The sequence below is a fragment of the Gluconacetobacter tumulisoli genome (genome assembly GCF_014174155.1).
Classification (GTDB): Bacteria; Pseudomonadota; Alphaproteobacteria; order Acetobacterales; family Acetobacteraceae; genus Gluconacetobacter; species Gluconacetobacter tumulisoli.
The window spans coordinates 1-55,730 of record NZ_JABEQM010000007.1 but is presented as its reverse complement, the minus strand read 5'-3'; the positions used below and the strand labels follow the sequence as shown (position 1 = coordinate 55,730).

55 protein-coding genes, 1 tRNA gene and 1 pseudogene (1 of these 57 running past the window's edge) are annotated in these 55,730 nt (G+C 67.7%); 28 read left to right on the top strand and 29 right to left on the bottom strand.

All coding sequences use genetic code 11. The features are described from left to right. The 4 genes from pyk to HLH28_RS09915 form a co-directional block, all read right to left on the bottom strand. A protein-coding gene (gene pyk / locus HLH28_RS09930; RefSeq protein ID WP_182958389.1) for a pyruvate kinase crosses the window boundary here: on the bottom strand, positions 1-282 show its 5' portion. It extends 1,158 nt beyond the left edge of the window; the window shows 282 of its 1,440 coding nt (coding positions 1-282); its start codon is at positions 280-282; its stop codon lies beyond the left edge, outside the window. Between the two features lie 46 nt (positions 283-328). Next, positions 329-1,411, bottom strand: a complete 1,083-nt coding sequence (locus HLH28_RS09925) for an SH3 domain-containing protein (RefSeq protein ID WP_408869838.1) — start codon at positions 1,409-1,411, stop codon at positions 329-331. A gap of 149 nt (positions 1,412-1,560) precedes the next feature. After that, on the bottom strand, positions 1,561-1,974 hold the full coding sequence (locus tag HLH28_RS09920) for a DsrE family protein (RefSeq protein WP_182958387.1): 414 nt from the start codon (positions 1,972-1,974) through the stop codon (positions 1,561-1,563). Then, entirely contained in the window at positions 1,964-2,821 is an 858-nt protein-coding gene (locus tag HLH28_RS09915) for a HesA/MoeB/ThiF family protein (protein ID WP_182958384.1), read from the bottom strand. The genes HLH28_RS09920 and HLH28_RS09915 overlap by 11 nt, the downstream gene beginning before the upstream one ends. A 202-nt stretch (positions 2,822-3,023) precedes the next feature. Here HLH28_RS09915 and HLH28_RS09910 point away from each other — a divergent pair, with 202 nt between their 5' ends. After that, positions 3,024-3,614: a DUF2939 domain-containing protein gene (locus HLH28_RS09910; RefSeq protein ID WP_246395925.1), complete on the top strand. Its 591-nt coding sequence runs from the start codon at positions 3,024-3,026 to the stop codon at positions 3,612-3,614. Between the two features lie 129 nt (positions 3,615-3,743). Here HLH28_RS09910 and HLH28_RS09905 read toward each other — a convergent pair whose 3' ends face one another. Continuing rightward, positions 3,744-3,992 (bottom strand): DUF3126 family protein, encoded by a 249-nt coding sequence (locus HLH28_RS09905; RefSeq protein ID WP_182958377.1) that lies wholly within the window; start codon positions 3,990-3,992, stop codon positions 3,744-3,746. Between the two features lie 249 nt (positions 3,993-4,241). On the opposite strand from HLH28_RS09905, the gene HLH28_RS09900 reads away from it, so the two are divergent. Then, complete coding sequence (locus HLH28_RS09900; RefSeq protein ID WP_246395922.1) at positions 4,242-4,784, top strand: hypothetical protein; 543 nt, start codon at positions 4,242-4,244, stop codon at positions 4,782-4,784. A gap of 44 nt (positions 4,785-4,828) precedes the next feature. Here the strand turns inward: HLH28_RS09900 and HLH28_RS09895 are convergent, their stop codons facing one another. After that, the gene (locus tag HLH28_RS09895) at positions 4,829-5,974 is read right to left on the bottom strand and encodes a winged helix-turn-helix domain-containing protein (protein WP_182958370.1); all 1,146 of its coding nucleotides are present in this window, start codon (positions 5,972-5,974) and stop codon (positions 4,829-4,831) included. 185 nt (positions 5,975-6,159) lie between these two features. On the opposite strand from HLH28_RS09895, the gene HLH28_RS09890 reads away from it, so the two are divergent. After that, on the top strand, positions 6,160-6,714 hold the full coding sequence (locus HLH28_RS09890; protein ID WP_182958367.1) for a hypothetical protein: 555 nt from the start codon (positions 6,160-6,162) through the stop codon (positions 6,712-6,714). Positions 6,715-6,772: 58 nt separating this feature from the next. Here HLH28_RS09890 and HLH28_RS09885 read toward each other — a convergent pair whose 3' ends face one another. The 7 genes from HLH28_RS09885 to HLH28_RS09855 form a co-directional block, all read right to left on the bottom strand. Beyond that, entirely contained in the window at positions 6,773-7,438 is a 666-nt protein-coding gene (locus HLH28_RS09885) for an RluA family pseudouridine synthase (protein WP_182958365.1), read from the bottom strand. Positions 7,439-7,475: 37 nt separating this feature from the next. Beyond that, positions 7,476-10,199 carry a DNA translocase FtsK gene (locus HLH28_RS09880; RefSeq protein ID WP_182958362.1) on the bottom strand — a complete coding sequence of 908 codons (2,724 nt, stop codon included), beginning with the start codon at positions 10,197-10,199 and terminating at the stop codon, positions 7,476-7,478. A 168-nt stretch (positions 10,200-10,367) separates the two neighbouring features. Beyond that, positions 10,368-10,958: a 16S rRNA (guanine(966)-N(2))-methyltransferase RsmD gene (gene rsmD / locus HLH28_RS09875; RefSeq protein WP_182958359.1), complete on the bottom strand. Its 591-nt coding sequence runs from the start codon at positions 10,956-10,958 to the stop codon at positions 10,368-10,370. A 20-nt stretch (positions 10,959-10,978) separates the two neighbouring features. Continuing rightward, positions 10,979-11,752 (bottom strand): pseudouridine synthase, encoded by a 774-nt coding sequence (locus tag HLH28_RS09870; RefSeq protein WP_182958357.1) that lies wholly within the window; start codon positions 11,750-11,752, stop codon positions 10,979-10,981. After that, positions 11,749-12,483 (bottom strand): gamma-glutamyl-gamma-aminobutyrate hydrolase family protein, encoded by a 735-nt coding sequence (locus HLH28_RS09865; RefSeq protein WP_182958356.1) that lies wholly within the window; start codon positions 12,481-12,483, stop codon positions 11,749-11,751. Before HLH28_RS09865 ends, HLH28_RS09870 begins: the two co-directional genes overlap by 4 nt. A gap of 194 nt (positions 12,484-12,677) precedes the next feature. Then, positions 12,678-13,832, bottom strand: a complete 1,155-nt coding sequence (locus HLH28_RS09860) for an aminotransferase class V-fold PLP-dependent enzyme (protein WP_182958354.1) — start codon at positions 13,830-13,832, stop codon at positions 12,678-12,680. A gap of 113 nt (positions 13,833-13,945) precedes the next feature. Beyond that, positions 13,946-14,854 carry a DMT family transporter gene (locus HLH28_RS09855; RefSeq protein WP_220790028.1) on the bottom strand — a complete coding sequence of 303 codons (909 nt, stop codon included), beginning with the start codon at positions 14,852-14,854 and terminating at the stop codon, positions 13,946-13,948. Positions 14,855-15,129: 275 nt separating this feature from the next. Here HLH28_RS09855 and HLH28_RS09850 point away from each other — a divergent pair, with 275 nt between their 5' ends. After that, complete coding sequence (locus tag HLH28_RS09850) at positions 15,130-16,548, top strand: aminotransferase-like domain-containing protein (RefSeq protein WP_182958352.1); 1,419 nt, start codon at positions 15,130-15,132, stop codon at positions 16,546-16,548. Positions 16,549-16,669: 121 nt separating this feature from the next. Here the strand turns inward: HLH28_RS09850 and HLH28_RS09845 are convergent, their stop codons facing one another. Further along, positions 16,670-17,278: a TetR/AcrR family transcriptional regulator gene (locus HLH28_RS09845; RefSeq protein ID WP_182958350.1), complete on the bottom strand. Its 609-nt coding sequence runs from the start codon at positions 17,276-17,278 to the stop codon at positions 16,670-16,672. Between the two features lie 88 nt (positions 17,279-17,366). On the opposite strand from HLH28_RS09845, the gene HLH28_RS09840 reads away from it, so the two are divergent. Both HLH28_RS09840 and HLH28_RS09835 read left to right on the top strand, forming a co-directional pair. Further along, on the top strand, positions 17,367-18,800 hold the full coding sequence (locus HLH28_RS09840; protein WP_408869834.1) for a coniferyl aldehyde dehydrogenase: 1,434 nt from the start codon (positions 17,367-17,369) through the stop codon (positions 18,798-18,800). A 359-nt stretch (positions 18,801-19,159) separates the two neighbouring features. After that, the gene (locus HLH28_RS09835; protein ID WP_182958347.1) at positions 19,160-19,486 is read left to right on the top strand and encodes a zinc ribbon domain-containing protein YjdM; all 327 of its coding nucleotides are present in this window, start codon (positions 19,160-19,162) and stop codon (positions 19,484-19,486) included. A 78-nt stretch (positions 19,487-19,564) separates the two neighbouring features. Here HLH28_RS09835 and HLH28_RS09830 read toward each other — a convergent pair whose 3' ends face one another. Beyond that, positions 19,565-20,143 (bottom strand): TetR/AcrR family transcriptional regulator, encoded by a 579-nt coding sequence (locus tag HLH28_RS09830; RefSeq protein ID WP_246395920.1) that lies wholly within the window; start codon positions 20,141-20,143, stop codon positions 19,565-19,567. A gap of 132 nt (positions 20,144-20,275) precedes the next feature. Here HLH28_RS09830 and HLH28_RS09825 point away from each other — a divergent pair, with 132 nt between their 5' ends. Further along, positions 20,276-21,253, top strand: coding sequence for an SDR family NAD(P)-dependent oxidoreductase (locus tag HLH28_RS09825; protein ID WP_182958345.1), 978 nt, complete (start codon positions 20,276-20,278; stop codon positions 21,251-21,253). 91 nt (positions 21,254-21,344) lie between these two features. On the opposite strand, the gene HLH28_RS18255 is transcribed toward HLH28_RS09825, so the two are convergent. Beyond that, the gene (locus tag HLH28_RS18255; protein WP_275943723.1) at positions 21,345-21,470 is read right to left on the bottom strand and encodes a hypothetical protein; all 126 of its coding nucleotides are present in this window, start codon (positions 21,468-21,470) and stop codon (positions 21,345-21,347) included. 300 nt (positions 21,471-21,770) lie between these two features. On the opposite strand from HLH28_RS18255, the gene HLH28_RS09820 reads away from it, so the two are divergent. Both HLH28_RS09820 and HLH28_RS09815 read left to right on the top strand, forming a co-directional pair. Continuing rightward, positions 21,771-22,247, top strand: a complete 477-nt coding sequence (locus tag HLH28_RS09820) for a nucleoside deaminase (protein ID WP_182958343.1) — start codon at positions 21,771-21,773, stop codon at positions 22,245-22,247. A 140-nt stretch (positions 22,248-22,387) separates the two neighbouring features. Further along, on the top strand, positions 22,388-23,953 hold the full coding sequence (locus tag HLH28_RS09815) for a Do family serine endopeptidase (RefSeq protein WP_182958339.1): 1,566 nt from the start codon (positions 22,388-22,390) through the stop codon (positions 23,951-23,953). A gap of 96 nt (positions 23,954-24,049) precedes the next feature. Here HLH28_RS09815 and HLH28_RS09810 read toward each other — a convergent pair whose 3' ends face one another. Then, positions 24,050-25,105 (bottom strand): beta-eliminating lyase-related protein, encoded by a 1,056-nt coding sequence (locus HLH28_RS09810; RefSeq protein ID WP_182958337.1) that lies wholly within the window; start codon positions 25,103-25,105, stop codon positions 24,050-24,052. A 37-nt stretch (positions 25,106-25,142) separates the two neighbouring features. On the opposite strand from HLH28_RS09810, the gene folD reads away from it, so the two are divergent. From folD to HLH28_RS09795, 3 genes are all read left to right on the top strand, one after another. Further along, positions 25,143-26,072 (top strand): bifunctional methylenetetrahydrofolate dehydrogenase/methenyltetrahydrofolate cyclohydrolase FolD, encoded by a 930-nt coding sequence (gene folD, locus HLH28_RS09805; protein ID WP_182958334.1) that lies wholly within the window; start codon positions 25,143-25,145, stop codon positions 26,070-26,072. Further along, positions 26,069-26,812, top strand: coding sequence for a methylenetetrahydrofolate reductase (locus tag HLH28_RS09800; RefSeq protein ID WP_182958330.1), 744 nt, complete (start codon positions 26,069-26,071; stop codon positions 26,810-26,812). Before folD ends, HLH28_RS09800 begins: the two co-directional genes overlap by 4 nt. A 269-nt stretch (positions 26,813-27,081) precedes the next feature. Next, a complete protein-coding gene (locus tag HLH28_RS09795; RefSeq protein WP_182958773.1) occupies positions 27,082-29,034 on the top strand; it encodes a M1 family metallopeptidase in 1,953 nt (650 codons plus the stop codon). Between the two features lie 46 nt (positions 29,035-29,080). Here HLH28_RS09795 and HLH28_RS09790 read toward each other — a convergent pair whose 3' ends face one another. Then, on the bottom strand, positions 29,081-29,371 hold the full coding sequence (locus tag HLH28_RS09790; RefSeq protein ID WP_182958327.1) for a hypothetical protein: 291 nt from the start codon (positions 29,369-29,371) through the stop codon (positions 29,081-29,083). 150 nt (positions 29,372-29,521) lie between these two features. Between HLH28_RS09790 and HLH28_RS09785 the strand changes: the two genes are divergently transcribed. Genes HLH28_RS09785 through HLH28_RS09775 form a run of 3 tightly spaced genes read left to right on the top strand, consistent with a single transcriptional unit; the run spans position 29,522 to position 31,237 of the window. Continuing rightward, positions 29,522-29,866 (top strand): lipopolysaccharide assembly protein LapA domain-containing protein, encoded by a 345-nt coding sequence (locus HLH28_RS09785; RefSeq protein ID WP_182958325.1) that lies wholly within the window; start codon positions 29,522-29,524, stop codon positions 29,864-29,866. Next, positions 29,863-30,585 (top strand): orotidine-5'-phosphate decarboxylase, encoded by a 723-nt coding sequence (gene pyrF, locus HLH28_RS09780; protein WP_182958322.1) that lies wholly within the window; start codon positions 29,863-29,865, stop codon positions 30,583-30,585. The genes HLH28_RS09785 and pyrF overlap by 4 nt, the downstream gene beginning before the upstream one ends. A gap of 7 nt (positions 30,586-30,592) precedes the next feature. Beyond that, positions 30,593-31,237 carry a phosphoribosylanthranilate isomerase gene (locus HLH28_RS09775; protein ID WP_182958319.1) on the top strand — a complete coding sequence of 215 codons (645 nt, stop codon included), beginning with the start codon at positions 30,593-30,595 and terminating at the stop codon, positions 31,235-31,237. A 125-nt stretch (positions 31,238-31,362) separates the two neighbouring features. Here HLH28_RS09775 and HLH28_RS09770 read toward each other — a convergent pair whose 3' ends face one another. Together HLH28_RS09770 and HLH28_RS18080 are read right to left on the bottom strand one after the other, a co-directional pair. Continuing rightward, positions 31,363-31,743: a hypothetical protein gene (locus tag HLH28_RS09770; RefSeq protein WP_182958316.1), complete on the bottom strand. Its 381-nt coding sequence runs from the start codon at positions 31,741-31,743 to the stop codon at positions 31,363-31,365. 192 nt (positions 31,744-31,935) lie between these two features. Beyond that, positions 31,936-32,433, bottom strand: coding sequence for a DciA family protein (locus tag HLH28_RS18080; protein ID WP_408869833.1), 498 nt, complete (start codon positions 32,431-32,433; stop codon positions 31,936-31,938). Positions 32,434-32,442: 9 nt separating this feature from the next. On the opposite strand from HLH28_RS18080, the gene mutY reads away from it, so the two are divergent. The 3 genes from mutY (at position 32,443) to hemH (ending at position 34,960) form a co-directional block, all read left to right on the top strand. Next, positions 32,443-33,516: an A/G-specific adenine glycosylase gene (mutY, locus tag HLH28_RS09760; protein ID WP_338029704.1), complete on the top strand. Its 1,074-nt coding sequence runs from the start codon at positions 32,443-32,445 to the stop codon at positions 33,514-33,516. Positions 33,517-33,669: 153 nt separating this feature from the next. Further along, a complete protein-coding gene (locus tag HLH28_RS09755) occupies positions 33,670-33,813 on the top strand; it encodes a hypothetical protein (RefSeq protein ID WP_182958840.1) in 144 nt (47 codons plus the stop codon). A gap of 109 nt (positions 33,814-33,922) precedes the next feature. Next, complete coding sequence (gene hemH / locus HLH28_RS09750) at positions 33,923-34,960, top strand: ferrochelatase (protein ID WP_182958306.1); 1,038 nt, start codon at positions 33,923-33,925, stop codon at positions 34,958-34,960. A 140-nt stretch (positions 34,961-35,100) separates the two neighbouring features. On the opposite strand, the gene HLH28_RS09745 is transcribed toward hemH, so the two are convergent. From HLH28_RS09745 to ppdK, 4 genes are all read right to left on the bottom strand, one after another. Further along, positions 35,101-35,457 (bottom strand): hypothetical protein, encoded by a 357-nt coding sequence (locus tag HLH28_RS09745; RefSeq protein WP_338029711.1) that lies wholly within the window; start codon positions 35,455-35,457, stop codon positions 35,101-35,103. Positions 35,458-35,597: 140 nt separating this feature from the next. Continuing rightward, positions 35,598-36,218 carry a hypothetical protein gene (locus HLH28_RS09740; protein ID WP_182958303.1) on the bottom strand — a complete coding sequence of 207 codons (621 nt, stop codon included), beginning with the start codon at positions 36,216-36,218 and terminating at the stop codon, positions 35,598-35,600. 154 nt (positions 36,219-36,372) lie between these two features. Further along, positions 36,373-37,260, bottom strand: a complete 888-nt coding sequence (locus HLH28_RS09735) for a pyruvate, water dikinase regulatory protein (protein ID WP_182958300.1) — start codon at positions 37,258-37,260, stop codon at positions 36,373-36,375. 218 nt (positions 37,261-37,478) lie between these two features. Further along, positions 37,479-40,169 (bottom strand): pyruvate, phosphate dikinase, encoded by a 2,691-nt coding sequence (gene ppdK / locus HLH28_RS09730; protein ID WP_182958297.1) that lies wholly within the window; start codon positions 40,167-40,169, stop codon positions 37,479-37,481. A 508-nt stretch (positions 40,170-40,677) separates the two neighbouring features. On the opposite strand from ppdK, the gene HLH28_RS09725 reads away from it, so the two are divergent. After that, positions 40,678-40,857: a DUF3311 domain-containing protein gene (locus HLH28_RS09725; RefSeq protein WP_182940555.1), complete on the top strand. Its 180-nt coding sequence runs from the start codon at positions 40,678-40,680 to the stop codon at positions 40,855-40,857. After that, positions 40,854-42,326 (top strand): sodium:solute symporter family protein, encoded by a 1,473-nt coding sequence (locus tag HLH28_RS09720; protein ID WP_338029703.1) that lies wholly within the window; start codon positions 40,854-40,856, stop codon positions 42,324-42,326. Before HLH28_RS09725 ends, HLH28_RS09720 begins: the two co-directional genes overlap by 4 nt. A gap of 60 nt (positions 42,327-42,386) precedes the next feature. On the opposite strand, the gene HLH28_RS09715 is transcribed toward HLH28_RS09720, so the two are convergent. The 4 genes from HLH28_RS09715 to HLH28_RS09700 all read right to left on the bottom strand — a co-directional run bounded on the left by HLH28_RS09715 (position 42,387) and on the right by HLH28_RS09700 (position 45,845). Continuing rightward, the gene (locus HLH28_RS09715) at positions 42,387-43,574 is read right to left on the bottom strand and encodes a glycosyltransferase family 61 protein (protein ID WP_182958293.1); all 1,188 of its coding nucleotides are present in this window, start codon (positions 43,572-43,574) and stop codon (positions 42,387-42,389) included. A 219-nt stretch (positions 43,575-43,793) separates the two neighbouring features. Then, positions 43,794-43,870, bottom strand: a tRNA-Pro gene (locus tag HLH28_RS09710). A gap of 75 nt (positions 43,871-43,945) precedes the next feature. Further along, positions 43,946-44,527, bottom strand: coding sequence for an LOG family protein (locus tag HLH28_RS09705; RefSeq protein WP_182958291.1), 582 nt, complete (start codon positions 44,525-44,527; stop codon positions 43,946-43,948). Between the two features lie 115 nt (positions 44,528-44,642). Next, positions 44,643-45,845 (bottom strand): MFS transporter, encoded by a 1,203-nt coding sequence (locus HLH28_RS09700; RefSeq protein ID WP_182958287.1) that lies wholly within the window; start codon positions 45,843-45,845, stop codon positions 44,643-44,645. Positions 45,846-46,077: 232 nt separating this feature from the next. On the opposite strand from HLH28_RS09700, the gene HLH28_RS09695 reads away from it, so the two are divergent. The 5 genes from HLH28_RS09695 (at position 46,078) to HLH28_RS09675 (ending at position 50,745) form a co-directional block, all read left to right on the top strand. Beyond that, complete coding sequence (locus HLH28_RS09695) at positions 46,078-46,659, top strand: NUDIX domain-containing protein (protein ID WP_182958284.1); 582 nt, start codon at positions 46,078-46,080, stop codon at positions 46,657-46,659. A 151-nt stretch (positions 46,660-46,810) separates the two neighbouring features. Further along, the gene (locus tag HLH28_RS09690; protein WP_182958279.1) at positions 46,811-47,317 is read left to right on the top strand and encodes a protein-export chaperone SecB; all 507 of its coding nucleotides are present in this window, start codon (positions 46,811-46,813) and stop codon (positions 47,315-47,317) included. 139 nt (positions 47,318-47,456) lie between these two features. Beyond that, positions 47,457-48,857: a dipeptidase gene (locus HLH28_RS09685; protein ID WP_182958277.1), complete on the top strand. Its 1,401-nt coding sequence runs from the start codon at positions 47,457-47,459 to the stop codon at positions 48,855-48,857. 164 nt (positions 48,858-49,021) lie between these two features. After that, positions 49,022-49,993, top strand: coding sequence for a 4-hydroxythreonine-4-phosphate dehydrogenase PdxA (gene pdxA / locus HLH28_RS09680; RefSeq protein ID WP_182958768.1), 972 nt, complete (start codon positions 49,022-49,024; stop codon positions 49,991-49,993). Further along, the gene (locus tag HLH28_RS09675; RefSeq protein ID WP_182958274.1) at positions 49,990-50,745 is read left to right on the top strand and encodes a pyridoxine 5'-phosphate synthase; all 756 of its coding nucleotides are present in this window, start codon (positions 49,990-49,992) and stop codon (positions 50,743-50,745) included. Before pdxA ends, HLH28_RS09675 begins: the two co-directional genes overlap by 4 nt. A 202-nt stretch (positions 50,746-50,947) precedes the next feature. On the opposite strand, the pseudogene HLH28_RS09670 reads toward HLH28_RS09675, so the two are convergent. Then, a pseudogene (locus tag HLH28_RS09670) lies at positions 50,948-51,285 on the bottom strand (IS3 family transposase); the annotation flags it as partial. A 482-nt stretch (positions 51,286-51,767) separates the two neighbouring features. Here HLH28_RS09670 and HLH28_RS09665 point away from each other — a divergent pair. The 3 genes from HLH28_RS09665 to HLH28_RS18470 all read left to right on the top strand — a co-directional run. Next, positions 51,768-52,775 (top strand): glycosyltransferase, encoded by a 1,008-nt coding sequence (locus HLH28_RS09665; protein WP_220790026.1) that lies wholly within the window; start codon positions 51,768-51,770, stop codon positions 52,773-52,775. 704 nt (positions 52,776-53,479) lie between these two features. Next, positions 53,480-54,832, top strand: coding sequence for a family 1 glycosylhydrolase (locus HLH28_RS09660; RefSeq protein WP_182958269.1), 1,353 nt, complete (start codon positions 53,480-53,482; stop codon positions 54,830-54,832). Between the two features lie 820 nt (positions 54,833-55,652). Then, a partial coding sequence (locus HLH28_RS18470; RefSeq protein WP_220790037.1) for a manganese catalase family protein occupies positions 55,653-55,730 on the top strand: 78 nt, incomplete at its 3' end.

The following is a 55,730-nucleotide window of genomic DNA, read 5'->3' as shown; positions in this document are numbered from 1 at the left end:
GGTTTCCAGCGTGACGCGGCCGTTCTCGAATGTGCCGACGCGCAGCTTGGGGCCTTGGACGTCGGCCAGGATCCCGATCGGCCGGCCCAGTTCGGCCTCGACGGCCCGGATGATCTCGTGACGCGCGGCATGGTCCGCGTGCGTCCCGTGGGAAAAGTTCAGGCGGAACACGTCGGCGCCGGCTTCCGCCAGGGCGCGGATCGTGGCCCGGTCGGACGAGGCCGGGCCAAGGGTCGAGACGATTTTCGTCCGCCGGGGGCGGGACGCGGAGACGATGGTCATTGGGCGCTTTCTCCTTCTGGGTTTTGTTTCGACCGGACGCCGGTCGTCAGGACGGCTGGATCGTCTCCTGCGGCAGGAGGCCCCAGACCGATCTGCGGTCCAGCCAGCCGGAATAATGTTGCACGCTGACCCGGCACCAGGTGGTACCGGCGGCGCAGGTGCGGAATGTGCCCACCGCCCCGGGCCGCAGGACCGCGACGACGGACGACGCGGCATCGGCCGACGACCGCAGCATGACGGCGCCGGGGATCGTGGCGGCCTCGGCCGGGTCCGCCAGGCGGCCGACGATGCGCGTGTCGGAATGGCCGGTCGGGTCGGCCGGCGCAGTGCCGCCGGTCCTGTCGCCGGACGGCGTGCCGGCGGCGGGCGGGGTGGTCGGCTGGGTCGGATCGACCGGCGGCAGGCCCGGCACCACGAAGGTGCGCGTGCCCACCAGGGTGGCCTGGTGAACCCATCCCTTCTGCCCGTCGGAATCCTCGACCAGCCGCCAGACGTCGAATTCGCGTTCGATCTCCACCGGCAGGTCGCGGCGATGGTACACCCACTGGATCGGATAACGCTGCCCCGGGCCCGACCGCATGTTGACCTCGTCGGCGCGCAGCGCCGCGAAGCGCGGCAGGGGCAGGCCGGTCACCGTGCCCTTGTCGGAGGCGCCCGCAGCCGGCGGCACGTCGGTGGGCAGGGTCGTTCCGCCCGCGGGGGCGGCTCCTCCCACCGCGGCGGTTCCCGTGGCGACCCCTGCCGCAACCCCCACGGCGGCGCCGGTGGCGATCCCCGCTGCATGCCCTGCATGTCGCGTCGCGGTCGCGGCAAACCCGTGCGCCGCACCGTGGGGGGGCGGACCGTGGGGATGATGCGGCGGGGCCTCGGCATGCCGGGCATGGGCGGAAGACGGGGCCGGGTGCCCGGTCGTCGCGTGGTGATGGGGGTGGCGATGGTCCCCTGGGCCATGCGTGGCGGGGGCCGCCCTGGATTTCGTGCCCTTCGCCCCCGTCGCGGTGACGGTGCCTGCGTGATGGTGATGGTGGTGGCGGGCCGTGGTGGTGGCCTGGGTCGCGGACCCCGGGTTCACGGTACCCTGGGCTGCCGCCGCCGTCGCGTGGAACGCCGCGGGGATCATCAGGGCCATCGACAATGCCCCGCGGCCGAGGCGGCCACGCGCGCGGGCAGACGGGAGGGGAAATGCGGAACGGATCATGGCTGCATCCCTGCCAAGGCCTACGCCGCTCGGCAAGGGGGATCCGGCGTGGCGGCCGGGAACGGGCAGGTCATCCTGCCTCACAGGCTAATGATCTGCCGGCCGCGGGCCGCATCGAGGAATGTTGGAATGCCAGCCACCCGGACCCCGGACAGCAACGCGTCCGCGGGCAGACCGGCGATGCGCAGCCCGGATTCGCATGCCAGCAGGACGCCGTCCAGCTCGCGCACCGCAGCGCGCAACGTGTCGAAACCGGCGACGCCGCTGGCCTGCACCCCCGCGTCGCGCCCCGCCTCGCGCAGGCCGTTCCAGTCCCGGGCCAGGGCATGCACCCCTTGTCCGGCTGCGAACAGGACGACCGGTCGATCGACGGCCAGCGCCCCCGCCGCCAGCACGAACGCATAATGCGCGCGCTCGTACCCTCCATCCAGCAGCAGGATCGCCAGTCCCCCGGCCGGGGAGGCGTCGACGGGCCGAAAATCCTCAACCGGCATGGATGTCGCAGGCCTCCCTCGCGGTCGTCCCCCGTGCAGGCGCCTCCGGAGCGCTCGCGCCATGTGCCGTCAGGTCGCGGATCGTCGCGTCCGGGCCGCAGAGCGGGCATTCCGGATCAGGCGACAACCGGATGGTATGGAACCGCGCGGCCAGCGCGTCCCAGACCAGAAGGCGTCCCGACAGGCTTTCGCCGATGTCCAGAAGCTCCTTCAACGCCTCGGTCGCCTGCAATGTTCCCATCACCCCGGTCACCGCGCCGAAAACCCCGGCCTCGGCGCAGGACAGAACGCTGGCGGCGGGCGGTGCGGATGGATACAGGCAGCGATAGCACGGCCCGCCACGATGCGGCCGAAAGGTGGAAATCTGGCCCTCGAACCGCAGCACGGCGGCCGAAATCAGGGTCCGCCGTTCCAGCGCGCAGGCGTCGGCCACCAGGTAACGGGTGCCGAAATTGTCGCACCCGTCGCAGACCAGGTCATAGCGCGCGACCAGCGCGCGGGCATTGTCCGCGTCCAGCCGCACCGGGTGGCGATCGACCTGGACCAGCGGATTGATCGCATGGATCGCCTCGGCGGCGGACTCCACCTTGCGCCGGCCGATCCGGTCGGTGGTGTGCGCGATCTGGCGTTGCAGGTTCGACAGCTCGACCACGTCGTCGTCGACCAGCCCGATGCGTCCGACCCCCGCCGCCGCCAGATACAGCGCCACCGGCGATCCCAGGCCGCCCGCGCCGACCACCAGCACGCTGGCGGCGCGCAAGGCCGCCTGCCCGTTGCCCCCGACTTCGGGCAGCAGGATATGGCGGGCGTAGCGCTGGATCTCGGCTTCGGAAAAATCAGGGATCATGCATCTGCCTCGGATGGGCGTTTCCGCATGGTATGGGCCGGAGGCGGCCGGACGAATACGGCCTTCAGATCATCTTTTTGTGACAATTTATTTCGCGCGGCATGAAAACCATGCATGTCCGATATGCTTATCATATGATCGAGGTGCAAGAGCAGGGGACGATTTGATGTACCGTTTGGGGCGTCTGATGCCAGTCGGTCACATGGCTGCCGTCCGTCGGCAGCAGGCCCGGCGGATCTGTGCCGTAACGCTGGTGATGTCCCTCTCGCTGTTCGTCGCCTCGCCCTTCGTGACGCTGTGGTCCGTTTCCTCGGCGCTGCAGGCCAACGACATGCGGGCGCTGGGATCGTTCCTGAACTGGCGCGCGGTCCGAACCAGCCTGAAATCCCAGATCGTCGACAGCGTCGTTGGCACCCAGGCGTCCGCCGACGACCTGCCGGAATTCGGATCGTCCTTCGCCACGGCGGCGGTGTCCAACGCGGTGGACCTGAACGTGAACGCCACCAATCTCGGGTCGCTGGTCGGGCAGGTAATGCCCGTGACGCCTGCCGTTCCGCTGGAATCGCGGGTCGCGATCCTGCATCACGTTCATGTCCGTTTCCTGCGCCCGGACATGTTCGAGGCCAGCATCGCGGTGCCGGGACACGACCAGGAAACCCCGCTGCACCTGCAGATGCGCATCCAAGGCTGGCGCTGGAAGATCACGCGGGTGGACCTGCCGTCCGCGCGCCCCGGCCACCGGATCATGGAGGCCTCGGCCGCGTCCGCCCAGGCGGCCCTGCTGGTCCGCTAACCCGCCGGATCATCGCCATCCCACGCCCCTTTGGGAAAGGGCTTTCGAAAACGACGCCTTTGATGGGATTCAAGGGGCAGGGCCCCTCGAATCACCGGACCGGCAATCGCGAAAGTCCAGGCGGGCGGTTCAGCGGCGCGGACGCGCGGTTGCGGTCTCGGCTGGCAGATCTTCTTCCAGGATGGTCATATGAAGGGCGTAGGATACTTCGCCCTCGTCCTCGTCGCGATGGATCGTGCCGACGACCTCGCCCTTCACGGCAACCTCGACCGACAGCCCGGCGCGCGGCGGGGCATTGACCGTCAGTTCGGGCGAACCCAGAAGCCGGCGCAGGCAGACCTGCAGGCGGGCGATCTCGGAGGCTGACATGCTGCTCATAATTTTATGCTCCCTGGGGATATGGCATTCCGGTTCCGGTCTGGTATGCGGGCGGCCGGGCCGAACGAAATCCGGCGTGCCGGACGGGTCGCCGCCCGCTATAGGCACATGGGCCCCCGCCCGCAACCATTCCCGCGACCGTTCGCGCCTGCCCCCGAAACGTCTTCTTGCCGCCCGGACCATGCCATGATCCGCCGCTTTTCTCCATTCCCTCGTCTTGTGTCCTCGACATGGAGAATGGTCTTGCGGATGCGCGCCGCCCTTTTCGCCCGTCTTGCCCGCCCGTGGGGCCTGGCCTGCGTCGCCTGTCTGGTCATGGCCATCGTGGCCCGGGCCGGTGCGGTGACGCCGCCCTTCGGCCCCACCGAGGCCGCGCGTACCCTGACGGCCCGCACGCTGGCACGGCAGATCCAGCAGGACGGGCCGCAGAAGGTCGTGCAGACCCTGACCCAGGACAAGGAATGGCCCCGCGTGCACCGCGCGGTGGCGACCGGCTGGCAGAACTGGATCGTGCTGGTACCCGATTTGATGCCGGCGACCGATCCGGCGACCGCCCGTTCCCTGCAGAATGCCCTGCGCCAGGCGCTGCCGCGCAATCCCCGGGCCGTCCTGGCAGCGCTGGATCCCAAGAACGGAACGCTGCGGGGCGGCCGGACGATCTGTACCCCCGCCGGCATGCCGGCCAGCTGGCGCCGCCGTTCGATCCGCGCGGTCGAAGCCCTGCACGATATCCACCTGACGGACCAGAGCGCGGACTGCCTTGATGCCCTGAACGGCAAGACAGGCTCATAGGTCCCGGAACCTCGAATTCCTCGGGCCGTTCCCTCTCGCCCTGGTCAGGCCTGGAACTGGAACTGTTCGAAGCGGTGCAGCGTCTCTTCGATCAGCGCCTTATGTGATGCCGCCGCGCCGCGCCCGACCCAGTTCCAGTGCTGGATGTTCAACGCGCGGGCGCCGCGATCGGCCTTGAGGTCGATGGCCGCCACGATGTCGTCGCCGACCAGGACAGGCAGGGCAAAATAGCCGAACAGCCGCTTCTCCTTCGGCGCATAGGCCTCGAACCGGTGATCGTACTCGAACATCAGCCGCAGCCGCTTGCGCTGGATGATCAGGGGATCGAACGGCGACAGGATATGGACCGGTTCCCCGGCCGGGCGCGCAGGGACCAGATCCTCCGGCCGGATCCAGTGCGCCGTTCGTCCCGCCCCTTCGACCATGACCGGCAGCAGACGCCCGCGGCGCACCCGCGCTTCGATGGCCGCGCGAACGCCCGCCTTGCGGGGAGCGTCGAGATGGCAGATCGAATCCAGGCTCACCAGCCCTTGCGACCGCAGGGCGCGGTCCAGCAGGTACTCCGCCTTCCGCTGCGCCGAGACCGGGCGGGGCGGCGTGTCCCAGCCAAAATGCCGCCCCATCATGTCATAGGTCTTCACCATGCCGGTCCGCGCGCTGACCGTCAGCAGGCCGCTATGGAAGGCCAGTTGCAGGGCGCGTTTCGACGGCTTGCGGCTGGCCCAGGCATGGTCCTTCTCGACCAGCACGTCATCGTCGATATCGCGGATCGACAGCGCGCCGTCCCGGCGGACCAGCGTCATCACCTTGCGCAGGTCCTCGGACGTCACCCTGTCGAACCAGCTTCCCGGCGACCGGCGGCGATCGCGCATGTCGTCAAGGAAGAAGCGCAGGTCCCGGGTGGGCACGTAGGACAGGGCGTGCGTCCAGTATTCGAAGATCGTCTTGTCCACGCTCTGCGCCTGCTGCAGGTGCGCCCGCCGGTATCCCGGAATCCGGCTCCACAGGATGTGGTGATGGCAGCGTTCGATCACGTTGATCGTGTCGATCTGCACATATCCCAGATGCTCCACCGCCGCGCGCGTGGCCTCCGGCCCATCGCCGAACGGCGACGCCGTGTCCAGGCGCTGCGCCCGCAGCCAGATGTGCCGGGCCTCGGCCTTCGTCAGCGGGACCGGGGAACTGGGCATCGGGAATGTATCCGGCATGGTGGCGCGCTGGGTGATGTTCCATTTTTGTTCATGGTCGCGGGGACGTCAAGATCCCCTCCGGGGCGCGGACCGTTCCTTGACAAGGCGAGTCCGAACGGGCCGTACCAATATGCCCTCGCATGTCGGGGATCCGTCTGAAACTGCTTCTCTGGAAAGGAGGCATCTTGCCTCGGAAATCGTATCGTCACCTCTTGTACGGCATTTTCGTCCCCCTGGCCCTGGCCGGCTGCGGATATGATGATTCCCGAGCCGCCCACTGGGCGCAAATCGGCATGATCGGCATGACGTCGAACGATTTGCAGGCCTGCGCGGGCCCGCCCGACAAGGCGGTGACGCTGAACGACACGACCAGGGTGTTCCAGTACGGCTACAAACCCGGGGTCAGCGGCTCGTTCAGCATCAGCCCGCTGAATCTGGCGACGATCAATTACGGCGGCAACGGCAGCTATTGCGTGACGAACGTCCGCCTTGTCGGTGACCGGGTGACCGAAGTCCATTATTCCGGCGACAACGACAAATTCATCGGCACCGATGGCGTATGCGCCGCAATCGTCCGCGGCTGCGTCCGGCAGCCCGAGGCGACGATGCGCCCGATGCAGGGCGGACTGTTCGGCCCGGTATCGGCCTTCTCCGCGCCGCCGGTGCCGCCGCAGCCCGCGTCGGCGGTCTATAATCCCCAGCCGCTGGCGACTGCGCCGCGCCTGGTCGACAAGCCGTAAGCGATCCGGGGGATTTGCCCCCTGGCCCCCCCATCAAAGGCTTGCCTTTGAAATCCAGTTATACGGGCGGCTTCCACCCGTGGCGGGCCAGGGTGGCGCGGATGTGGGCGGGGGGCAATGCCTCGGCGACGACGGGTGGCGACAGCGGCAGGACCAGACGGCGGCTCATCAGATGCAGGCGATGGCCGTCCGGCGGGCCATAGACCGGGTCCCCCAGGATCGGGCAGCCCAGGCTGGCGCAATGGACCCGCGCCTGATGCGTCCGCCCGCTCAGCAATCGTAGTTCCAACCAGCTTTTCCGCCCGTCGGAGGCCAGCACCCGCCAGTCGGTCCGCGCGACCTGGCCATCCGCCGCCGCCACCATCCGCCAGCCGGCCGGATCGGACCGCCGGGCCAGCGCCAGATCGACGGTACCCTGCTCGGCGGCGGGGCGTCCGTGTACCACCGCCCAATAGGTCTTGGCGGCGGCACCCGTCGCAAAACACTGCTGCGCCGCCAGCAGCGCCTGCTTGCGCAACGCGATCACCAGGCAGCCTGACGTGTCGCGATCCAGCCGATGGGCCAGCCACGGCCCGTCCCGCCTGCGCGACAGCAGGGGAAACGCATCCTCGACCGACGGACCGCCGCCCGGCCCCGGGTGGACCGACAGCCCGGCCGGCTTGTCGATCACGACGAAGCGGCTGTCACGGAACAGAACCGGAAACGGGTCCGGGGCGGAGGTCATGCGGCGGACCCCTCGCGACCGCCCACCCATCCGCGTATCATTCGTCCTCGGTACGGCGCAGCAGCACCTCGCGGCGACCGACATGGTTGGCCTCGCTGACGATGCCTTCCTTTTCCATCTGCTCGATGATCTTCGCCGCGCGATTATATCCGATGGACAGATGGCGCTGGATGAACGAAGTCGAGGCCTTGCCCTCGCGCGCCACGATGGCGACCGCCTGGTCGAACAGGCTCGTCTCTTCGTCGAAACCGCCGCCGCCCAGCCCGTTGCCGGACGACCGGCCGCCGCCGCCGTTGCTGCCGCCATCCTCGTCCTGGGCGGATATGACGTCGTCGTCATAGATCGGCTCGCCCTGGCTGCGCAGGAAGCGCACCACGTCTTCCACCTCGGTGTCGCCGACGAAGGGACCATGGACGCGCGTGATGCGCCCGCCCCCTTGCATGTACAGCATGTCGCCCTGGCCCAGCAGCTGCTCGGCCCCCTGTTCGCCCAGGATGGTGCGGCTGTCGAACTTGCTGATGACCTGGAAGGAAATGCGGGTCGGGAAATTCGCCTTGATGGTGCCGGTGATGACATCCACCGACGGGCGCTGGGTCGCCATGATGACATGGATGCCGGCGGCGCGGGCCTTCTGGGCCAGGCGCTGCACCGCGGCCTCGATTTCCTTGCCCGCGACCATCATCAGGTCCGCCATCTCGTCGATCACCACGACGATATAGGGGATGGAATCCAGGGCCAGCTGCTGTTCCTCGAAGGTCGGACGGCCGGTCTCGGGATCGTAGCCGGTCTGCACCCGACGGGTCACGACCTCGCCCCGCGCCCGGGCCTCGGCCACGCGCTCGTTATAGCTGCCGATATTGCGGACCTGCAGGTGCGACATGGCGCGATAGCGGCGGTCCATCTCGCGTACCGTCCATTTCAGGGCGGCGACCGCCTTGGCCGGCTCGGTCACCACCGGGGTCATCAGGTGGGGGATGCCCTCATAGATCGACAGTTCCAGGATCTTCGGGTCGATCAGGATCAGCCGGCACTCCTCCGGCGACAGCCGGTACAGCAGCGACAGGATCATCGCATTCACGCCGACCGACTTGCCCGACCCGGTCGTGCCCGCGATCAGCAGATGCGGCATCCGCGCCAGGTCGCCGTAGACCGGCACGCCCGAGATATCCTTGCCCAGCGCCAGGCACAGGCGCGACGGTGAATGATGCCAGGCATCGTCGGTGAACAGTTCGGACAGGTACACCGTCTCGCGCATCGCGTTCGGCACCTCGATGCCGATGACGTTGCGCCCCGGCACGGTGGCGATGCGCACGCTCAGCACCGACAGCGATCGCGCCACGTCGTCCGCCAGCCCGATCACCCGGGCCGAACGGATGCCCGGCGCGGGTTCCAGTTCGTACAGCGTGACGACGGGGCCGGCATGGATCTGCCCGATCTGCCCCTGCACGCCGTAATCCGACAGCACGGTCTCCAGCAGGCGGGCATTGGCCTGCAACATCTCCTGCGACGGTCCGGTCTCGGTGCGTGACGGGGCCGCCCGCAACAGGGCGGCCGACGGCAGGTGCCACGGATCGCGCCCGTCGGCGGGCGGCGGGGTATAGTCCCCCCGCGTGGCCGGCCGATCCTCGATGCCGGGGGCATGGTCCTCCGGCGCGGATGGCCGGTCCCCGGCGGCAGGCCGGCCGCCGAACAGGCGGTCCAGGAAGGTGCCTCGCGGCGCCTCGGCGGTCGCCGAGGGGGAGATGGGGGCCATCTCCTCCTCCTCGGGGAAGGCGGGTTCCTCGGTGCTCCAGGCCACGCCGTCCTGCGTGCGCGGGCCACCCAGCAGCAGCGGCGGCGGATCGGTGGCGTCGTCATCGCCCATGCCCGGCGGCTGCACCCAGCCGGTGCCCAGCGACGGACGGACCGCCGTCCGGGCGGCTGCGGCCGGGCGCGCGGCGGGGCGAGGTTCGCTCCGCTCGACCCGCAGCGTGCGGGGCGGCGGCGCGGGCGCGCGGGCGGTGGCATTCATTTCGGGACGGGGCGGCGGGGGCGGGGCGCCGTCCAGCGCGCCGTCCCAGCGTCCAGCGCCGGCGGTCGCCGTATCGGGGACCGGGCGGCCCGGCATGCGGCGGACCAGGCGCGCCGGCTGCCGGGCCGCCACGCGGATGCCCCGGCCGATCGCGATCCATTCGGCCAGCGACAGCCCCATCGCCAGCGGAACCAGCAGCACCGTCAGCAGCAGCCCCAGCCCCCAGACCGCCAGCCGTCCCGCCGGCCCCAGGATCGACGCCCCGGCCTGCAGCGCGGCATGGGCGATCGACAGGCCGAACGCTCCGCCGGGCCCGGATTCGGTGGGCCAGCGGGGCGCGGGCAACGACGGGACCAGCATCGGCATGGCCGCCAGCAGCGCGCCGATCACCGGCATGGCGCATAGCAGGGCGACGATCCGCAGCGCCACCGACCCCACACCGGCATGCCGGATGACGCGCCAGCCCCACGCCGCCAGCGCCAGCACCGGCAGGGCCGACAGGATGCCCACATTCTGCAGCAGCGCGTCGGCCAGGTAGGACCCCACGATCCCCAGCAGGTTCGTGGGCACCTGGCTGCTGGCGGTGTTCATCGACGGGTCGAGCGGGCTGTAGCTCCAAAGCGCGGCGGCCAGGGCCAGCGCCAGCAGCCACAGCGTCATGCCCCCCAGTTCGCCCAGTCTCTGCCGCGCGGCCGACCGGATACGCGGGGAGATCAGGGAGGCGGGGATGAATCGGCCAAGGGTCGGCAAAGACTCGGATCCTGTGTGCGGGGCCTGTCGTCCCTGCGGAAACGGGACGTTTCCGCAGGGACGGCAGGCGCGATGAAGCCGGTGGGGCCGCCCGGCGCCGGGCCGAGGGCTGCGGAACCGGATGAACTATAGCCTCCTGGCCCCTGAATACAGAAGGGAGTTACGCGCCTATTCCGGCATTCCCGTGGCGGCGCGCCAGATCGACAGCCGTGCCGCCCCATGCCGGCGTTCCGCCAGCAGCGGGCCCGTCCCGGCCGGCAGCGCGTCGGACGGCACGTCCTCGTCGGCGGCGGTCTCCACGACGATCAGCGCGCCGGGCGCGATCCATCCGGCCCGCGCCAGCGCGCGCAGCGCCCGCTCCGGCAGGCCCTGCCCGTAAGGGGGGTCCAGGAAGACCAGGCCGCAGGCCCCCTGTGCGCCGGCGGGTGGCGGACGGGTGACGTCGATGGGGCGGATGGTGGCGGCGGCCTCGGCATGGCATGCGGCGACATTGGCGCGCAGCGCCGCCAGCGCCGCGCGGTCGGTTTCGAAGAACGTGCAGTGGGCCGCGCCGCGCGACAGGGCTTCCAGCCCCAGGGCGCCGGTGCCCGCGAACCCGTCCAGTACCCGCGCGCCCACGACCGCGCCGACCCCGGCCCAGGGGGCATGCAGCAGCATGTCGAACAGCGCCTGCCGCACGCGATCGGCGGTGGGACGGGTCATGCGGCCGGGCGGGGCGGCCAGCGCCCGCCCGCGATGGGTTCCGGCGACGATGCGCATCCGGGACCGGGTCCGGGGGCCTAGCCGCGGCGCCCGGCGCGGGTGGGCGCGGTCAGTCCGGGCACCTGTTCGCGCAGGACCTTGCCCGGCACCTCCTCCAGCTCCGACCGCAGCAGGGTTCCCAGCTGGAACGGCCCGTAGGACGTGCGGATCAGACGGCTGACATGCAGGTTCAGCCCGCGCATCACCTTGCGGACCTCGCGGTTCTTGCCCTCGCGCAGCGATACGGTCAGCCAGGCATTGTCGCCCTTGCGGGAATCCAGCCCGGCCTCGATCGGGCCGTAACGCACCCCCTCGAACACGCTGCCGCCGGACAGCGCCTTCAGGCGGCCCTCGTCAACCACGCCGAAGACGCGCACGCGATAGCGTCGGATCCAGCCATTCGACGGCAGTTCCAGTCGCCGGGCCAGCTCCCCGTCATTGGTCAGCAGCAGCAGCCCCTCGCTGTTCAGGTCCAGCCGCCCGACGCTGATGACGCGGGGCATGCCCGCCGGCAGCGACGCAAACACCGTCGGTCGTCCTTCCGGGTCGCGATGGGTCGTCACCAGCCCGTCGGGCTTGTGATAGCGCCACAACCGCGTGCGCTCCGGCGTCTCGATCACCGCGCCGTCCACCTGCACGATGTCGCCCGGCCCCACGAATGTCGCCGGATGGGTAACCGCCTCGCCGTTCAGGCGCACGCGCCCTTCCTCGACCATGCGCTCGGCATCGCGACGGCTGGCCACGCCCGAGCGCGCCAGCCATTTGGCGATCCGTTCGCCACGGTCGGGGTGTTGGGTGTCGTCTTGGTTCATCGTCTGGATTCCGAGGCGTCGGTCAAAGCAGAAAAGAGGCGTGCGTCGGCCGGGGATATGGCGAATTCCGGGTGCCATTGCACGCCCAGGCAGAAGGGATGGGCGGGATACTCCACCGCCTCGATGATGCCGTCCGTCGCCGTCGCGCACACCACCGCGCGTCCGGGCGTGCGGACGGCCTGGTGATGGGCCGAATTGACCGCCAGGCGGGCCGCGCCGGTCACCCGCGCCAGCAGCGTGCCGGGAACGATATCGACCTCGTGGCCGGGTTCGTGGCGGGGATTGGGCTGCTCGTGCGCCAGCGCGTCGGGGCGGGCGTCGGGGATATGCTGGATCAGCGTGCCCCCCAGCGCTACGGCCAGCAATTGCTGGCCGCCGCAGATGCCCAGTACCGGCACGCGCCGTGCGATCGCCGCCCGTGCCAGCGCCAGTTCCGTGCCGGTCCGGTCCGCTTTCAGGGTGACGGCGGCGTGGCGCGTGCTGTCCCCGTACAGCGCCGGATCGACATCGAACGCCCCGCCGGTGATCACCAGCCCGTCGACCCGCGTCATTATATCGTCGGTCAGCGCCGCATGATGCGCCAGCGCCACCGGCACCCCGCCGGCATCGGCGATGGCATCCATGTAGTTCCGGCGCAGCGCGTACCACGGATAGCGCGAATAGGCCCTGCCGTCGGGGGCACCGGCCTCGCTGTCCAGGGTCACGCCGATCAGGGGGCGGGATCGGGTCATCCCGCCTGACCTAGAGTAATATGGCCGTGAAGGAAATCGCTCCGGTGGCCGGCGGCCGAAATTCCGGACGCAAGGTGCGTTGCCCCCTGGATCCGGCCGTCGGAGCCTGTTTGAAAATGGGGGGCCGGTAAGCGGAAGCGCCCCTTCAGGCCGCCCGCCACGGAGCGCATTTTCAAACAGGTCGTCGGCTTCAATCAGGTCGTCGGCAGGCGGCGGATGCGGCGTCGGCGATCCCTATCGCGCGGTCGATCCCCGCATCGGTCGTGAACACATGCGGGGCCAGCCGGACGATCGCGGGCAGGCCGCGCGCCGCCATGTCCAGCGGCGCATAGGGCGCGGGCAGGACGCTCGCGGTGACGCCGCCGTGCCCCAGCCGTTCCGCGATTTCGGTCGCATCCAGTCCGTCGATCGTGAACCCCACGATCCCCGACAGCATCGCGCCCTGGTCGTGCACGCGCACGCCGGGCAGCGCGCGCAGCCCGTCGCGCAGGCGCGTGGCCCCGGTCGGCGATGCGCGCCCGGATGAACGGCACGCCCAGCGCCAGCGCGCCCTCGATCGCCGTGGCCAGCCCCAGACGCCCGGCGACGAAGGCCTCTCCGCCCTCGTACCGCCGTGCGTCCTCGCGCCCTGCGCCGAACTGATCCGCCATGACGGCCCGGCTGCGCGCCAGGAACCGCCGGGACGCATACAGCAAGGCGGTGCCCCGGGGGCCACGCAGCCATTTCCGCCCGCTGGCCACCAGCCCGTCGCAGCGCAATGTGCCGACATCCACCGGGATCTGGCCCAAGGCTTGGCAGGCATCCACCAGATGCACCGCCCCGATCTCCGCCGCCAGCGACCCGATGGCCTCGACCGGATTGACCGCGCCGCTCACCGCCGGGCACCAGGTCGTCAGGACCAGGCGCGTGCCGGCCCGCACCATCGTCCGCGTCGCCGTGATGTCGGGCGCGCCCTCCGCGTTCGTCGCCATCACGTCGACCGACACCCCGTCCAGCCCCCGCAGCATCGCCAGCGTCCCGCCCCAGCAGGCGCGATCGACCAGCATCCGCTCCCCGTCCCGCAACCCGACCGACAGCAGCAGGGCACGCAGCGCGCCATTGCCGCTCTCGACGAAGGCGATTTCGTCCGGCCGGGCACCGATCAGGCGCGCGGCATCGGCATACCCCGCGTCCAGCCGATCGCGCCCTGCCGCCGCCGCCCAGGGTGCGCCCCGTTCGGCCTCGTGCCGCAGGTGGCCCATCACCGCGTCCAGGACGGGGGCCGAGGCCAGGCCGCAGGCCGCATTGGCCAGGTAGACGCCGGTTTCAGCGCGCGCGGGGGCGATCCAGCGGTTCAGCGGGTCGGACATCGTCCTTCCTCCGTGAGGGATAGGGGATAAGGGCGGCACGCTTCAGGGCGCTGCCCTGAAACCCGCCAAAGGCAGTCGCCTTTGAAAACCAATCATGATGGGGGTCCGGGGCTTCAGGCCCTGGTGGGTTCGGGCATTCCCCGACCGGGCATGGGGGCGGCAAAACGCCGCGCCCCGGCGACGCACAAGGCGACACCCGCGGTCGTCAGGACCAGCGGCCAGCCGATCGCCTCATGCAGCAGGACCGCCGCCAGCGCGAAGGCCAGGAACGGTTGCAGAAGCTGCACCTGCCCCACGGCGGCGATCCCACCCAACGCCAGGCCGCGATACCAGAAGACGAAGCCCACCAGCATGGAAAACACCGTCACATATCCCAGCCCCAGCCACGCCGGGTACGGAACGGCGCGCAGCGACGGCGGGCACAGCACCAGTGCCACCAGGGTCATGGGCGGCGCCGCGACCAGCAACGCCCAGCAGATGACCTGCCATCCGCCCAGGCGGCGGGCCAGCGCGCCGCCTTCCGCATAGCCCAGCCCGCACAGCAACACCGACGCGCCCATCGCCAGGTCGGCCGTGCCGAACCCGCCGCCGCCCTGCCGCGCCGCCATCAGCACCACCAGCCCAGCCCCGCCGGCCGAACACAGCCAGAACGGCGCACGCGGACGCTCGCCCCCGCGCAACACGCCGAAAACCGCAGTTGCCAACGGCAGCAGGCCCAGGAACAGGATCGACCGGGACGCCGTCATGTGCCGCAGCGCCATCGCGCTCAGCAGCGGAAACCCGATGACGACGCACAGCGCGACCGTCGCCAGCGGCCATCCGTCCGTGCGGGCCGGCGGCGGCGCGCGCAGGCCGATCAGGCACAGCGCCCCCAGCGCCGCTGCCAGGGCGGCCCGCGCGGCAGTCAGGAACACCGGATCGAACCCCGTCACCGCCAGCTTCGTCGCGGGCATCGACCCGCTGAAGATCGCTACACCGACCAGGCCGCAGATCCACCCCTGGCTCGTCTTGTTCAGCGCCATCGCCTGTCTCCTTTCCCGCAGTCCTTGTGCGGCAGGAAGGAACATGCTTTCCAGAGACAGTCCGGTACGATTATCGTGTACTGTACCGATCAAGGATCCAGTACGGAATGATACGGGTGACAGGACAGATCGGGCTTTGCCCGACCCCAACCGGGGCCTGAGGCCCTGGACCCTGATCATGGATCAACCGACTGGTTTCCAAAGGCCGGTGGCCTTTGGCGGGTTTCAGGGCAGCGCCCTGAGCCAGGCCATTCATACCGTGGATTGGCATAAATATGGACGTACTCCAGCCCCAGGAAGGCACGCGCGTGGCCCGGATCGTCGGCGCGATCCGCCATCGGATCGATCGCCGCCAGTTGACGCCGGGCGCACGCCTGCCTTCGATCCGCCTGATGGCGGAAACGATGAAGGTCTCGAAATCCACGGTGGTCGAGGCCTATGACCGCCTCGCCGCCGAAGGCGTGATCCGCGCGCGTGCCGGGGCCGGCTTCTTCGTGACCGCGCCGCTGGCGCCCCTGGCGCTGGACATGGAACCCGCGACGCGCGACCGGGACATCGACCCCCTGCTGGTGCTGCGCCAGTCGCTGGAGGACGCATCCCGGCGGATCGCCCCCGGCTGCGGCTGGCTGCCCGAAAGCTGGATGCCGGACGACGTCGTGCGTCGCGCGCTGCGGACGATCGCCCGAACCGGCGACGGCGCCGCCCTGTTCGACTATGACGCGCCCCTCGGCCTGCCGGCTTTGCGCCGCCTGCTGGCGCGACGCATGGCGGACCATGACATCATGGCTGCCCCGGCGCAGATCCTGCTGACGGATTCCGGCACCCATGCACTGGACCTCGTCTGCCGCTATTTCCTGCGGCCGGGCGACGCGGTGATGGTGGACGACCCGTGCTATTTCAATTTCCACGCCATGCTGCGCGCACATCAGGTGCGGGTCGTCGGCGTGCCCTATACGCCGGATGGCCCCGACCTGGACCGTTTCACGGCCCTGGCGGCGGAGGCCCGGCCCCGGCTCTATGTCACCAATTCCGCGCTGCATAATCCGACGGGCGCGACATTGTCGCCGGTCACGGCGCATCGCGTGCTGAAACTGGCCGAGGCCCACGACCTGATCATTGTCGAGGACGACATCTTCGCGGATCTGGAGGATGCTCCGGCGCCCCGCCTTGCGACCTTCGACGGGCTGGACCGGGTGATTCGCATCGGCAGCTTCTCCAAGACGATCTCGGCCTCGCTGCGCTGCGGCTATATCGCCGCGCGGCCGGACTGGATCGACGGGCTCGTCAACCTGCGGGTCGCGACGGGCATCTCCGGTGGTCGCCTGGCCGCGGAAGTGACGCACATGGCCCTGACCGACAGCGGATATCGCCGGCATCTGACGGCCCTGCGCCCCCGCCTGGCCCGCGCGATGACCACCACCCTCCGGCGGCTGAAGGCGATCGGCGTCACCCCCTGGCTGGAACCCACGGCCGGCATGTTCCTCTGGGCCCGCCTGCCGGATGGCTGCGACGCCACGGACCTCGCCCGCCGCGCGCTGTCGCACAACATCGTCCTCGCTCCCGGTAATGCCTTCAGCGCCAACGGCGCGGCAGGCGGCTTCATGCGGTTCAACGTGTCGCGGATGGAGGGAACGGAAATCTATGAGACCCTGTCCGGCCTGATAGGCCGGACCGTTCCGGAACGGGCTTCCTGAAATCGTCGCGTGTCATGAAATCGGTGAGGCACCGGCGTGCAGTCTGGCAGCCACCGGCTCTATGTCGGACATCAGGATCATGTTGCCTTGTCCGGAAAGCGGACATCGGACCGTGGTTCGATCAATCCCCGCGACATAATCCATCCAGCAGCACGTCCAGCGCGGCACGAACCGGCTCCGGCCCGACCTTCTCCTCAAGAAGCTGGCCATTGATGGCCAGCATGGCCAGACCATGCACCTGTGCCCAGCTTGCCGCCGCCAGAGCGCTGATGGCAACCGGACGGAAACTGCCGTTACGTTGTCCCTCTTCCAGAAATCGCAGAAGAATCGCGAATGTGTTCATGGCGGCGTCATGCAGTTGCGGGTCCGCTGTCTTGTCAGCGTCGGAACTGAACATCAGGTGGTAAAGACCGGGATTTTGAAGTGCGAAATCAATACAGGCCTGCGCTCCGGCAACGAATTTCCCGCGCACGGAAGACCCGTCTGAAGACATTGCCATCGTCATGGTTTGCCCAAGCCGGACGAACCCGATCCGGGCCAGTTCACGCAGGAGGACGTCCTTGTCGCGAAAATGCTTGTAGGGCGCCGCGTGGCTGACACCGGTGCGTCGCGCAACCTCCCGCAGCGTAAAGGCCCAGTTCTGATCTGTGGCCAGCATGGCAAGGGCCGTATCGGTCAGGGCACGGCGCAGATCGCCGTGATGATAGGGACGGTCCTTCGTTTCACTCATTCACGAGACCCATGTTTACAGGAGAAACTTTCATTGACACCGGATCATTCTGCTCCATACCCTGCCCGGACAAGTTTCTCCTGTAAACATGGAGGGCGCAATGTCCGACGCTGTTTCAGCACATGTCACATCACCTGATTTATCCCGGCTTCTCGACCGCCAGCGTACCGCGTTCCTGCGTGACGGACCGCCCGGTCCGAAGCAGCGTCGGGCCGATCTGCACCGCCTGAAAGCTGAAATTCTGAAGCGGCGAACCGATATCGTTCGTGCCCTGAGGACAGATTTTGGCCAGCGGTCGGAACGGGAAAGTGCCATTGTGGAACTGATCCCACTGGTGCAATCGATCAATTATCTCATCCGGCATCTGGGACGCTGGATGAAGCCGGAACGTCGCCACGTTTCTCCGTACTTCCGGTTTGGTCGCGCATGGGTGATCCGTCAGCCGGTCGGGGTCGTGGGGATTATCGCACCGTGGAATTATCCGGTCTCCCTTGCCCTTGTGCCGCTGGCCACGGCAATTGCCGCCGGCAACCGCGCCATGCTCAAGCCGTCTGAACTCACGCCAGCTACATCGGCGGTGATCGGAAAGATCGTTCAGGCTATCTTTGCGCCGGAACAGGTTTCCGTCGTCATGGGGGACTCCGAAGTGGGCGCGGCGTTTTCGGCTCTGCCCTTCGATCATATCCTGTTCACTGGCAGCACGGCGGTCGGAAAGAAAGTCGCCGTTGCAGCCGCCCGTAACCTTACTCCGGTCACGCTCGAACTGGGGGGCAAATCCCCCGTAGTGATCGAACCCGGCTTTCCCATGAAGCAGGTGGCGGAACGGGTGGCGTTCGGCAAGCTGACCAATGCCGGACAGACCTGCATTGCGCCGGATTATGTGCTGCTTCACGACAGTCATCAGGAGGTTTTTGCCACGGCATATCAGAAGGCCGTGAAAAAACTTCATCCGAACGGTTACCCGGGGTCACCCGATTATACGGCCATCCTCAACCCGCATCATTACGAGCGGCTGAGCGGCCTGGTCCGCGATGCCGAGGCGCAGGGCGCACGTGTCATCCGACTGGGAAGCGACTCACCTGCCAGCCACGTCCTTGCTCCTGTTCTTCTGCTGAACGTCACGCCCGGAATGGCGGTCATGCAAGAGGAAATTTTCGGGCCCGTCCTGCCAGTGCTGACATACAGGCATCTCGATGAAGCGATTGCCTTCATCAACGAGCGGCCCCGGCCTCTGGCTTTGTATTATTTTGGAGAAAAACGCGCTGAACGGTACAGATTTCTGAAGCGCACGGTTTCAGGGAATGTCACGATCAACGGTACATTGCTGCATTACGCTCAGGACGACCTGCCGTTTGGTGGCGTGGGGGACAGCGGCATTGGGGCGTATCACGGGAAGGAAGGCTTCATGGCCCTCACCCATCCCCGCGGCATTTACAGGCAGGGTCGTTTCAATGCGGCGACGCTTCTTGAGCCTCCTTTTGGAAAGCTTACCGACCTCATCACAAATTTTGTTCTGCGATGAGGGAAAGGCAGGTCTTCGGAGACCGGTCTGACGGGATATTCGCTCCGTGGAAAGTCCGCTCTTCTTTGTCATGAGCCCGGCAGCCGACATTCCGCCTACCCGCCAGACCACCCGCCCGAATGCAATCGGGTTACGTCCACTTATGTGATTCATATTCGAACACACACAGACGGCCGGCACAGGCGCAAAGCTGAATGAGAAATTCCGGATCGCCCGAGACAAGGCGGGGGCTATTGCCTGTCAGCAAGCGCACGCGGTCCTGATTCTTGCCAACGCGATTCCAAGGCCGGTCGATGCGGGCTGACACGCAACGGATGCGAGGGATTGTGTGCCAGGCCCCGTGGGGCTAAGCCCCGTTCATGAGCACCATCGCACCCGCCTGCCCGCAATGCACCCTGGAAGAGACACACGTCGAAGGGGCGAACCATGTCTGCGAGATCTGCGGTTATGAATGGCCTGCCGATATCGCCGAAGCCGCACCCGCCGAAGATGTGGTGCGCGATGCCAATGGTGTAATACTTGCTGATGGCGACACGGTCGTCGTGATCAAGGACCTCAAGGTGAAGGGGTCCTCGACAACGCTGAAGGTGGGCACCAGGATCAAGAATATCCGTCTGCGTGGCGGCGACCACGCGGTCGAGGCCGGCAGCTACATGCTCAAGGCCGAGTTTCTGCGGAAGGCGTAAACGCGCATGCCCCGGCCCCGCTCCGCCCCGTGATGGGGAGCGACTTGGATAGGGCACTTTCCTGCCCGCATCGACCGGTTACGCCTCCGGTCGCGACCCCGCGATAAGAATATCCACCAGACGCTTCGCGCTGGCTTCCCATCCGGGGTCGGAGGCGATGTTGGCGACGCCGACCAGGGCGCGCAGCAGGTCGATCGGATCGAGGTCGGGGCGCATGTCGCCGCTGGCCTCCGCGCGGGCGACCAGGTCGCGGATCGCGGTCTTCACGCTGTCGCCCGACGCGGCATAAAGCGCGGACGGGCCGCCGACGAGCGAGTTGAGCGCGGGCGCGATCACCTGCTTGGCCGCGATATAATCGACGAACAGCCGCATCCAGTCGCGTAGCGCCTCCAGCGGCGGGCGTGTCGCGGCGAGCTGCGTAGCCGCCTCGCCCAGCCGCTCGACCTCGGTGCGATAGACCGCCTCGATCAGCGCATCGCGGGTCGGAAAATGGCGGTACAGCGTGCCGATCCCCACACCCACGCGGCGGGCGATCTCGTCGAACCGCACTTCCGTCTCGCCCGCGGTGAACGCGGCCTTGGCGGCGGCGATCAGCCGTTCGCGGTTGCGCTGCCCGTCGCTGCGCGGCCGACGTCGCGCATTCTTATCCTCCGCCAAGCGGTCCCCCTTGTTAAACGGAGCAATCCTCCGTATATATCTAACCGGAGAATATCTCCACATAACGTGCATGGCGCCGCCCTTCAATGCGCACGCCGTGCTTCTTTATCCGGATATATCACGGAGGCCGTCATGGCAGACGAATTCGGCGCGACATCCACGACTGACGAGGTACTGACGGGCGTGACCCTGGCCGGCAGGCGCGTCCTGGTGACCGGCGTTTCGGCCGGGCTGGGCGTCGAGACCGCGCGGGCGCTCGCCGCCCACGGCGCGCATGTCGTCGGCGCGGCGCGCGACCTGGAAAAGGCGCAGGCCGCAACGGCGCAGGTCCGCGCGGATGCGGCACGGGGCGGCGGCGGTTTCGAACTGGTCGAACTCGATCTCGCCAGTCTCGCCAGCGTGCGCGCCTGCGCGGACGCGCTGAACGCGCGGGCTGAACCGTTCGACTTGGTCATCGCCAACGCCGGTGTCATGGCGACGCCGCTCGGCCACACGGCGGACGGGTTCGAAACGCAGTTCGGCACCAATCATCTGGGCCATTTCGTGCTGGTCAACCGCATCGCGCCCCTGATGTGGGCCGGCGCGCGGCTGGTGAACCTGGCCTCGTCAGGCCATCGCTTTTCCGATGTCGACCTCGACGACCCGAATTTCGAACGCACGCCCTACGACCCGTTCGTCGCCTATGGCCGTTCGAAGACCGCCAATATCCTGTTTGCGGTCGCCTTCGACCGCCGTCACCGTGCCCGCGGCGTGCGCGCGACGGCGGTCCATCCCGGCGGTATCCAGACCGAACTCGCCCGCCATATGGACCCGGGACAGATCGAGGCGATGGTCGTCCAGATAAACCAGCAGCGCGCCGCCAACGGCGAGCCGCCCTTCGCGTGGAAGACCATTCCCCAGGGCGCCGCGACATCCGTATGGGCGGGCGTGGTCGCTCAGGCCGACGCCGTCGGCGGCCGCTATTGCGAGAACTGCCATGTCGGCACGGTCGTGCCCGACGACGTGGCGATCAGCGCGATCAGCGAGGGCGTGCGCAGCTACGCCCTCGACCCGGCGCGTGCCGAGGCTCTGTGGAGCCGAAGCGAGGAAATGGTCGGCGAGCGTTTCTGACCGTGCGGGCGCAAGGGGCTTTCTGCCCCTTGAATCCCATCCAAGGCGTCACCCTTGAAATCCAGCCGTCAAGGCAATCGGGGCGGCGGAATCAGCCGTCGTAGACCACCGAATGTGCGCTCGCGGTCAGGGTATGCCGGCCCATCAGGTCGGGTTCGCAGGCGGAAAAACCGATCACGATTGCCGCGGCGGCCAGGATCAGCGTGAGCGTATTCATCGTCTTCCTCCTGTTCATATCGGCTTCGATTGTTACAGGAAACGTTATCCGAATGATGACAAGCGTGTCACCCGTTTCCCTGTCTGTCCATTAAAATCAACATCTTTCAGGGGATCGTGACCCGCGGGCCGTGTCCGGGCGGGGCAGGGGCCTGTAACATGTTGTGATCGCACCGCATCATCGCCACGGGCGCATGGACCGGGGTGCCTGCGGTATGGATCGAACGCCCCCGGGCCGGCCGGGGTTGCACGATGCGGGAGGGATAAATCCTGGTTTTCTGCTGTTTTCGCGCGGTGCGCGATGGGTCCTGACACCCTATCCCGTGACCCGCGCGACCCGATGTCGATCGCGATGGAAGAGGCCCGGGCCGCCGCCGCGCGGGGCGAGGTTCCGGTGGGCGCGGTGCTGGTCGGGCCCGACGGCGCGGTGCTGGCCCGCGCCGGCAACGCGGTGGAGGCCGGCGACGATGCCTCGGCCCATGCGGAAATGCTGGTCATGCGCGACGCCGCCCGGCGGCTGGGCAGCCCGCGCCTGGCCGAATGCACCCTAGTGGTGACCCTGGAACCCTGCCCGATGTGCGCGGCGGCGGCGGTGCATTTCCGCGTCGGGCGGATCGTGTTCGGGGCCTACGATCCCAAGGGCGGCGGCGTGGAACATGGGCCGCGCCTGTTCGCCCGTCCCGATTGCCTGCACCGCCCGGAATGGATCGGCGGCGTGCGTGAGACCGAATCCGCATCCCTGCTGCGCGGTTTTTTCGCGGGCCTGCGCGGCCGGTGATTTGCGGCTGGCGTCCAGTTAACGCATCTTTCATCGGCAGGTAGGGGTGGCGTGCGGTCCGGTGTCGCATTCTGCCGGTGACGACAGAGGATTCGGGGCGGATCGCCGGTCTGGCCGCCCCGGCAACAATCAGGAACGATATGTCTGACGAGTTTCAGCCGATTTCTTCCCCCCGCGTCCGTCGGCTGCGGGCAGGGCTCCTGGCCGCGCTGGTGGCGGGCACCGCAATGGGTGGTGTGGCCGACGGGGCGCTGGTCGCGCGCGCGCGCGCCGATGATACCGGTGTGATCCGGCCCGATACGCAGATCCAGACGCTGCCCAATTTCGTCAACCTGGTGAAGCAGGTGAAGCCCGCGGTGGTGTCGATCACCGCCAGCCTGCGCGCCGACGCCATGGACGACGAAGGCGGGATGGACGGGCAGCCCCAATCGCCGTTCCCCTTTCCCTTCCCGTTCCAGATGATGCCGCAGCAGCAGCAGCGCCGCACGGTCGAGGCCCGGGGATCGGGCTTCATCATCTCGGCCGACGGCTATGTCGTGACCAACAACCATGTGGTGAAGGGCGCGACCAAGGTCACGGTGACGCTGGATGACGGCACGACCCTGCCGGCCAAGATCGTCGGCCGCGATCCCAAGACCGACCTGGCGCTGCTGAAGGTCACGTCGCAGGGCAAGCTCCGCTTCATCGAACTGGGCGATTCCGACAAGATCGAGCCTGGCGAATGGGTGGTCGCGGTGGGCAACCCGTACGGGCTGGGCGGCACCGTGACGGCAGGCATCGTCTCGGCGCGCGGGCGCGATATCGGCGACGGCCCATATGATTCGTTCATCCAGGTCGACGCGCCGATCAATCGCGGCAATTCCGGCGGCCCGCTCTTCACCCAGGACGGCAAGGTCGTGGGCGTCAACACCGCCATCCTCTCGCCGTCCGGCGGATCGATCGGCATCGGCTTCGCCATCCCCTCCGACGTGGTGAAGAACGTGGTCTACCAGCTGGAGAAGACCGGCCACGTTACGCGCGGCTACCTGGGCGTCGTGGCGCAGCAGGTCACGCCGGCGATGGCCAAGGCGCTGGGCCTGAAGGCCGGGGCGCAGGGCGCGCCGCCCAGCGGTGCGCTGGTCGCCAGCGTCAGCAACGGCAGTCCGGCGGAAAAGGGCGGCATCAAGGCCGGCGACGTGATCACCGCCCTGAACGGGCAGAAGATCGACACCCCGCACGACCTGGCGGTGAAGGTCGCGTCGGTGGCGCCCGGTACCAAGGCGACGCTGAGTTTCGTGCGGAATTCCGCCGAACAGACGGCCTCGGTCACCATCGCCAACCTGTCGGGCGCCGCATCGCCGGATGGCTCGATCGGCGACAAGAACGAGGGCGGCCCGCGCCTTGGCGTCTCGCTGTCGCCCCTGACGCCGGACCTGCGGCAGCAGCTCGGCCTGGACGGCACGGTGCGCGGCGTGGTCGTCAGCGACGTGCAGGCGGGTTCGGCCGCCGAACAGGCCGGGATTCATGCCGGCGACGTCATTCAGGCCGTGGGCAACAAGCCGGTGGAAAACCCCGGCGCCACCGTCACCGCCGTTCGCGCGGCGCTGAAGGCGAATCAGTCGGTCCTGCTGCGCATCCTGCGCAACGGACAGAACATCTTCGTCGCCGTGACGCCGGGATCGAATGACGAGGGCGATAACGGCGGCAATTCCGACGACGACCAGTAAATCCCGGACCCGGTAACGACCGGTCCCGGCATGCGTTTGCGGGCCGCACCTTCGGGTGCGGCCCGTTTGCGTTCGGCTGCGGTCAGATGGTCGCGGTCAGACGGCCGACAGCACGGCCAGGAACGCGTCCACGTCCTCGATGCGCGTATGATAGCTGGTGACCAGTCGCACCACCGTGCCGTTCAGGCCCAGCGGCGCGCGCCAGTCGCGGAACACGAACCCCGCCGTTCGCAGATGCGTGACCACCGGGCCGGGCAATAGGACGAAGATCTCGTTGGACTGCGTTTCGTACAGCAGCCGCGCGCCGGGATGGCGGAACAGCCCGCCCGCCAGGCGCTGCGCCATCGCGTTGGCCTGCCGCGCGTTATGCAGCCACAGATCGTCACGCAGATAGGCCAGCAGCTGCGCGCTCAGGAATCGCTGCTTCGACCAGTCATGGCCGCCGCGCTTGCGGCGCCGGGCGAAATGCTCGGCCCGCGCGGGGTCGAAGAATACCACGGCCTCGGCCGCCATCGCGCCGTTCTTGGTGGCGCCCAGCGCCAGTACGTCCACCCCCGCCTTCCAGGTTGCCTCGGCCGGGGTGCAGTCCAGATGCGCGATGGCGTTGGCCAGCCGGGCGCCATCCATATGCACCGCCATCCCCCGGGCGCGCGCCCGTGCCGCCAGGTCGGCGACGGTGGCGGGATCGTAGACGGTACCCCATTCGCTCGCCTGCGTCAGGCTCAGGGTCGCCGGCAGGTTCTGCTGCGTGTCGTCCACCGGCAGGCGGTCCAGCGTATAGGCCAGGGCCTCGGCCGTCATCCGCCCGTCCTCGGACGGGATCGGAACCAGGCGCGCGCCGCCGGTATAGAAATCCGGCGCGCCGCATTCCGACTGCACAATATGGGCGCTCTCGTCGCACAGGACGGCGCCGAAGGGCGGGGTCGTGGCCGCCAGCGCCAGCGCGTTGGCGGCGGTGCCGGTGGCGACGGGAAAGATCCGCACCCGGCGCTCGAACAGCTCCGACGCCGCGTCCTGTAGGCGCCCGGTCCAGGCGTCGGCGCCATAAGCGGGGGCCGCGTCCGCGTTCGCTTCCATCAGCGCGGCCATGATGGCGGGACAGGCCGGAACGACATTGTCGCTGCTGAAATTCTTGCGTATCTGCTCTTTCACGATGTCGTCCCCTGTCAAGCCAGTGTCCGGAGCGTTCATGACCGATCCAGCTTCCGCCCAAACCGCGCCCGTCCGCAACCCGTCCGCGCGCCTGATCGACGGCAAGGCATTCGCGGCGAACCTGACCGAGACGATCGCATGGGACGTCCGTTCGTTCCACGCGCGTCATCGCGTGACGCCGGGCCTGGCAGTGGTGCTGGTGGGCAACGACCCGGCCAGCGAGGTCTATGTCCGCAACAAGGCGGTGCAGACCCATCGCGCGGGCATGCGCTCGTTCATGCACATGTTGCCGGCGACCACGTCGCAGGCCGAATTGCTGGCGCTGATCGCGCGGCTGAACGTCGATCCCGAAATCCACGGCATCCTGGTGCAGCTGCCGCTGCCCGAGGGGTTGGACCCTGTGGCGGTCACCAACGCCATCCACCCGGACAAGGATGTCGACGGCCTGGGCGAGGTCAATGCCGGGCGCCTGGCGCTGGGGCAGCCGGGGATCGTGCCCTGCACGCCGCTGGGCTGCCTGATGCTGCTGAAATCCGAACTGGGCGACCTGCGCGGGCTGCATGCGATGGTCGTCGGCGCGTCGAACCTGGTCGGCCGGCCGATGGCGCAGTTGCTGCTGCGCGAAGGCTGCACCGTCACCATCGCGCATATCGACACTCGCGACCCCGCCGCGCTGGCGCGGCAGGCGGATATCCTGGTGGTGGCGACGGGGTGCCGGGGCCTGGTGCGCGGCGACTGGATCAAGCCCGGTGCGACGGTCATCGACGTCGGCATCACCCGCGTGGCCCTGCCCAACGGCAAGACCCGCCTGGTCGGCGACGTGGCGTTCGACGAGGCCGTGACCCGGGCCGGTCGCATCACCCCCGTGCCCGGCGGCGTCGGTCCGATGACGATCGCCTGCCTGCTGAACAACACGCTGGCCGCCGCGCGGCGCATCGTCGACGGCGGCGGGGCGGCCGCCGCATGACGCGGATCTCGGTCGAACTGATCCCCCGCGACGCGGAAACCCTGCTGCGCGACGCGGCCGAAGTCCGGGACTGCTTCCCCGTCGCCGATACCCTCAACGTCCCCGACCTGATGCGCTTTGCGTTGCGCAGCTGGGACACGGTGCCGATGCTGCGTCCCGTACTGCCGCGCGTGGTGCCGCATGTCCGCGCCATCGACATCGATCCCGACGGCCCGCTGCCGGGCCTGGACCCGGACGGACCGAGCGAAATCCTGGTAGTGCGCGGCGACCCGCCGTCCGACATCAGCCGCCGCACCTTTCCCAATTCCAGCGAAAGCGTCATCCGCCGCTATCGGCGCGAGGCCCCGCACCTGACGGTCTACGCCGCCTTCGACCCCTATCGCCGCGCCCCGTACCGCGAGCTGGAAGCCGTCGCGCGCAAGAAGGACGCCGGGGCCATGGGCTTCTTCACCCAGCCGGTGTTCGACCGCCGCATGCTGGATGTCTGCATGGGCTGGCTGGCGGGCGAGACCGTCTTCTGGGGCCTGTCGCCGGTCATCGGGCCGAAATCGCGCTCCTATTGGGAAACGACGAACCACGTGGTCTTTCCCCGCGATTTCGCCTCCACGATCGACGCCAACGTTGCCTTCGCCTGCGATGCGATCCGCACCGTCCGCGCCCAGGGCGGCCATGTCTACCTGATGCCGCTGCGCGTGAAACTGTCGCGCTACCTTGCCCCGATCCAGGACGGAATCGCCTGAAGGCACGGCCCGGCCTTCCCTCGTCCGCCTGACATGGACCCGGCGGGTGGGTTACGTCCGTCCGGCAATTCCGTTAGCGTCGGCATTCTGTTTCCTCGGGAAAGGTCATGATCTTGCCGAACTCTCGCCTGCATCCGTCCCGTCCCGCCGCCGCCGGCCGTCTCTTTCGGACCGGCGGGGCGATGCTGGTCGCGATACTGGGCTGCGGCGCGGGGGCCCTGCCCGCCGATGCCGCCGATGCGGCCCCCGACGCGGCGCCCGTCCCGGCGATGCCCGCGCTGCCGCCGCCGGATCCGGTGCGGATCTTTGCCCCACTGGCCTATCCGCAGACGTCAGGATCCTACCGGTCGGGTTCCGGCGTGCCCGGCCCGGCCTATTGGCAGAACAGCGCGGATTACGAGATCAAGGCCGCCATCGACCCCGCCAACCGCCTGCTGTCGGGGTCGGAGACGATCACCTATGTCAATAACAGCCCCGACGCGCTGGACGTGCTGTGGGTCCAGCTGGACCAGAACATCTATCGCGACGGGTCGCGCGGCGGCTTCGCCAATCCCCAGCGACACGCCCGTCACACGGATGGCGAGGCGATCGAAAGCGTCTCGGTCGAACAGGACGGCAAGAGCGTGGCAGTGACGCCCGTGATCTCGGACACGCGGATGCAGCTGCCGCTGCCGGCCCCGCTGGACGGCAAGGGCGGCAGGATCCGGGTCAAGATCGTCTGGCATTACACGATCCCCGGCGAATGGGGCGGCCGCACCGCCGTCACCGCCAGCCGCAACGGCGATATCTACGAGGTCGCGCAATGGTATCCGCGCATGGCCGTCTATGACGACATTCGCGGCTGGGATACCGCGCCCTATCTGGGCCAGGAATTCTTCCTGGATTATGGCGACATCGATTACAGCATCACCGTGCCGTGGAACTTCACCGTCGTGGGGTCGGGCGCGCTGCTGAACCCGGCCGAGGTGCTGACCCAGACCGAACGAGACCGCCTGGCCCAGGCGGCCAAGAGCGACGAACGGGTGATGATCCGTACCGAAGCCGACGCCGCCGATCCCAAGAGTCACCTGGCGCAGAGCGGGACCCGGACGTGGCATTTCCGCATGAACAATACGCGGGACGTGGCCTTCGCGGCCTCGCCGGCATTCCTGTGGGACGCGGCGCGCCTGGACCTGCCGCCCCTGGCGGCGGAGGGCGGGCGCGCCGCGACACCCCGCCTGGCGATGTCGGTCTATCCGGTCGAGGGCGCGGGCCCGCACCAGTGGGACCGTTCCACCGCCTATGTGAAGCACGCGATCGAGTATTTCTCGCACCAATGGTACCCGTACCCCTGGCCGAACGCGATCAATCTGGGCGGTCACGGGGCGGGGATGGAATATCCCGGCATCGTCTTCGACGGGATGCACGACAAGGATCCCGAACTGTTCTGGATCACGACGCATGAACTCGGGCACGACTGGTTCCCGATGATCGTGGGCTCCAACGAACGCCGCAACGCCTTCATGGACGAGGGTTTCAACACCTTCATCGACGCCTATGCGTCCGATCATTTCAACAATGGCGAATTCGCGCCCAAGCGCGATCCGGAATTCGCCCCCGCGACCGGCAAGCCGGCCGACGACATCCTGTCGGTCCTGCGTGATCCGGCCGCGCCCCGCCTGATGACGCCGTCCGACCTGATATCGGAACGCTATCGCCATCCCGTGACCTACTTCAAGGGTGCCTACGGCCTGATGCTGCTGCGCGAGCAGATCCTGGGTCCGGAGCGTTTCGATCGCGCCTTCCGGCGCTATATCGCGCTGTGGGCCTATCGCCATCCCACGCCGTCGGACTTCTTCCGCCTGATGGACAGCGAGGGGGGCGAGGATCTGTCCTGGTTCTGGCGCGGCTGGTATTTCAACAACTGGGGCCCGGACTATGCGGTGAAATCCGCGACGACGACGGGCGATGGCGCGGCGCGCGGTGTCCTGGTCACCGTCGACAACAAGGGCTGGCTGCCCCTGCCGGTGACGCTGATGCTGTCCTACACCGACGGCACGACCTCGCGCCTGGTCATCCCGACCGAGAGCTGGCAATTGCGCAACGAGCTCGAGCTGACCATCCCCACCACCCGCACGCCGCAGACGGTGACGCTGGACCCGGACCACGACATCCCCGACCTGAACCGGACGGACAATGTCCTGACCCTGGCCGCCCCGCCGCCGCCCGCGACGGCACATTGAGGCAGGGCGCGGGGATCTCCCCCGCCCGGACGCCAGTGACCGGACCCTAGATGAACTGTCCCCGCAGGAAGCCCAGCGCCGGTAACGGCCGCCATGCCCGGGGCAGGTCGGCGCGGCGGATCGGGGCGATGCTGTAGCGCGGCGCCGGCTGGCGGGTCTGGCGCAGGAACTGCGCATAGGCCCGCACCTGCTGTTCGCGCCAGTCCCGATCGGCCATCGCGGCGGCGCGGGCGGGATAGACATCGGCGATCCGCATCGTTCGCCCGGCCGAGGCGATGACCGCCCAGAGCGTGTCGTCCTTGCGCGCGGTACCGCGAAACGCGATGATTTCACTCAAGAGCAAACTCCGCCTCGGGCTGCTGTCACGAGACCACGCCGGTCCGTCGGGAATCAAGACCCATCTGCGCCGGACGGGGCGGGTAGTCCCGCGCGGCGCGCGGGGCCGATTTTCTTGCCGCCGGCCATGCGGAACTGTAGGAGGCAAGGCATGTTGCGTCTTCTCATCACAATTCCCTTCCTGCTGGCGCTGATCGTCTTCAGCGCCTGCAACCAGGACTCGATCCAGATGTGGTTCCTGGACTGGGGCTGGAAATCGTCGGTCGGCGTGCTGACCCTGATCGTCGCGGCGTTCTTCTTCGCACTGGGCGCGCTGTCGCTGTGGTTCGCCGAACTGCGCCAGCGCGGCCGCGCCCGCCGCGCCGAACAGCAGATCCGCACGCTTGAGGAGCAGATCGCCGAACTGCGCCGCCAGCAGGCCGAAACCTTCAATCCCCCCGCCGTTCCGCCGCCCGCCCCACCGGCGGCACCCTATCGCGACGTGCTGCCGCGATGACCGCGCGGCGCACGCGCCTGATCGTGGCGCTGGACACCAAGGACACGGACCAGGCCCGCGCCTGGCGCGCGCAGACGGCGGCCAGCGACGTCAGGCCGGGGGCCGATGCCGTGAAGCTGGGGCTGGAATTCACCTATGCCCGCGGGCTGGATGCGGTGCGGGATGTCGCGGGCGACCGACCGCTGTTCCTGGACCTGAAGCTGCACGACATTCCCAATACCGTCGCCTCGGCGATCGGCAGCCTGGCGGCGATGCGCCCGGCGATGCTGACGATCCATGCCGCCGGCGGACATGCGATGATCGCGGCGGCGCGGGCGGCGGTGGATGACGCCTTTCCCGTGGACGCGCGGCCGATCCTGCTGGCGGTCACGGTGCTGACCAGCATGGATGCCGAGGCCCTGCGCGAAACCGGGGTGTCCGACACCCCGCGCGGGCAGGTGGTGCGGCTGGGGACGCTGGCGATGGCGGCCGGGGCCGACGGGCTGGTCTGCTCGTCGCACGAAATCGCGCCGCTGCGCGACCGGCTGGGCGACCGCCCGGTGCTGGTGGTGCCGGGCATCCGGCCCGCCGGGACCGCCGCCGGCGACCAGAAGCGGATCATGACCCCCATCGAGGCCAGCCGCGCAGGGGCGGACTGGATCGTCGTCGGTCGTCCGATCACCACCGCCGCCGATCCGGCCGCCGCCGCCGCCGCCATCGCTGCGGAACTTGCCGGCTGACCGTCCCATGGAGCTTCCAGTGGAGTATATCGGCGTCAAGATCTGCGGCCTGACCGAACCGGCCGGGCTGGACGCCGCGGTGACGCATGGCGCGGACTGGGTCGGGTTCGTGTTCTTCGCGCGCTCGCCCCGGTATGTCACGCCGGCGCAGGCGGCGGCGCTGATCGCGCGCGTGCCGGCCGGGGGACCGCGCCGCATCGGCCTGTTCGTGGCGCCGGATGACGACGCCATCGCCGCCGTGCTGGACGCGACCGACCTGGATGGGTTGCAGGTCTATGCCTCGCAGGCCCGCGCGCACGCCATCCGCGACCGCTTCGGCCTGCCGGTCTGGCATGCCCATGGCGTCGCGACCCCCGGGGATCTCCCTGTCGAAACGTCCATGGATGGGCTGGTGATCGAATCTCGCCCGCCCGCGGGTTCGGACCGGCCGGGCGGCAATGCCCACGCCATAGAATGGACGATCACGCGGGGTTGGGTCGCGCCGGCACCATGGATCCTGGCCGGGGGGCTGACCCCCGACAATGTGGCCGACGCGATCGCCAAGGGCGGCGCGCCCGCGGTCGACGTGTCGTCGGGCGTGGAAAGCGCGCCGGGCCGCAAGGACCCGGCGCTGGTCGCACGATTCATCCGCGCGGCCCGACAGGCCGGGTGAGGCCAAGGCAAGGCCCTGTCCTTGCCCCACCAAAGGGCGCTGCCCGTTGGAAACCCAGGGTTTTGTAAACGAACGAAAGGCAAGGGCCGAAGCCCTTGCCGGTCCGGGCAGCGCCCGACCTTTCTTTACCAGCCTGGATAATAGCCCGGATAAGGGGCGCCATACGCCGGATACGAATAGGCCGGGTACGCCGGATAAGCGGGGTAGGCCGGATAACCGTAAGCCGGATAGCGGTAGCGATATCCGCCATAGTACGGCGCCGCCACCACCGCGCCGGCCGCCGCCCCGGCCAGCATGCCGACGCCGAAGCCGCCCCAGCCCCATCCGGGACCGCGCCAGCCGCCACGCCAGCCGCCGCCCCAGCCTCCGCCATGCCATCCCCAGCCGCCGCCACGCCAGCCACCGCCACCCCAGCCGCCGCGTCCGCCCCACGCCATGGCGGATGTCGATGACAGGGTGCCGGCGACACCCAGCGACAAGGCCAGCAGGAAAGCCATCTTGCGCATCGGAATGCTCCCTTTCAGCAAGAAACCGATCTCTCATCTTCGGCGGGATGGGCGGTCCGGGAAACCGGTCCGCCGCGCACATTCGCGGGATTGTGCGACCCATGCCCCGTCAATACCGGCGCAGGAAGCGCCGCGATCCCGGCCTTTTTGTGGCAGGACCCGATCATCATGTTTCCCTTCGCAACCGTTTCGTCAACGCCGTCCGGCGCGCTCGCGCACCCGCGCGCCCAGCGCCGCCAGCGCGTCCTTCAGCGGCCCGTCGGGCATGTCGGGAATGGCGAGGGGCGGCGGCGGGGCCTGCCGGGGGGGCGGGGCCGCCGGGGCCGGACGGGGCACCAGATCCTGCACCAGCTTCAGCGACCGCACCGCGTCATGGCCGCAGGCCCGATTGATCCGTCCGATCAGGGCGGGCGCCAGATGCTGCAATTCCATCGCCACCGGCCCGGCACAGCCCAGGGTCAGCACCCCGGCCGACAGGCGGCGCGGCACGGTGGCGCGCGCAAGCTCGGGTCCCACGATGTCGGCCCAGTCCGCGATGATCTGCGCCGCCGCCGGCGATTGCTTGCGGAAGGCGGGGCGGGCGACGTTGGGGATCAGCGCGCCCAGGCTGCGCATCGCCCAGGCGCGCGCGGGCTCGGGCGGCGGGGCGGCGGGGCGTGTGCGCTTGCCGTTCGTCGGTTCCTTCGTCATAAGCGGACCGTGCCTCCCTTACCCGTCGATCTGCTGCGCTGGTACGACCGTCACCGCCGGACGCTGCCCTGGCGGGCCCTGCCCGGCCGGACCGCTGATCCCTATCACGTCTGGCTCAGCGAGATCATGCTGCAGCAGACGACCGTCGCCGCCGTCATCCCATATTTCCATCGTTTTCTCGACCGCTTTCCCACCGTCGCGGACCTGGCGCGCGCGCGCCAGGATGACGTCATGGCCGCGTGGGCGGGCCTGGGTTACTACGCGCGGGCTCGTAACCTGCATGCCTGCGCCCAGGCGGTGGACCGCGCCGGGGGCTTCCCCCGCGACATGGCGGGGCTGCTGGCCCTGCCCGGGGTCGGGCCCTATACCGCGGCGGCCATCGCGGCCATCGCCTTCGGCCATCCGGTCGTGCCGGTCGACGGCAATGTGGAACGCGTGACCACGCGCCTGTTCGCCCTGACCGATCCCCTGCCGGCTGCGCGCAAGGCCGTCGCATTGCGCGCCGCGACGCTGGGCGAGGGGGCCGAGGCGCGGGCCAGGCCGTCCGATTTCGCGCAGGCGCTGTTCGATCTGGGGGCGGGGATCTGCACCCCGAAATCCCCGGCCTGCGCGCTCTGCCCATGGCTTGGGGCCTGCACCGGGGCGCGGCTGGGCATCGCCGCCACCCTGCCGGCCAAGGCGCCGAAGGGCGCGAAGCCGGTCCGCCACGGCGCGCATTTCCACCTGGTCGATGCCGCCGGAAACGTCCTGCTGCGCCGCCGGCCGGACAAGGGCCTGCTGGGCGGCATGCTGGAACTGCCGGGCACCATTTGGCGGGCCCAGGCCTGGACCATGGCCGATGCGGTCTCTCATGCCCCGCTGGCCTCCGCACCCTGGACGTCCATGGGCCGGGTGACACATGTCTTCACCCACTTCACCCTGCATGTGGACGTGTACGCGGCGCGCATCGACCGCTTCCCCAACGTCATCGCCATGGGGGGCGGGCTGGTCTACGGGGAACGGGAGCTGGACGGGCTGGCCCTGCCGTCGCTGATGCGCAAATGCCTGGACATCGCTCGTCGCGCGGGACCCGCCGAAACTTGACGAAGCGCCGGGCCATTCCCATGTCGGGAATGCGCCGCAGGTTCCCGTCATTTTTTCGTTGACGGGGCATAAACCGGCACGGTTCACTGGAATGTGCGGCCCTGTTCCGCCGCGCAAGCCTTCGGGGGACCGTCCCCGATCGGGATGGAGAGCATGATGACCAGCATTGCCGCCTTTCTGTCGTCATCCCTGCCGCTGGTATGTGCCTCCGTGCTGATGGGCTGTGCCGCGGTCCAGGCCTGGCGTGCCATGCCCGCGCCCCGCGCGGTGCCCGTGCGGGTGCGTGATCGCCGCTGACGCGGAGACGAGATTTCTTCGCGTTCCCCGGGTACTCGCGGCTGGTGGAGCACGCGGTCGATGCGGACATTTTGCCAGGAACCGCACCATCCTGTAGCAGAATGACACCATGACCTTCCTGACCATCCGTCCCGACGCGTCCGCGACGTCCGGCCTGTCGCGCATCGGCGTCCTGCTGACGAACCTCGGCACCCCCGATGGAACCGGCTATCAGGCCATCCGGCGCTATCTGTCGGAGTTCCTGTCCGACCGCCGCATCATCGAGGCCAGCCCGGCCATCTGGCAACCCATCCTCCAGGGCCCCGTCCTGACCCTGCGCCCGCGCAGGACGGGCGCCGCCTATCGCCGCATCTGGCATGTCCAGCAGAACGAAAGCCCGCTGCGCACCCACACCCGCGCACAGGCCGAGGGGCTGGCCGGACGGCTGGCGGCCGACGGCGTGGCGGTGGAATGGGCCATGCGGTACGGCAATCCGGCGGTCCTGTCGGGGATCGACCGTCTGCTGCGTCGGGGCTGCGACAGGATCCTGCTGCTGCCGCTCTACCCGCAGTATAGCGCGACCACGACGGCCACCGCCAACGACCAGGCGTTTCGCGCGCTGATGCGGTTGCGCAACCAGCCGGCCATCCGGACCGTGCCGCCTTTCCCCGACCATCCGCTTTATATCGACGCCCTGGCCCGTTCGGTGCGCCAGACGCTGGCGGAACTGCCTTTCGTCCCGCAACGGATCGTGGCGTCGTTCCACGGCCTGCCCCGCGATTACGTGGCCCGTGGCGATCATTATCCCCAGGATTGCGAACGCACGATCGCCGCCCTGCGCCGGGCGCTGGGCATGGACGATACGACCATGCCGCTGACCTACCAGTCGCGCTTCGGTCCCGCGCGCTGGCTGGAACCCTATACCGCCCCGCTGGTGCGCGCGTTGCCGGCGCAGGGCATCACCCGCGTCGCGGTGATCATGCCGGGCTTCATGGCCGATTGCATCGAAACACTGGACGAGATCGGCAACGAGGTGCGTGCCGAATTCATCGCCGCCGGCGGGACCGATTTCGCCCTGATCCCCTGCCTGAATGCGGCCCCCGCCGCGATCGACCTGCTGGAAGCCCTGGCGCGGCGGGAACTGGCGGGCTGGCTGGACCCTGCCTGAAGAACCGATCGGACAATGCCAGGGCCAGGGCCAGGGGCCCTGACCCCCGATCAATGGATAGGAACGACCGGGTTCCCAAAGGGTAATGCCCTTTGGCGGGTTTCAGGGGCAGCGCCCCGGGGCCCAGCGACCGGGCGTCCTCAGTGTCCCGGCGGGGCGGATGGATGCTCGGCGTCGTACAGGGTGGCCTTCTGCTCGTCCGTCTTGCGGTTCCGGTACCGTTCCGCCAGGCTCATGTTCGGGTCGGCGGGGTGTTCCTTGTCATACAGCGCGGCTTTCGCGCGGATGCCCTTGCGATATTCGTGACGGGTATACATGCCGGCGGCGCACCCGCCGGCGGCTCCCAGGACGCCATGATGGGCCAGATGCCCACCAACCGCGCCGACCGCGCCGTATTTCAGGCAGCCGCCGGGTTCGGCCCGCGCATCCGTCGCGGTACCCGCCACCAGCAGGCCGGCGGCCATCAGGCCGGGCGCGACGCATTTCCGCAAACTCATCATCTCTCGTATCCAATCCCGATTGTCGGACAGCGGAGCGGAACTGTCCGCCCGTGCCCCGGATCCGTATCATGTAACATAATATGTCACGGTTGTGGCGATCCGAAGCCCATTGCCGGGCCTCGGACCGTCACGCCGCGTCACGGCCGGTCGCAGCTTTCGGTCAGGCGGTTGAAGACCAGACCCTTGCTGCAGGTGACGACCGGTGACTGCATCGGCGCCCCCTGTGCCGGTGCGGCGCCATAGGGCTGCTGATACGGCTGATAAGGCTGGTAGGGCTGATAAGGTTGCTGCGGATAGGCGCCGGGCGCCGCTGTGCCGGGATAATAGCCGGGCGGGTATCCCCCATCGTCGCCGCCATATCCGTCGTCATACCCGTCATCGTACGACCCGTACGAGGTCGCCGCCGCGCCGGCCGCCATGCCCATGACGGCGCCGAAGGCCAGTGGCCAGCCCCAACCGCCATAATAGCCGCCGTAATACGGGTAGCCGCCCCAGCCCCAGCCGCCGTAATAGGGCCGGTATCCCCAGCCACCCCCACGCCAGCCTCCTCCACCCCAGCCGCCACCGCCGTGCCAGCCACCTCCGCCACCGCGCCAGCCACCACCGCCACCACCTCCGTGCCAGCCGCCACCACCGCCGCCATGCCAGCCGCCACCACCGCCATGGCCGCCGCCGCCATGCTGTGCCCAGGCGGCCGGACTTCCGGCCGCCGTTCCCAACATCAGGGCTACCGCCCCCAGAACCAGAAATCGCCGCATGACAGGATCTCCCTTCCCATGCGGTTCAATATAGGGGGTCATGTGGTCCGATTCAGGTTGCATCGGTATCGATATGTAACGCGCCTGCGCCTGGAACATGGCGGCTGAGGACGCCGTGCATGGCCCGCACCGAGCTCGGCGGAACGGTTCCGGCTCAGGGCCGGTGGGGGGCGTCCCGATGGTGGTCATTCCGGTGACGATCGTCCCGGTGGCGGTCGTCCCATTGGGCGATCAATTCCATCACGGCCGCCGATGTTTCCTCGATCGAGCGCTGGCTGACATCTACCAGCGGCCAGCCGTGGCGGGCGCACAGGCGCCGGGCCCAGCGGACCTCTTCCTCGACACGCTCGGGGTCGACATAGGGGTTGTTGCGCATCACCAGGTCCATCCGCCGGTCGGCCATCAAATCCAGCCGGTGCCGCCGGATGCCGATCAGCACGTCGGAATCGATGGTCAATCCGACCACCGGCCGCGACAGATGCTCCAGCTCGTCGGGCAGCGGCAGGTCGGGGATCAGCGGTACGTTCGCCGCCTTGATCCCGCAATTGGCCAGATAGAACGAGGTCGGGGTCTTCGATGCGCGCGACACCCCTACCAGCACGACGTCGGCATGCCCCAGGCCCCCCATCTCCTGCCCGTCATCGTGGGCCAGGACGAAATGCATGGCGTCGATGCGGCGGAAATAGGCGTCGTCCATCACGTACTGGCCGCCCGGCCGGGCGATGGCGGGCTCGCCCAGTTCGTCCTGCAGGATGGTGGTGACCGGGTCCAGCACATTGATCAGCCGGACGCCGATATGCGCGCACCCGGCCGTCAGCTCGTGCCGCAGGCGGGGATCGACGACCGATGACAGGACCGGCCCCGGATCCTGCGCGATCCCTTCCAGCATGCGCCGCAATTGCGACCGCGTCCGCAGCAGGTTCCAGCGATGGTAGGTGACCTCGGCGTGGCTGAACTGCGCGACCGAGGCGCGGGCAAGGGAATCCAGCGTCTGCCCCGTGGCGTCCGATGCCAGATGCAGCACGATATGATGTGACGGCATGCGTGTAGGACCCCAGCGCCCCATGGGGGCGGACATGACCGGCAGGGCCGGCCGTCAGAATCCGTTCGGAAACGCATTTCCCCCGGCGGACGTGCCGCGGGACGGTATGCCCGACGCGATTTTCCAGGCATCGGGGCATGGCGGCCCCGATGCCCGCCCGCCGCGACGCAGGAAAAAAACGCGTCGGGTCGCCGACGGAATGCGTTTCAGACGGCCTTTCAGCGGCTGCCGGCCGGCAGCGGACGCTTTTCCTCGTCCCGGCGGGCCAGGGCGGCCTGCGCCGCCGCCAGGCGCGCGATCGGCACCCGGAACGGCGAGCAGGACACGTAATCCAGCCCCACCGTCTCGAAGAACCCGATCGAGGCCGGATCGCCCCCATGCTCGCCGCAGACGCCCAGCTTCAGGCCCGGCTTCGTGCGGCGTCCCTTCTCCACCCCCATCGCGACAAGCTGGCCCACGCCTTCCTGGTCGATGGAGATGAACGGGTCGCGCGGGATCAGGTCATGTTCCAGATAGAACGGCATGAACGTCCCCGCATCGTCGCGCGACAGGCCGAACGTGGTCTGCGTCAGGTCGTTGGTACCGAACGAGAAGAAATCCGCGTCCTGTGCGATCCGGTCGGCCGTCAGCGCGGCGCGCGGCAGTTCGATCATCGTGCCGATGCTGTACTCCAGCGCCACTCCGGTCGCCGCCACGACCTCCGCCGCCACCGCCTCGACATTCGCGCGGGTCCGGCGCAGTTCGGTTTCCAGGCCCACCAGCGGGATCATGATCTCCGGCACCACCTTCTCTCCGCTCTCGCCGGACACGGCGATCGCGGCCTCGATGATCGCGCGGGCCTGCATGGCGTACAGCTCGGGATAGGTCAGGCCCAGGCGGCAGCCGCGATGGCCCAGCATCGGGTTGGATTCCGATAGCGCCGCCTTGCGCGCCGCCAGGGCCTCGACGCTTTCGCTCAGCGCCGCCGCGACCTCGGCCAGCTCCGACTCGCCATGCGGCAGGAATTCATGCAGCGGCGGATCCAGCAGGCGGATCGTCACCGGCAGCCCCGCCATGATGCGGAACAGCGCCTTGAAATCCTCGCGCTGGAACGGCAGCAGCGCGTCGATGGCGCGCGTCCGTGCGGCATCGTCGCCAGCCATGATCATCTGCCGGACGAAGCCGATGCGGTCCGGGGCGAAGAACATGTGCTCGGTCCGGCACAGGCCGATGCCCTCGGCGCCGAAATGGCGCGCGGTCTCGGCGTCCTCGGGCGTTTCGGCATTGGCGCGGACCTTCATCCGGCGCGTGCGGTCGGCCCAGCCCATCAGGGTGGAGAAATCGCCCGACAGGGTGGGTTCGATCGTCCCGACCCGGCCGGCAAAGACTTCGCCGGTCGCGCCGTCCAGGGTGATCCACTCGCCTTCATGCAGGGTCGTGGCGCCGACCGACAGCGTGCGCGCGCGATAATCCACATGGATCCCGCCGGCGCCCGCGACGCAGACGCGCCCCATGCCGCGCGCCACCACGGCGGCGTGCGACGTCATGCCGCCGCGGGTGGTCAGCACGCCGCGCGCGGCATGCATGCCGTGCACGTCCTCGGGCGAGGTCTCGATCCGGACCAGGATCACGTCCTCGCCCCGGGCGGCGCGGATTTCCACGTCTTCGGCGGTGAAGACGATGGCACCCGCCGCCGCCCCCGGCGACGCCGGCAGCCCGCGGCTCAGCAGCGTGCGCGGCGCGTCGGGGTCCAGCGTGGGATGCAGCAGCTGGTCCAGCGACGAGGGCGGCACCCGGCGGATCGCCTCCTCATGCGTGATCAGGCCTTCCTCGGCCATGCTGATGGCGATCCGCAGCGCGGCGGCGGCGGTGCGTTTGCCGGTGCGGGTCTGCAGCATGTACAGGCGGTTGCCCTGGACCGTGAATTCGATGTCCTGCATGTCGCGGTAATGGCGTTCCAGGATGTCGCGCACCGCCAGCAGTTCGCGATAGGCGTCGGGCAGCGCCTTTTCCATCGACAGCTCGTCGCCACGGGCGCGGGCCTCGGACATCGGCTGGGGCGTGCGGATGCCGGCCACCACGTCCTCGCCCTGGGCATTGATCAGGTATTCGCCATAGAAGACGTTTTCGCCGGTGGACGGGTCGCGGGTGAAGCATACGCCGGTGGCGCAATCCTCGCCCATGTTGCCGAACACCATGGTCTGCACGTTGACCGCCGTGCCCCAGCTCGCGGGAATGTCGTGCAGGCGGCGATAGGTGTTGGCGCGCGGATTCATCCAGGATCCGAACACCGCCCCGATCGCGCCCCACAGCTGCTCGTGCGGGTCCATCGGGAACGGGGCCCCGGTCTCGCGCAGGACGATATCCTTGTAGCCCGCGACGACATCCTGCCAGTCCTCGGCCGACAGGCGGGTATCGTCCTGCACGCCGGCCGCGCGCTTGGTTTCCTCGATCAGGTCCTCGAAACGATGATGCGACACGCCCAGGACGACCGAACCGTACATCTGGATGAAACGGCGATAGCTGTCCCAGGCGAAGCGCGGATCGCCCGACGAAACGGTCAGCCCGTCCACCGTAATGTCATTCAGGCCGAGATTGAGGACGGTGTCCATCATGCCCGGCATCGACACCCGCGCGCCCGAGCGGACCGAGACCAGAAGCGGGGCGACCGGGTCGCCGAAGCGCAGGCCCAGCGTCTCCTCGACGCCGTGCAGCGCCGCGTCGACCTGCGCCTTCAGCTCCGCCGGATAGGTGCGGCCGTTTTCATAGAAACTGGTACAGACTTCGGTGGTGATCGTGAAACCCGGCGGCACGGGCAGGCCGATCGCCGCCATTTCCGCCAGGTTGGCGCCCTTGCCGCCCAGCAGGTCGCGCATGCCGGCCCTGCCTTCGTTGGCGCCGCTTCCGAAACCATAGACCCACTTCGTCATGTTGGTATCTCCTTGCGCCCCGTTCCTTCTGCGTGAAACGTAGGCATTCCCCTGGCCCGAACTTTCTTTATCTTGCTTGTTCGGTTTCCGCCCGGCTTTCTTAGCTGTTCAGGGCGCGGATTTCGATCTTTTTATTATGACGGAACCTGTCCGGTCCCCGCCGTGTTGCCGGTGCCGCCGCGGTGGTACGGCCAGGCCCGCGCCCCCGGCGCCGATGTGGACTGCGCCAGGGCATGGGGGCCCCGTCGCCGCAATCGCACGTGCAACAGGCGGCATTCTTCGGACGTCATTATTGTGAACGATCGAGAATAGTACATATTATTTCCATGTCGATATGATATCCCGATATGGAAAGACCGCCTTTTCAGGGTCCGCGTCCTCGATTTTCGGCACCGGGGCATGGAAAATCCGGCAATCCGGTCGCGCGGATGGTCCCGTCCGTCCGGTTGACAGGCCAACGCGAATGGGCAACGTCTGCCCTAACCAACAAGAAATAAGGCGCATCAGGATGAAAATGCTCCGTCTGGCATTGCTGCTGCCGTTCCTGGGGCTGTTATGGCTTCCGTTCTATGACCGGATCGAACCCTCGTTCCTGGGATTCCCGTTCTTCTACTGGTATCAGCTGGCCTGGGTGCCGCTGACGTCCCTGCTCGTCCTGCTGGTCTGGAAGAAGGGCGCGCGCTCGTGACCGCCCAGGCGCCCGGCCCGGCGGCCCTCGTCGTCTTCATCCTGTTCTTCGCGGCCACGATCCTGCTGGGCAGCACCGTCAACTGGTGGCGCGCACACCGCCCCGCGCATGGCGCCGACAAGTCCGAGGAATGGGGCCTCGGCGGCCGGCAGTTCGGGACCTGGGTCACCTGGTTCCTGGTCGGCGGCGATTTCTATACCGCCTATACCGTGATTGCGGTGCCGGCCCTGGTCTACGCCACCGGGGCGTTCGGTTTCTTCGCACTGCCTTATACGATCATCGTCTATCCGTTCGTGTTCCTGATCATGCCGATCCTGTGGCGGATCGCGCATGACGGCGGGCATGCCACGGCGGCGGACATCGTGCGGGCGCGCTTCGGCAGCCGGCCGCTGGAACTGGCGATCGCCTGCAGCGGCCTGGTCGCGGTCATGCCCTATATCGCCCTGCAGCTGATCGGCATCCGCACGGTGATCGCCTCATTGGGCCTGCCGGGCGAAATCCCGCTGATCGTCGCGTTCGTGTCGCTGGCCGCCTATACGTGGCTGGGCGGGCTGCACGCCCCGGCGCTGACGGCGTTCATCAAGGACATCATGATCTATATCGCGGTGCTGGCCGCCGTGACCGTCATTCCGCTGCATCTCGGCGGATATGCCGCGATGTTCGCCACCGCCGCCGCGCATCTGCCCAGGCCCCAGGGCAACCACGCGCTGATGGCGGGGCAGGCCGTGCCCTATGCGACGCTGGCGCTGTCGTCGGCGCTGGCGGCATTCCTGTATCCGCACACGCTGACCGGCGTACTGGCCGCGCGCTCGGCCGACACGATCCGCAAGAACGCGGTCATGCTGCCGGCCTATACGCTGCTGCTGGGGCTGATCGCGATGCTGGGCCTGATGGCGCATGCGGCGGGGATCGTGACGACCCATTCCTCGTCGGTCGTGCCGATGCTGTTCCTGGCCATCTTCCCGGACTGGTTCAGCGGCTTCTGCTTCGCCGCCATCGCCGTCGGCGCGCTGGTGCCCGCGGCGGTCATGGCCATCGGCGCCGCGAACCTGGTCACCCGCAACATCGTCACCGGGCGCGGGAACGATGTCGGGGCCGCCCGTATCGTCGCCTTCGGCGTCAAGCTGGGCGCGCTGGCCTGCGTGCTGTTCCTGAATGCCCAGTTCGCCATCGACCTGCAATTGCTGGGTGGGTTGTGGATCCTCCAGACCTTTCCGGCGCTGGTGCTGGGCTTGACGCGGATCCGTTTCCCGGCGCGCGCGATGCTGCTGGGCTGGGCGATCGGGACGGTGTTCGGGACGTACCTGTGCTTCCAGGACGGGCTGAAGCCCACCCATGTCCTGGCCCTGGGCGGCGTGCACCAGGCGGTTTCGACCGGCCTGCTGGCGCTGCTGGTCAATATCGGCGTGGTGGCCGTCGCGACCCTGCTGGTACCCCGCCGCCGCACGGAAACCACCCAGCCCGTTTGAAAATGCGCGCCGGCGGTGGATCAACCGGTTGGTTCCAAAGGCATCGCCCTTTGGCGGGTTTCAGGGCAGGGCCCTGACGCCTGCCCTGCCTGGCACCAATTCCGCCACCCGCCGCGCCACGTGCTCCACATCGATCCCGTGCGACCAGCTGGCCACATGGTCCTGCCTGTCGGTCCCGGTGGGAAACCGGTCCGCCCAGTAGGCCAGGCCGCCCCGCATGGCCATGGCCAGGAAGCAGGGATTGGCGTGATGGTCCGGGACCAGGTCGTACACCACGGTCCCGGGCCGGCAGAAGCCGATATTGGCCATGCCGGCGCCCAGCGGCCCCACCACGATCGATGCGGCGCGGAACAGGTCGATCTGCGTTTCCAGGGCCAGGGTCTCGGGCCGTACCGCCAGGAAACCCATGTCGCGCAGCCGCGCGGCCAGCGCGCCTTCGTTCGGGATGGCGCGATTGCCGGCTCCCCCCCGATCGACATACAGGCGTACCCCCCGCGGGCGGGTGACCGGAACAGCGGCCGCCATGCGCGTGAAGACGGAGGCGCACAGCCGCGATACCGCGAAATCGGCCGCCCCCGCCACGACATTGCAATATGCGACCCGGTCGATCCGATATTGCCTCCCCGGGACGATCGGTTCGATCCCGCAGCGCCCGGGCCGCAGCAGTTCCAGCGTCCGACGCTGCCACGGCAGCAGCTCCGGCAGCAGCAGCCGCGCCGATCCGCCATGGCGCGGATAGCGCGCCGACAGACCGGACCCTGGAAGGTCGGACAGGGCCGCGACCACCGGCAGGGTGTGGGCCATCCAGTGATAATAATTGCCCGGCCAATGGTCGCTGCATGGAATTGCCAGCCCGGGTGCCGCCAGCCGGCCCAGCCGTGCCGGATCGACGGCGATCCGGTCCAGCGCCTCCGCCGGTTGCAGGTAGCAGGTCTCGGCGATCAGGCGGCCATCCTTGATCAGCACCCGATGATCGACATCGTAGACCACGTCGCGCAGATGATGGACCGTCAGCGTGACCGGCGTGCTCGACCATGCCGAAAACGGGTTCATCTCCCGGTGGCGCATCGCGCCGCCCGCGAACCGGGCAGGCTGGGCAGGACAGGTTTCCAGGCAGGTGACGGAGTCCGCGACGTCGGCAATTCCAATCGTGCGCGCCGGTCCCTTATGGTGACCAGCGTCCCGACGCGCCCCGTGGGGACCGGCCGGCACGGCCCGGCAGCCGCGCTGGAAAAGCGAAATGAACATGATGGTCTCGCGAACCGCGTGCTGGATCGGCGCGGCGCCCGGCGCGCCGCACGACGGCCAGCATGGGGCGGAGGCATTTAAGAAACCGTTTCAGGACGGGGCGCGCCGGAACGGCCGGTCAGCGAGCGGCCCGTACGCACGACAATGCCCTTGCGGACCACCCTGTTCTTTCGAACAGGCCGGCTGCAACGGCGATCATCGTCATATCTTTGAAAAACCTGGTCGGAGTGAGAGGATTCGAACCTCCGGCCCCTGCGTCCCGAACACAGTGCTCTACCAGGCTGAGCTACACTCCGAACTTGACGGGGGCTATACAACCCATCCCGGGTCTTCGCAAGGGCCCCCGCGTCATCTTTTCGCCGGCCGCCCCTTCACAGGCGGCTGACATCCTCGGTGGTCGGCTGGCGGACCGTCGCGGTCAGGCGCGCCATCACCGTGGCGACATCCGGCACGACCTCGAACAGCTTCAGCGCCGATGCCTCGGCGAAGCCATCGCGGACGGCGGCGTCCAGCATCGCCAGCATCGCATCGGCCCAGCCCGCGACATTGATGATGAAGATCGGCTTGTCATGCAGCTTCAGCTGCCGCCACGTCACGATCTCCATCGTCTCGTCGAAGGTGCCCAGGCCGCCGGGCAACACGACGAAGGCGTCGGCCCACGCGAACATCAGCTGCTTGCGGCTGTGCATCGAATCGGTGACGGTCAGGTCGGCCACGCCGGCATGCATGACCTCGCACGCCTGCAGGAAGGTCGGGATCACACCCGAAACCTGGCCGCCGGCCAGCAGCGTGGCGTCCGCCACCGCGCCCATCAGGCCGACATCGCCCCCGCCATAGACAAGGCGCATCCCGGCCTCGCCCAGGCCGGTCCCCATTTCGCGCGCCGCGGCCAGGAAGGCGGGACGGGTTCCGAAACGGGATCCACAGAATACGGCGACGGCGGCAACGGACATGAATCCTCATCCTCCTGATACGATGCGGGCGGGCGGCGGAAACGATCCGGACGGCGTGCGTCGACAGGCGGCCTGGGGCCCGCGTTCGCGCGGCAACCCGGGGCCGGCATGTGCCTCAGGCGATGCCGGGCCGGGTTCGCCCCCGCAGCAGCACAGTGGCACCGACCCCCGCCCCGGTAAACAGGGCCGACGCCAGAAACATCGGGCCGTAGCCCAGGCTCTGGATCATCAGTCCCAGCATCGGTCCGGACACCCCGATGCCGATATCCAGGAACACGCTGAACGCCCCCAGCGCGGCGCCCCGGTTCTGCGGTCCGACACGGGACACGGCCTCGACCCCCAGGGCGGGAAACACCAGCGAAAATCCTGCCCCCGTCAGCGCCGCCCCCAGATCGGCCGACAGCACCCCCGTGCTGCGCCACAGGATCAGCAGGCCCGCCGATTCGACCAGCAGCGACGCGACGGCCACCCTCAGCCCGCCCTGCCGCCCGATCTGGCGCGAAAACAGCAGCCGCACCAGCACGAACACCAGGCCGAACACCGTCAGGGCCAGCGCCGCCCCCTGCCAGTGCCGGGCCGAGAAATAAAGGGACAGGCACGCCGAAATCGCCCCGAAACCGACCGATCCGCAGGCCAGCACGATGCCGTGCGGCAGCACTCGCCAGAAGACCTGGCTGAACGGCAGTACCTCGCCCTTGGGCATCGGCGGCACGGGGGCATAGCGCGATGCGGCCAGCAATCCGCCGAAGGCCAGCACCGCCGACAGCATGCCGACCCCCAGCAGCCCGCCGAAGGGCGCGGGCAGGTGGGACAGCATCTCGCCGACCGGGGCACCGAGGGCGATCCCCCCATAGGAGGTGATGCCGTTCCACGAAATGACCTGCGCCGTGCGCTCGGCCCCCACGCGGCCAATATTCCACAGGATCGCGCCCGTCGCCGTCCAGCTTTCGCCTACGCCCATCAGGATGCGACTGACGATCAGCAGCACGACCGACAGGCCCGGCCGCTGGGGAAACGCCCCCGACAGCATCAGCGCCACGCCCGCCGCCATGCAGGTGGCAAGGCCGATCACGACCGCGGGCTTGGCCCCCCGGCCGTCGACGAATCGCCCCGCCGTCGCGCGGGAGGCAAAGGTCGCCAGATATTGCAGGGATACCGCCAGGCCGGCGACGACGGTGTTGTAGCCCAGCGTCTGGTGGACGAACACGGGGACGACCGCCATCGGCAGGCCGATATCGACATAGCAGATCAGGTTGAACAGCACGACCGCCAGGATGCGCAGCGTTGGAGAACCCGAGGACGTCCGCGGCGATGTCATGGCGAGAGGGAAGCTCCTGTCTTTGTTTTCAGGCACCATACGATCCCGGCCGGGTCGCCGCCAAGGTACCGGGACATCCTGGCAGCGCCCCATCCGGTGCAATCGCCCCCGTGACCGGCCCCAGGCCCGTCACGACCGCGCGAGGACCGGACGCGGCATTGACGCCCCCACCCCCCGGCGCGGCATGATCGCCCGGCGGTCGCGGACCGCGCTGGGGGACAGAGGAGGGCGCATGACCGCCGATACCGAAGGGCCCGACGCGGGCGGGTTCGTCACGCTGTCGTCGCGTATCGTCTACGAAAACCCGTGGACCCGCCTGCGCGAGGACATCATCCGGCGTCCCGATGGCGGCGAGGGTCTGTACGGCGTGGTCGAACGCGGCGAATTCGTCGTCGTGCTGCCGTTGGGAAACGGGCCGGAGGGTCCGAGCGTGACCCTGGTCCGGCAATATCGCTATCCGGTGCGCGCGCGGCTGTGGGAACTGCCGATGGGCATGTGGGAGCATCGTCCCGACACCGACCCGGAAATCGTGGCGCATGGCGAACTCGAGGAAGAAACCGGCCTGCGCGCCTTTGCCCTGCGCCATGCCGGCACGCTGTACCAGGGCGCGGGCTATTCCACCCAGCGGGGCCACGTCTATCTGGCGACGGGCCTGACGCAGGGCCCTCCCCGACGCGAGGTCACGGAAGGCGACATGACCAGCCACACCGTCCCGCTGGCCGAGATGGAGCGGATGATCCGCGACGGCGAAATCACCTGCATGGTCACCCTGGCCGCCATCACGCTGGTTCGCGCCCGGGGCTGGATCCCGTAAGGGGCCGTCAGGGAATTCGGACTATCGGGCGAGAAAGTCGTGCCCCGCGCGCCGGATCGCCGGCAGAGCGACTTTCACGCCGCTTCTAAACGTTCGGTTCACGATCGTCTGGCAGGCTCGCGCTTCACGCGCAGGAGCACGCAGCACTTTCATGACCGAAGGACACGCCGTCGACACCATCTCCGGCGCGGCCGCCGGGCCGCCGGCCTCGTCGCCTCCGCCGACGCCCCGGGCGCTGATCGTCAGCCAGTACGTCAAATCGGTCGCCTTCGCGGTTCCCGCCGCGCCGGGGGTGCATGCCGCGCCCAAGGTGCTGCCCGTCCTGACCCTTGACCTGGATGTCGACGCGCGGCAGATGGACGGATCGCCCACCCTGTTCGAGGTCGCGCTGACCCTGCGCTGCCGGGGGAATGCGGCCCCCGCCGGACAGGCGCCCCCCGCGCCCGTGATCTTCGAGGCCGATATCGCCTACGCCAGCCTGGTATCCCTGCATGACGCGACCCCCGCCACGCTGGAGGCCCTGCTGCTGATCGAAGTGCCCGCCATGATCTTCCCGGCGGCGCGCAACATGCTGGCCGACCTGACGCGGGAGGCCGGATTCGCGCCGGTGCTGATGCAGCCGGTGGATTTCTCCGCCCTGTATCGCGCCCGCCGTTGAGAGGCTGACGCGCCGTCGGATCTGTCGGCACATGGGTCGGCACATGGATTGCATTTCCCGCGTTGTGTTCGCACATTCCCCCTCGACTGTCGTGCGCGCCGACGCGCCGCGACGCCGGATCGAGGATGGGACCATGGACATGAAGAGCGGACGAGACCTGAACCCGGTACTGGACAGGGTGGATCGGACGCTGGAGTCCAGCCTGGACCGGCTGTTCGATTTCCTGCGGATTCCCAGCATCTCGGCCCAGCCGGCCCATGCCGGCGACTGCCGCCGGGCGGCGGACTGGCTGTGCGCGGAACTGGCGGCGATCGGCCTCGACGCCTCGGTGCGCGAGACGCCGGGCCATCCGATGGTCGTCGCCCATGATCGCAGCGCGGCCGAGGGGCCGCATGTCCTGTTCTACGGTCATTACGACGTGCAGCCGGTCGACCCGCTGGAATTGTGGCATTCCGCGCCGTTCGACCCGAAACTGGTCCGTAATGACGACGGTACGGCACGGATCGTCGCGCGCGGCGCATCCGACGACAAGGGGCAGGTCATGACCTTCGTCGAGGCCCTGCGCGCCCTGCGGGCCGAACAGGGGACATTGCCGCTGCGCGTCTCGATCGTCATCGAGGGCGAGGAGGAAAGCGGCGGCGCCAACCTGCTGCCGTTCCTGCAGGCCAACCGCGACGAACTGCGCGCCGACGTGGCGCTGATCTGCGACACCTCGATGCTCGAGGGCGGGGTACCGGCCATCACCACCGCCCTGCGCGGCATGGTGGGCGAAGACGTGACCATCCATTGCGCCAGCCGCGACCTGCATTCGGGCATCTACGGCAACGCCGCACGCAATCCGATCGAACTGCTGTGCGGCATCCTGGCCTCGGTCCGCGATGCCGACAGCGGGCGCGTCCTCCTGCCGGGCTTCTACGACGGGGTGCAGGACCCCCTGGCCGAAGTCCGCGCCCAATGGCAGGCCATCGCGCCGTCCGACGCCGACTTCCTCGGCCCCGTGGGCCTGTCGGTGCCGGCGGGCGAACGCGGCTATTCCGCGATCGAGCAGACCTGGTGCCGCCCGACCTTCGAAATCAACGGCATGACCGGCGGCTATACCGGCGATGGGTTCAAGACGGTGCTGCCGGCCCAGGCCTCGGCCAAGGTGTCGTTCCGGCTGGTCGCGGGCCAGGATCCGGCCCGGATCCGTGCCGCTTTCCGCGACCATGTGCGCGCGATGCTGCCGGCCGATTGCACGGTCGAATTCGCCGCCCACGGCGGGTCGTTCGCCAGCGTCGTGCCCTCGGACGGCCCGGCGCTGCCCGCCGCGCTGGCCGCGCTGGGTGCTGAATGGGGCCATCCGGCGGTCACGGTCGGCAGCGGCGGTTCGATCCCCGTGGTGTCCGAGGTGAAGCAGGCCCTTGGCATGGACTCGCTGCTGATCGGCTTCGCGCTGGAGGACGACCGCATCCACTCCCCCAACGAGAAATACGACCTGACCTCGTTCCATCGGGGCATTCGCTCTTGGGTGCGGGTGCTGGGTGCGCTGGCCGATGCGTAGGCGGGGCCCTGCCCCGCACCCCGCCAAAGGCGGTCGCCTTTGGAAACCAGTCGTTTTATTGAATCGGGGTCAAGGGGCCTGCGGCCCCTTGCGGGTTCGGGCGCAGCCCGAAGAAGACCCCATCCTGTAGGGACAGCCACGATATGACGGATGGCGGACGGACGATGCTGGCGCTGACGATGGGCGACCCGGCCGGGATCGGGCCGGAAATCACCGCCGCCGCCTGGCACGCCCTGCGTGCCGGCGACGGCCCGGCCTTCGTCGTGCCGGGCGACGTCGCCCTGCTGTCCGCCTACGCCCCGGTGCGCGCGGTCGCCGACATGGCCGAGGCTGCTTCGGTCTTCCCGGACGCACTGCCGGTCCTGCCCGTCGATCTGGCGTGTCCGGCCCGGCCGGGCCAACCCGATTCCGCCAACGCGCCGGCCATCACCGGCAGCATCGCACGTGCGGTGCGCCTGGCGCAGGCCGGGCAGGTCGCGGCCGTGGTCACCAACCCGATCAGCAAGCTGGTGCTGAAGCAGGCTGGTTTCCGCCATCCCGGCCACACCGAATATCTGGCCGAACTCTGCGGTGTTGCCGGGCAGGAGGTCATGATGCTGGCCTGTCCTGAACTGCGCGTGGTGCCGGTGACGATCCACATGTCGCTGCGCCGCGCGCTGGATAGCCTGACCACCGCCGAAATCGTCCGCTGCGGACGCACGGCGGCGGCGGCCCTGCGGCGGGATTTCGCGATCGCGACCCCCCGGCTGGCGGTCGCCGGCCTCAACCCCCATGCCGGCGAGGGCGGGGTGATGGGGGATGAGGAAGGCACGATCATCGGCCCGGCCATCGACGCCTTGCGCGCCGAGGGAATCGCCGTCACCGGTCCCTGGCCGCCGGACACCATGTTCACCCCGCCGGCGCGGGCGCGCTACGATCTGGCGCTGTGCATGTATCACGACCAGGCGCTGATCCCGTTGAAGACCATCGACATGGCGGGCGGGGTCAACGTGACCCTGGGCCTGCCCATCGTCCGGACCTCGCCCGACCACGGGACGGCGTTCGATATCGCAGGACAGGGTGTCGCCGACCCGTCCAGCCTGCTGGCCGCCCTGCGCCTGGCGGATGACATGGCGTGCAACAGGGGAACAGCATGACCGATTCCACCCCGCCCAAAATGCCGCGACCCAAAAAGCTGCGGCTGGGCGTCAACATCGACCACGTGGCGACGGTGCGCAACGCGCGCGGCGGCGCGCATCCCGACCCGGTCGCCGCCGCGCGCGTGGCCGTCGCCGCCGGGGCCGACGGCATCACCGCCCACCTGCGCGAGGACCGGCGCCATATCCGCGACGCCGACCTCGCCCGCCTGCGCGCCGACATCGCCGCCCCGCTGAACATGGAAATGGCCGCCACGGACGAAATGGTGGGTATCGCCCTGTCCCTGCGGCCCCATGCCTGCTGCATCGTCCCCGAACGCCGGGCCGAGGTCACGACCGAGGGCGGGCTGGACGTCGCCGGCCAGGTCGCGGCCTTGGCGCCATGCGTCCGCGCGCTGGGCGACGCGGGCATCCGCGTATCGATGTTCATCGACCCCGACCTGGCGCAGATCGCGGCCTCGGCCGCCATCGGCGCGGCGGTAGTGGAACTGCACACCGGCGCCTACGCCGAAGGCCGTGCCGGCGAACTGGACCGCCTGCGTGCCGCTGCCATCGCGGCCGACGCGGCGGGGCTGGAGGTCCATGCCGGCCATGGCCTGACCTACGACAATGTCGGCCCGATCGCCGCCCTGCCGCAGATCGTGGAACTGAATATCGGCCATTTCCTGATCGGCCAGGCGATCTTCGACGGCCTGCCCGCTGTCATCGCGCGGATGCGACAGGAGATGGAGCGGGCGAGATGTCCCGGGTGACCCTGCCCCCAACGTGCCCTCGGTTCCGAGTCAGGGTCGTGATGCTGTCGTGTGCCTTTCTGGCGTCACGCCTTTGAGCCTGGCGTGCGGCCTGACGGTGCTACGGTCGGCCCGCCAGGGCATCGATGACCATCCAGGCATGGGTTAGGTTCCGGAACAGGTGTTCGTTCAGGTACGCGTCGCCCGCTTGCGCCCGCCATGGAATGCCTTCGCGGTCGAGCAGGATAGCAGACGCCGATACCCGAACCGGCGCCGCTCGCCGGCCAGCTCGCTTAACCGCGTCCGTGCAGCGTCTCCGTCCGAACGGCGTGACGCATAGCGCCAACCTTTCGGATCCATGCCAATGCGCCGGCAGCCCCGTCGCGACGAATAATCCCGCTTCCTCATCGTCCAGGTCGCGGCTTCCCGCCGCAAACCGGGCGTCAGGAGTTTGGCCGGCGGTTCCTTCAGCATCGAGACGTCCAGGACGCTCCCGGCCAGGATCCGCGTCAGCTTGGTGTTCTCCTCTTTCCAAATCTTGAGCCGCCGGGCCTCACTGATATTTGCTGTCCGGCGGGCAGCGTCAGGCGGGACGGTTCCTTCCGCAGGCCGAACGGCGCCGGGGGCACGAACTTGCCAAGAAACTCTACAGGTCGATCAGTCGTTTTAAGCGGCAAGGACGTCCGTAAAAATTCTGACGAGAACGGCAGGAGCTGCGAAAGGTTCTGCCGCACCCAAAGGGCGGCTGTTATTCAGGAATCCCCCAGGAAATAGCGAACATGGCCCCAATAACCAAGAAGACGGGGGGTGGTGCAACTCGCCCCGTTCCCGACAACCTGCCTGATATTATTGATCCTGCCGGGGGCACGGCCGAGACTTCCTTTTTTTGTGACGATCGGCCGATCATACTATGTTTGTCACACCTCCGTTGGGACTTTGTATTGCAAAGGCCCCAGCATCTCCTCTGTCGTGCCGCGCGGGCTTATCGGGTGGTTTATGTCCAGGAGCCTGTGTTCGCCCTGCCGGCAGGGGAAGCCCCAGGAATGGACCTGCATTGCGTGGCAGGAAAAGTTCTGGTGGCGACTCCTCGGCTCGCCGCGGAACATGACCCGCGGAAGCTGGATATATTGCAACGCCAGCAGTTGGACCGGCTGCTTATCGCTCTGGCGGGCCCGGTAGCGATCGCGTGGTTCTATACCCCAATGGCCCTGGAGTTTGCCGCCCACGTGCCCGCGGCCATTACGGTCTATGACTGCATGGATGAACTAAGCATGTTCCGCGGGGCATCGCCGCGACTATCGCTGCTTGAGCGGCGCTTGCTCAAGAAAGCCGACCTTGTCTTCGCGGGGGGGCGAAGCCTCTTCGAAGCGAAGCGCCGGATTTGCGGAAACGTCCATCTGTTTCCATCGAGCGTCGATGTGACGCACTTCCATCAGGCGCGCGATTCCCAGAGCGCGCAGCCGCCTGACCAGGCTAACCTGCCGCGACCGCGGATCGGCTTTTTCGGTGTTATCGATGAACGGATCGATTATGTGCTTCTTTCTGCCATGGCAACGGCCCGGCCCGACTGGCATTTTATCATGGTTGGCCCGACGGCAAAAATCGATCCGGCCCACCTCCCCCAGCATCCTAATCTGCACTGGATCGGTAAAAGATCCTATGACGAGCTTCCGGCTTATTTGGCTGGTTGGGACGCAGGCATAATGCCGTTCGCGCTCAATGACGCGACGCGTTTCATCAGCCCTACCAAGACGCCCGAATTCCTGGCCGCGGCCGTTCCGCTCGTTTCAACGCCCATTGCCGACGTGATAACGGATTGGGGCAACGATAACCTGGTGGAGATCGCTGATGGACCCGAAGCGATGATTGCGGCACTGGAGAGGTTATTAAAACGTCCGAGAGCGCAGTGGCTGGCCAATGTCGACGAACGGCTGTCGAAACAATCCTGGGATATGATCTGGGCCGGAATGGAACGGCTGATTGACAGAACTGCCATCGGCAAGTCACTGACAGACCGGCCCCGGCCTCTGGACGTCAAGCGTTATGAATAAAAGCTATGGCTGGACCGGGATCGGTGCCGATTTTGCAGGTGCAGCCCTTGCCGGTCAATGTTGTCGACCGCCGCAACCACGTCGCCGGCAATGCGTTCGATTTTCTCGACGCGGATATACGCGTCCATCTCTGTCCATCTCTACAGCCTGCATATTTTCCACACGAACAGCTGGACCGGGCCCAAATATTTCTTCCGGTTTAGGGCAGCATACGAACACCGGGTTTTAGGGCTGGTGAATGGTTGCTCGTGTCGATTCCTATCTGACACGATCAATCGCCCCCATGCTTTGAGTTGATCAGCGGATCTGGAAAGGTGGTTTGCCGCTCGGGCAGAAAAGATGGACCCTGTTCGCAGTGCGGAGGACGTCGACCTTTCGCAAGGGGAACGAAATGTATGAAAAGTTCTTCCGGAGCTACACGCAGGCAGAGGGGGCTTTACCCGTCTGAACTCGACCGTACTGAGCGGAAGAAAGGTCGTTTAATCTGGATAGGCGGCGTCGACGCGTTTCTTGACCATCGTCTGAGGCGTCTGTCTGACCGTAGCATTCTTCAACCTGCAGTAACCAGGAACTATTCCCAGACGGAGGGCTATACCCGGGTTTTCGAATACAAACACATTACCGGCCAGGTCTGTCCCACGACGAGCGTGAGCGCGACAAAGACCTGGGACGACCATCTGCCTGCCGCTTCGGAAATCAAGTAAATGGCCGGCTCGTTCGAGCACAGCCCGCTCGCGCTCTGGGGCGGCCTCGAGTGCAGCGTCGTGCGTATCGGCAATGGGTGGCGTGACCAAGTCGAGGAGACGGGGCATCAGCTGCGCGGTGAGCAGGATCTCGAATACATTGCTGCGCTGGGGATTCGGACGGTTCGTTATCCTGTATTGTGGGAACGTGTCGATACACGTCACCCGGGTGCCTGTGGCTGGGCGTGGCACGATCGGCAATTGAACGCATTGCAATACCATGGTGTCGACGCTGCGGTAGGGTTGTTGCATCATGGTTCGGGACCGTGCTGGACATCGCTGGTCGACCCGCTCTTTCCAGAAGGGTTGGCGCTTCACGCAAGACAGGTTGCAGAGCGCTATCCATTTCTCACCCTTTGGACGCCCGTGAATGAACCTCTGACAACTGCCAGATTTTCTTGTCTTTACGGTCACTGGTACCCGCACTTATGTGACGAGAACGCGTTCCTGCGTGCGACTGTGGCTCAATGCCGTGCAATCCTGTTGTCGATGCGCGCGATTCGAAGGCACATACCCGAAGCACGTCTTCTGCAGACAGAGGACCTGGGGCGTGTTTTTTCGACAAAGCCGCTAGTGAAACAAGCGGAATATGAAAACAGCAGACGCTGGCTCGGTCTGGATCTGCTGTGCGGTTTGATCAATTGCGCCCACCCGTGGCGACGGCGCCTGGAGGCAGCCGGCGTCAATCCCGACCATCTTGACGAGTTGACGAGTGGAGAGGCGGCACCCGATATAATTGGAATAAACCATTACGTAACCAGCGACCGGTTTCTCGACCATCGGCTGGACCTGTACCCCGCCCATCTTCATGGAGGGAACGAATATCAGGCTTATGCAGACATCGAAGCAGCACGGGTCGAACTCGACGAGGGAGAGACCGGATGGGCGGCCAGGCTGCGTGAGGCTTGGAATCGATACCATCGTCCGATTGTCATCGCAGAAGTACACCTTGGCTGCAAAGATGGATTGGAACGAGTGCGTTGGTTTCTCGAAGCATGGGATGCTGCGAATCGCCTGCGCGCTGAGGGCCTGGATATACGTGCCGTGACCGCATGGGCTCTTTTTGGTCTGGTCGACTGGCATTGTCTGCTGCGGGAGCGTCATGATGTATATGAAGCTGGGATCTATGACATAAGCTCTGGCGTACCCCAGCCCACCCTGATGGCCGACGTTCTGAAGAGGCTCATACGCGACGGCAGCCTGGCTCATTCAGCCTTGGAACAATCGGGTTGGTGGCGCCGGCCAGAGCGGGTTCTTGAATACAACCATAAAAGCAGGTCGAAATACAAGGATAATACCTTCATTGTTCGCTGATTATATTCACCGTGATTTTTTATTTTCCGGTTACGAATGATTCGATGATGCGCCATCCTTCGATGGTGGCGACGGATGCCTGGTCGAAGAGAGAAGGCAGATCCTGAATTCAAAGGATGGAAAATTAAAGAGCATCCCTGTGGAACCTTGTGCCGACGGGGCCGTTACAGTTGGTCAGCGGTCTTCCTGAGAGGAACGACATGGGCCGGCAACGCTGCGGTTCTGCAAAAAGAGAGGGGAATCTCTCTTTCAAAAATTCCTTATGCCCAAAGAAACTCCTGAAATAATTCAGGTATATTTTTGGACCTATAATAGTTTAACTCCGAAACAAACGAGAAGATTCTCGTACCAACCGGAAAGAGGACGTTTTCGGAGAGGAATTTTTCGCGTCGGGCACGTCCCGTGAAATATCCCATGAAATATTGAAGGGCGTTATTTTGCCTGAGGCGAATCACGAAGACGCTCCGGTAATCGGAGCGCGTGTCGCAGATGCCGGATCTCAAAAGGCATTCAAGGCATCTGGGCCAAGATAGACCGGCTAGGCTCAGTAAATTCTCTCTGAAATAGAGGAAGATCTGAAAAAGTTCGGCGCTGGCCGATGCCCTTCTGGTAAAAATTGGCGAGTAAAGCACAAACCCGCAGATCAGGTACCCGACGACGTGTTTGAGGCGGACAGCATGTTTAATAAATATAGGAATGTGTCATGTACCATCATGTGAAAAAACTGATGTACACAGTCCGGATCGGTGAAGCCGATCCGAAGTTCGGTAAGATGCTTCTGTAGCATTTTGGCGGTGCGAACGGTGAACTGGCCGCGGCGATGCAATATTCGATCCAGGGCATCAATACTGACGATCCGATGTTGAAGGACCTGCTGATGGATATCGGCACCGAGGAA

Coding starts and splice junctions, on each gene's coding strand:
- HLH28_RS09925 (WP_408869838.1), bottom strand. CDS start 1,411: ATGGCCCTGATGATCCCCGCGGCGTTCCACGCGACGGCGGCGGCAGCC.
- HLH28_RS09920 (WP_182958387.1), bottom strand. CDS start 1,974: ATGCCGGTTGAGGATTTTCGGCCCGTCGACGCCTCCCCGGCCGGGGGA.
- HLH28_RS09915 (WP_182958384.1), bottom strand. CDS start 2,821: ATGATCCCTGATTTTTCCGAAGCCGAGATCCAGCGCTACGCCCGCCAT.
- HLH28_RS09910 (WP_246395925.1), top strand. CDS start 3,024: ATGGCTGCCGTCCGTCGGCAGCAGGCCCGGCGGATCTGTGCCGTAACG.
- HLH28_RS09905 (WP_182958377.1), bottom strand. CDS start 3,992: ATGAGCAGCATGTCAGCCTCCGAGATCGCCCGCCTGCAGGTCTGCCTG.
- HLH28_RS09900 (WP_246395922.1), top strand. CDS start 4,242: ATGCGCGCCGCCCTTTTCGCCCGTCTTGCCCGCCCGTGGGGCCTGGCC.
- HLH28_RS09895 (WP_182958370.1), bottom strand. CDS start 5,974: ATGCCCAGTTCCCCGGTCCCGCTGACGAAGGCCGAGGCCCGGCACATC.
- HLH28_RS09885 (WP_182958365.1), bottom strand. CDS start 7,438: ATGACCTCCGCCCCGGACCCGTTTCCGGTTCTGTTCCGTGACAGCCGC.
- rsmD (WP_182958359.1), bottom strand. CDS start 10,958: ATGCGCATCGTCGCCGGAACCCATCGCGGGCGGGCGCTGGCCGCCCCG.
- HLH28_RS09870 (WP_182958357.1), bottom strand. CDS start 11,752: ATGAACCAAGACGACACCCAACACCCCGACCGTGGCGAACGGATCGCC.
- HLH28_RS09865 (WP_182958356.1), bottom strand. CDS start 12,483: ATGACCCGATCCCGCCCCCTGATCGGCGTGACCCTGGACAGCGAGGCC.
- HLH28_RS09860 (WP_182958354.1), bottom strand. CDS start 13,832: ATGTCCGACCCGCTGAACCGCTGGATCGCCCCCGCGCGCGCTGAAACC.
- HLH28_RS09855 (WP_220790028.1), bottom strand. CDS start 14,854: ATGGCGCTGAACAAGACGAGCCAGGGGTGGATCTGCGGCCTGGTCGGT.
- HLH28_RS09850 (WP_182958352.1), top strand. CDS start 15,130: ATGGACGTACTCCAGCCCCAGGAAGGCACGCGCGTGGCCCGGATCGTC.
- HLH28_RS09845 (WP_182958350.1), bottom strand. CDS start 17,278: ATGAGTGAAACGAAGGACCGTCCCTATCATCACGGCGATCTGCGCCGT.
- HLH28_RS09840 (WP_408869834.1), top strand. CDS start 17,367: ATGGAGGGCGCAATGTCCGACGCTGTTTCAGCACATGTCACATCACCT.
- HLH28_RS09835 (WP_182958347.1), top strand. CDS start 19,160: ATGAGCACCATCGCACCCGCCTGCCCGCAATGCACCCTGGAAGAGACA.
- HLH28_RS09825 (WP_182958345.1), top strand. CDS start 20,276: ATGGCAGACGAATTCGGCGCGACATCCACGACTGACGAGGTACTGACG.
- HLH28_RS18255 (WP_275943723.1), bottom strand. CDS start 21,470: ATGAATACGCTCACGCTGATCCTGGCCGCCGCGGCAATCGTGATCGGT.
- HLH28_RS09820 (WP_182958343.1), top strand. CDS start 21,771: ATGGGTCCTGACACCCTATCCCGTGACCCGCGCGACCCGATGTCGATC.
- HLH28_RS09815 (WP_182958339.1), top strand. CDS start 22,388: ATGTCTGACGAGTTTCAGCCGATTTCTTCCCCCCGCGTCCGTCGGCTG.
- folD (WP_182958334.1), top strand. CDS start 25,143: ATGACCGATCCAGCTTCCGCCCAAACCGCGCCCGTCCGCAACCCGTCC.
- HLH28_RS09800 (WP_182958330.1), top strand. CDS start 26,069: ATGACGCGGATCTCGGTCGAACTGATCCCCCGCGACGCGGAAACCCTG.
- HLH28_RS09795 (WP_182958773.1), top strand. CDS start 27,082: ATGCCCGCGCTGCCGCCGCCGGATCCGGTGCGGATCTTTGCCCCACTG.
- HLH28_RS09785 (WP_182958325.1), top strand. CDS start 29,522: ATGTTGCGTCTTCTCATCACAATTCCCTTCCTGCTGGCGCTGATCGTC.
- pyrF (WP_182958322.1), top strand. CDS start 29,863: ATGACCGCGCGGCGCACGCGCCTGATCGTGGCGCTGGACACCAAGGAC.
- HLH28_RS09775 (WP_182958319.1), top strand. CDS start 30,593: ATGGAGCTTCCAGTGGAGTATATCGGCGTCAAGATCTGCGGCCTGACC.
- HLH28_RS09770 (WP_182958316.1), bottom strand. CDS start 31,743: ATGCGCAAGATGGCTTTCCTGCTGGCCTTGTCGCTGGGTGTCGCCGGC.
- HLH28_RS18080 (WP_408869833.1), bottom strand. CDS start 32,433: ATGACGAAGGAACCGACGAACGGCAAGCGCACACGCCCCGCCGCCCCG.
- HLH28_RS09755 (WP_182958840.1), top strand. CDS start 33,670: ATGATGACCAGCATTGCCGCCTTTCTGTCGTCATCCCTGCCGCTGGTA.
- hemH (WP_182958306.1), top strand. CDS start 33,923: ATGACCTTCCTGACCATCCGTCCCGACGCGTCCGCGACGTCCGGCCTG.
- HLH28_RS09745 (WP_338029711.1), bottom strand. CDS start 35,457: ATGAGTTTGCGGAAATGCGTCGCGCCCGGCCTGATGGCCGCCGGCCTG.
- HLH28_RS09740 (WP_182958303.1), bottom strand. CDS start 36,218: ATGCGGCGATTTCTGGTTCTGGGGGCGGTAGCCCTGATGTTGGGAACG.
- HLH28_RS09735 (WP_182958300.1), bottom strand. CDS start 37,260: ATGCCGTCACATCATATCGTGCTGCATCTGGCATCGGACGCCACGGGG.
- ppdK (WP_182958297.1), bottom strand. CDS start 40,169: ATGACGAAGTGGGTCTATGGTTTCGGAAGCGGCGCCAACGAAGGCAGG.
- HLH28_RS09725 (WP_182940555.1), top strand. CDS start 40,678: ATGAAAATGCTCCGTCTGGCATTGCTGCTGCCGTTCCTGGGGCTGTTA.
- HLH28_RS09715 (WP_182958293.1), bottom strand. CDS start 43,574: ATGTTCATTTCGCTTTTCCAGCGCGGCTGCCGGGCCGTGCCGGCCGGT.
- HLH28_RS09705 (WP_182958291.1), bottom strand. CDS start 44,527: ATGTCCGTTGCCGCCGTCGCCGTATTCTGTGGATCCCGTTTCGGAACC.
- HLH28_RS09700 (WP_182958287.1), bottom strand. CDS start 45,845: ATGACATCGCCGCGGACGTCCTCGGGTTCTCCAACGCTGCGCATCCTG.
- HLH28_RS09695 (WP_182958284.1), top strand. CDS start 46,078: ATGACCGCCGATACCGAAGGGCCCGACGCGGGCGGGTTCGTCACGCTG.
- HLH28_RS09690 (WP_182958279.1), top strand. CDS start 46,811: ATGACCGAAGGACACGCCGTCGACACCATCTCCGGCGCGGCCGCCGGG.
- HLH28_RS09685 (WP_182958277.1), top strand. CDS start 47,457: ATGAAGAGCGGACGAGACCTGAACCCGGTACTGGACAGGGTGGATCGG.
- pdxA (WP_182958768.1), top strand. CDS start 49,022: ATGCTGGCGCTGACGATGGGCGACCCGGCCGGGATCGGGCCGGAAATC.
- HLH28_RS09675 (WP_182958274.1), top strand. CDS start 49,990: ATGACCGATTCCACCCCGCCCAAAATGCCGCGACCCAAAAAGCTGCGG.
- HLH28_RS09665 (WP_220790026.1), top strand. CDS start 51,768: ATGGACCTGCATTGCGTGGCAGGAAAAGTTCTGGTGGCGACTCCTCGG.
- HLH28_RS09660 (WP_182958269.1), top strand. CDS start 53,480: ATGGCCGGCTCGTTCGAGCACAGCCCGCTCGCGCTCTGGGGCGGCCTC.